43 protein-coding genes and 1 pseudogene (2 of these 44 cut by a window edge) are annotated in these 56,929 nt (G+C 72.0%); 16 read left to right on the forward strand and 28 right to left on the reverse strand.

From position 1 onward, the window contains the following. The 9 genes from ACZ7M7_RS18065 to eccD all read right to left on the reverse strand — a co-directional run. Positions 1-9,376 carry the start of a WXG100-like domain-containing protein gene (locus ACZ7M7_RS18065; RefSeq protein WP_472117741.1) on the reverse strand. It extends 9,461 nt beyond the left edge of the window, so only the first 9,376 of its 18,837 coding nucleotides appear in the window; its start codon is at positions 9,374-9,376; its stop codon lies off the left edge, out of view. A gap of 84 nt (positions 9,377-9,460) precedes the next feature. Then, complete coding sequence (locus ACZ7M7_RS18070; protein WP_472117743.1) at positions 9,461-9,835, reverse strand: hypothetical protein; 375 nt, start codon at positions 9,833-9,835, stop codon at positions 9,461-9,463. A 2-nt stretch (positions 9,836-9,837) separates the two neighbouring features. Next, a complete protein-coding gene (locus ACZ7M7_RS18075) occupies positions 9,838-10,296 on the reverse strand; it encodes a YbaB/EbfC family nucleoid-associated protein (protein ID WP_383601283.1) in 459 nt (152 codons plus the stop codon). A 113-nt stretch (positions 10,297-10,409) separates the two neighbouring features. Next, the gene (locus ACZ7M7_RS18080) at positions 10,410-14,066 is read right to left on the reverse strand and encodes an AAWKG family protein (RefSeq protein ID WP_472117747.1); all 3,657 of its coding nucleotides are present in this window, start codon (positions 14,064-14,066) and stop codon (positions 10,410-10,412) included. Between the two features lie 24 nt (positions 14,067-14,090). After that, complete coding sequence (locus ACZ7M7_RS18085; RefSeq protein ID WP_383601278.1) at positions 14,091-14,561, reverse strand: type VII secretion system-associated protein; 471 nt, start codon at positions 14,559-14,561, stop codon at positions 14,091-14,093. Between the two features lie 306 nt (positions 14,562-14,867). Then, positions 14,868-15,176 (reverse strand): WXG100 family type VII secretion target, encoded by a 309-nt coding sequence (locus tag ACZ7M7_RS18090; RefSeq protein ID WP_328420337.1) that lies wholly within the window; start codon positions 15,174-15,176, stop codon positions 14,868-14,870. Positions 15,177-15,267: 91 nt separating this feature from the next. Beyond that, on the reverse strand, positions 15,268-15,603 hold the full coding sequence (locus ACZ7M7_RS18095) for a hypothetical protein (protein ID WP_369275084.1): 336 nt from the start codon (positions 15,601-15,603) through the stop codon (positions 15,268-15,270). 476 nt (positions 15,604-16,079) lie between these two features. Continuing rightward, positions 16,080-17,645, reverse strand: a complete 1,566-nt coding sequence (gene eccB, locus ACZ7M7_RS18100) for a type VII secretion protein EccB (protein WP_472117750.1) — start codon at positions 17,643-17,645, stop codon at positions 16,080-16,082. Positions 17,646-17,688: 43 nt separating this feature from the next. Beyond that, a complete protein-coding gene (eccD, locus tag ACZ7M7_RS18105; RefSeq protein ID WP_472117753.1) occupies positions 17,689-19,095 on the reverse strand; it encodes a type VII secretion integral membrane protein EccD in 1,407 nt (468 codons plus the stop codon). 455 nt (positions 19,096-19,550) lie between these two features. Here eccD and eccCa point away from each other — a divergent pair, with 455 nt between their 5' ends. After that, complete coding sequence (eccCa, locus tag ACZ7M7_RS18110) at positions 19,551-23,576, forward strand: type VII secretion protein EccCa (protein WP_472117756.1); 4,026 nt, start codon at positions 19,551-19,553, stop codon at positions 23,574-23,576. Between the two features lie 344 nt (positions 23,577-23,920). On the opposite strand, the gene ACZ7M7_RS18115 is transcribed toward eccCa, so the two are convergent. From ACZ7M7_RS18115 to ACZ7M7_RS18130, 4 genes are all read right to left on the reverse strand, one after another. After that, positions 23,921-25,198: a S8 family serine peptidase gene (locus ACZ7M7_RS18115; RefSeq protein ID WP_472117759.1), complete on the reverse strand. Its 1,278-nt coding sequence runs from the start codon at positions 25,196-25,198 to the stop codon at positions 23,921-23,923. Continuing rightward, positions 25,195-28,509: a right-handed parallel beta-helix repeat-containing protein gene (locus ACZ7M7_RS18120; RefSeq protein ID WP_472117762.1), complete on the reverse strand. Its 3,315-nt coding sequence runs from the start codon at positions 28,507-28,509 to the stop codon at positions 25,195-25,197. Before ACZ7M7_RS18120 ends, ACZ7M7_RS18115 begins: the two co-directional genes overlap by 4 nt. A 143-nt stretch (positions 28,510-28,652) precedes the next feature. Next, a complete protein-coding gene (locus ACZ7M7_RS18125) occupies positions 28,653-29,849 on the reverse strand; it encodes a ricin-type beta-trefoil lectin domain protein (RefSeq protein WP_472117764.1) in 1,197 nt (398 codons plus the stop codon). Further along, positions 29,846-30,673, reverse strand: a complete 828-nt coding sequence (locus ACZ7M7_RS18130; protein WP_472118043.1) for a type VII secretion system-associated protein — start codon at positions 30,671-30,673, stop codon at positions 29,846-29,848. Before ACZ7M7_RS18130 ends, ACZ7M7_RS18125 begins: the two co-directional genes overlap by 4 nt. 544 nt (positions 30,674-31,217) lie before the next feature. Here ACZ7M7_RS18130 and ACZ7M7_RS18135 point away from each other — a divergent pair. Next, on the forward strand, positions 31,218-32,210 hold the full coding sequence (locus ACZ7M7_RS18135) for a mannose-binding protein (RefSeq protein ID WP_472117766.1): 993 nt from the start codon (positions 31,218-31,220) through the stop codon (positions 32,208-32,210). A gap of 198 nt (positions 32,211-32,408) precedes the next feature. On the opposite strand, the gene ACZ7M7_RS18140 is transcribed toward ACZ7M7_RS18135, so the two are convergent. After that, on the reverse strand, positions 32,409-32,531 hold the full coding sequence (locus ACZ7M7_RS18140; protein ID WP_472117769.1) for a hypothetical protein: 123 nt from the start codon (positions 32,529-32,531) through the stop codon (positions 32,409-32,411). Positions 32,532-32,542: 11 nt separating this feature from the next. On the opposite strand from ACZ7M7_RS18140, the gene ACZ7M7_RS18145 reads away from it, so the two are divergent. Beyond that, the gene (locus tag ACZ7M7_RS18145) at positions 32,543-32,764 is read left to right on the forward strand and encodes a hypothetical protein (protein WP_472117772.1); all 222 of its coding nucleotides are present in this window, start codon (positions 32,543-32,545) and stop codon (positions 32,762-32,764) included. Between the two features lie 51 nt (positions 32,765-32,815). Here the strand turns inward: ACZ7M7_RS18145 and ACZ7M7_RS18150 are convergent, their stop codons facing one another. Beyond that, positions 32,816-33,970, reverse strand: a complete 1,155-nt coding sequence (locus tag ACZ7M7_RS18150; RefSeq protein ID WP_472117776.1) for an FUSC family protein — start codon at positions 33,968-33,970, stop codon at positions 32,816-32,818. 144 nt (positions 33,971-34,114) lie between these two features. Between ACZ7M7_RS18150 and ACZ7M7_RS18155 the strand changes: the two genes are divergently transcribed. After that, a complete protein-coding gene (locus ACZ7M7_RS18155; RefSeq protein WP_472117779.1) occupies positions 34,115-35,323 on the forward strand; it encodes a DUF2235 domain-containing protein in 1,209 nt (402 codons plus the stop codon). A gap of 111 nt (positions 35,324-35,434) precedes the next feature. Here the strand turns inward: ACZ7M7_RS18155 and ACZ7M7_RS18160 are convergent, their stop codons facing one another. The 4 genes from ACZ7M7_RS18160 to ACZ7M7_RS18175 all read right to left on the reverse strand — a co-directional run bounded on the left by ACZ7M7_RS18160 (position 35,435) and on the right by ACZ7M7_RS18175 (position 38,842). After that, on the reverse strand, positions 35,435-36,223 hold the full coding sequence (locus tag ACZ7M7_RS18160) for an ABC transporter permease (protein ID WP_383601251.1): 789 nt from the start codon (positions 36,221-36,223) through the stop codon (positions 35,435-35,437). Continuing rightward, on the reverse strand, positions 36,220-37,239 hold the full coding sequence (locus ACZ7M7_RS18165) for an ATP-binding cassette domain-containing protein (protein WP_472117782.1): 1,020 nt from the start codon (positions 37,237-37,239) through the stop codon (positions 36,220-36,222). Before ACZ7M7_RS18165 ends, ACZ7M7_RS18160 begins: the two co-directional genes overlap by 4 nt. Positions 37,240-37,345: 106 nt before the next feature. Next, positions 37,346-38,194: a DUF4097 family beta strand repeat-containing protein gene (locus ACZ7M7_RS18170; RefSeq protein ID WP_451168739.1), complete on the reverse strand. Its 849-nt coding sequence runs from the start codon at positions 38,192-38,194 to the stop codon at positions 37,346-37,348. Positions 38,195-38,317: 123 nt separating this feature from the next. After that, positions 38,318-38,842: a hypothetical protein gene (locus ACZ7M7_RS18175; protein ID WP_383612835.1), complete on the reverse strand. Its 525-nt coding sequence runs from the start codon at positions 38,840-38,842 to the stop codon at positions 38,318-38,320. A gap of 364 nt (positions 38,843-39,206) precedes the next feature. Here ACZ7M7_RS18175 and ACZ7M7_RS18180 point away from each other — a divergent pair, with 364 nt between their 5' ends. The 5 genes from ACZ7M7_RS18180 to ACZ7M7_RS18200 all read left to right on the forward strand — a co-directional run bounded on the left by ACZ7M7_RS18180 (position 39,207) and on the right by ACZ7M7_RS18200 (position 43,505). Next, a complete protein-coding gene (locus ACZ7M7_RS18180; protein WP_472117785.1) occupies positions 39,207-39,731 on the forward strand; it encodes a GtrA domain-containing protein in 525 nt (174 codons plus the stop codon). A 92-nt stretch (positions 39,732-39,823) separates the two neighbouring features. Continuing rightward, on the forward strand, positions 39,824-40,540 hold the full coding sequence (locus tag ACZ7M7_RS18185; RefSeq protein ID WP_383632533.1) for an RNA polymerase sigma factor: 717 nt from the start codon (positions 39,824-39,826) through the stop codon (positions 40,538-40,540). Continuing rightward, entirely contained in the window at positions 40,537-41,571 is a 1,035-nt protein-coding gene (locus tag ACZ7M7_RS18190) for a CU044_5270 family protein (protein WP_472117788.1), read from the forward strand. The genes ACZ7M7_RS18185 and ACZ7M7_RS18190 overlap by 4 nt, the downstream gene beginning before the upstream one ends. 237 nt (positions 41,572-41,808) lie before the next feature. Further along, positions 41,809-42,747: a permease gene (locus ACZ7M7_RS18195; RefSeq protein WP_427845222.1), complete on the forward strand. Its 939-nt coding sequence runs from the start codon at positions 41,809-41,811 to the stop codon at positions 42,745-42,747. Continuing rightward, positions 42,744-43,505: a TIGR03943 family putative permease subunit gene (locus tag ACZ7M7_RS18200; RefSeq protein WP_472117792.1), complete on the forward strand. Its 762-nt coding sequence runs from the start codon at positions 42,744-42,746 to the stop codon at positions 43,503-43,505. The genes ACZ7M7_RS18195 and ACZ7M7_RS18200 overlap by 4 nt, the downstream gene beginning before the upstream one ends. A gap of 28 nt (positions 43,506-43,533) precedes the next feature. On the opposite strand, the gene ACZ7M7_RS18205 is transcribed toward ACZ7M7_RS18200, so the two are convergent. After that, positions 43,534-44,499, reverse strand: coding sequence for a pirin family protein (locus ACZ7M7_RS18205; RefSeq protein ID WP_472117794.1), 966 nt, complete (start codon positions 44,497-44,499; stop codon positions 43,534-43,536). A 113-nt stretch (positions 44,500-44,612) separates the two neighbouring features. Between ACZ7M7_RS18205 and ACZ7M7_RS18210 the strand changes: the two genes are divergently transcribed. From ACZ7M7_RS18210 to ACZ7M7_RS18220, 3 genes are all read left to right on the forward strand, one after another. Beyond that, entirely contained in the window at positions 44,613-45,104 is a 492-nt protein-coding gene (locus ACZ7M7_RS18210) for a MarR family winged helix-turn-helix transcriptional regulator (RefSeq protein WP_472117797.1), read from the forward strand. After that, positions 45,101-45,547 carry a MarR family transcriptional regulator gene (locus tag ACZ7M7_RS18215; RefSeq protein WP_383632544.1) on the forward strand — a complete coding sequence of 149 codons (447 nt, stop codon included), beginning with the start codon at positions 45,101-45,103 and terminating at the stop codon, positions 45,545-45,547. The genes ACZ7M7_RS18210 and ACZ7M7_RS18215 overlap by 4 nt, the downstream gene beginning before the upstream one ends. 73 nt (positions 45,548-45,620) lie before the next feature. Beyond that, entirely contained in the window at positions 45,621-45,968 is a 348-nt protein-coding gene (locus tag ACZ7M7_RS18220; RefSeq protein WP_472117800.1) for a tetratricopeptide repeat protein, read from the forward strand. Positions 45,969-46,077: 109 nt separating this feature from the next. Here ACZ7M7_RS18220 and ACZ7M7_RS18225 read toward each other — a convergent pair whose 3' ends face one another. Continuing rightward, positions 46,078-47,478 (reverse strand): PepSY-associated TM helix domain-containing protein, encoded by a 1,401-nt coding sequence (locus ACZ7M7_RS18225; protein WP_472117803.1) that lies wholly within the window; start codon positions 47,476-47,478, stop codon positions 46,078-46,080. A 161-nt stretch (positions 47,479-47,639) separates the two neighbouring features. On the opposite strand from ACZ7M7_RS18225, the gene ACZ7M7_RS18230 reads away from it, so the two are divergent. After that, complete coding sequence (locus ACZ7M7_RS18230) at positions 47,640-48,287, forward strand: peptide deformylase (RefSeq protein WP_472117806.1); 648 nt, start codon at positions 47,640-47,642, stop codon at positions 48,285-48,287. 5 nt (positions 48,288-48,292) lie between these two features. Here ACZ7M7_RS18230 and ACZ7M7_RS18235 read toward each other — a convergent pair whose 3' ends face one another. After that, positions 48,293-49,726 (reverse strand): dihydrolipoyl dehydrogenase family protein, encoded by a 1,434-nt coding sequence (locus ACZ7M7_RS18235; protein ID WP_383612804.1) that lies wholly within the window; start codon positions 49,724-49,726, stop codon positions 48,293-48,295. 114 nt (positions 49,727-49,840) lie between these two features. Between ACZ7M7_RS18235 and trxA the strand changes: the two are divergent. Then, positions 49,841-50,233: pseudogene (gene trxA, locus ACZ7M7_RS18240) on the forward strand (thioredoxin); the annotation flags it as partial. Positions 50,234-50,242: 9 nt separating this feature from the next. Here trxA and ACZ7M7_RS18245 read toward each other — a convergent pair. The 4 genes from ACZ7M7_RS18245 to ACZ7M7_RS18260 are packed head-to-tail and all read right to left on the reverse strand — an operon-like array spanning position 50,243 to position 54,705. After that, positions 50,243-51,679 carry a benzaldehyde dehydrogenase gene (locus ACZ7M7_RS18245; protein WP_472117809.1) on the reverse strand — a complete coding sequence of 479 codons (1,437 nt, stop codon included), beginning with the start codon at positions 51,677-51,679 and terminating at the stop codon, positions 50,243-50,245. Positions 51,680-51,710: 31 nt separating this feature from the next. Then, positions 51,711-52,889, reverse strand: coding sequence for a 4-hydroxybenzoate 3-monooxygenase (locus ACZ7M7_RS18250; protein WP_472117812.1), 1,179 nt, complete (start codon positions 52,887-52,889; stop codon positions 51,711-51,713). A 48-nt stretch (positions 52,890-52,937) separates the two neighbouring features. After that, positions 52,938-53,972, reverse strand: a complete 1,035-nt coding sequence (locus tag ACZ7M7_RS18255; protein WP_383612795.1) for a LacI family DNA-binding transcriptional regulator — start codon at positions 53,970-53,972, stop codon at positions 52,938-52,940. A gap of 58 nt (positions 53,973-54,030) precedes the next feature. After that, positions 54,031-54,705, reverse strand: coding sequence for a TetR/AcrR family transcriptional regulator (locus ACZ7M7_RS18260; protein ID WP_383612792.1), 675 nt, complete (start codon positions 54,703-54,705; stop codon positions 54,031-54,033). A 99-nt stretch (positions 54,706-54,804) separates the two neighbouring features. On the opposite strand from ACZ7M7_RS18260, the gene ACZ7M7_RS18265 reads away from it, so the two are divergent. Continuing rightward, positions 54,805-55,368 (forward strand): NADPH-dependent FMN reductase, encoded by a 564-nt coding sequence (locus ACZ7M7_RS18265; protein WP_328877616.1) that lies wholly within the window; start codon positions 54,805-54,807, stop codon positions 55,366-55,368. A 78-nt stretch (positions 55,369-55,446) separates the two neighbouring features. On the opposite strand, the gene ACZ7M7_RS18270 is transcribed toward ACZ7M7_RS18265, so the two are convergent. Next, a complete protein-coding gene (locus ACZ7M7_RS18270; RefSeq protein WP_472117816.1) occupies positions 55,447-56,352 on the reverse strand; it encodes a LysR family transcriptional regulator in 906 nt (301 codons plus the stop codon). 114 nt (positions 56,353-56,466) lie between these two features. Between ACZ7M7_RS18270 and ACZ7M7_RS18275 the strand changes: the two genes are divergently transcribed. Then, positions 56,467-56,685: a hypothetical protein gene (locus ACZ7M7_RS18275; RefSeq protein ID WP_328420403.1), complete on the forward strand. Its 219-nt coding sequence runs from the start codon at positions 56,467-56,469 to the stop codon at positions 56,683-56,685. Between the two features lie 7 nt (positions 56,686-56,692). On the opposite strand, the gene ACZ7M7_RS18280 is transcribed toward ACZ7M7_RS18275, so the two are convergent. Next, positions 56,693-56,929: the 3' portion of an LLM class F420-dependent oxidoreductase gene (locus ACZ7M7_RS18280; protein ID WP_472117819.1), read on the reverse strand. Its footprint extends 645 nt past the window's final position; 237 of the gene's 882 nt are visible here — the last part of the coding sequence; its start codon lies beyond the right edge, outside the window; its stop codon occupies positions 56,693-56,695.

Raw genomic sequence — 56,929 nt, forward strand, 5'->3', positions numbered from 1 at the left:
TGACGATCTCGGCGTGCGCCTGGGTGGTGGCGATGTTCGGCATCGAGGTGCTGCCGGCCGTCTCGGTGCGAGCGCTCGACCGCTGTTTGGCCGCGGTGCCCTGGAGCGAGGGGTTGGCGAGGAGGACGCCGCTGTCCACCGCGCGCTGGCCGACGCCGAGCGTCACGTCGGCGCCGCGGTCCTGGGAGGAGCTGTCGGCGTCGTCGCGGGCGGTGGTGCGGTAGTCCTCCAACTCGAAGCCGGTGCGCAGCCGCTCCACGGTGGTGGTGACCGGTGTCAGCTTGAACCGGACCTGTCCGGGGCTGCCGCCGACCGGCAGCCGGAGCGGGCTGGACCAGGCTCGGTGGCGGACGGGGAGGGTCATCCCGTCGGTCGTCAGCTCGTGCAGGTTGGCGCGCAGGAAGTCCGGGGAGAGCCGCTGGAGGACCTGCTCGCGGTCGTGCGAGGGCACTCCGATCTTCTCCAGCCGCCCCATCAGCTGCTGCGCCGCGTGGCTCGCGTCGAGTTGGCCGCTGGGGTGGGTGGGGAAGCGGCGGCCGCGCAGGAAGCCGGGCAGCCGGTAGCCGCCGGCGAGATTGTGCGGGGTGCTGGTGCCCAGGCCGTCGGGGGCGAGTCCGGCCTCGATGGCGTCCTGCATCGGCAGGTGGAACATCACCGCGTCGCGGATGCGCTGGAGCGCGGCGGCGGCCCGGCGTGGGGCCAGGCCGCGCCCGACGCGCTCGGAGAGCCGGCCGGCGGCGGAGCTGATCCGGTCCCCGGCGCGGGTGCCGAACGCGCCCATCGCGGCCGTCCACCGGTCCCGTACGGCGACGGTCTCGGCGGCGTCGGCGACCACCAGGTACATGCGCCCGGCGAAGGTGAGGGTGGTGTTGCGTCCCCGGGTGAGGGTCTGCGAGACGCTGCGGCCCTTGCCCCAGGCGTACTGGAGGGCGGTCGAGTAGGAGCCGACCACCGCCGGTTGGCCCGGGGCCTGCTGAAGCGGCATGTCGGCGCCCTGCACGCCGAGGGTGGTGCGCGAGGTGGTGCCGGCGCTGCCGGCGACGCGGTGCTCGTTGCCGATGGTGGCCTCGAGGCTGGCGGGCTTCGGGTCGCTCTTGACGCGCAGGTTGTGCAGTTCGCCGCGGACCGCGGCCTTCACGTGGTGGGTCTGGAACGGTCCGGCGCCGTTCAGCCCGGTGATGCGGGAGCCGAACGGGCCCAGGTACTGGCCGAGTTGGCCGGCCACGTTGAGGTTCGCCATCGCCCGGCGCAGCGCGGTGCGCACCGGGGCGCCGGGCGCGCTGACGTGCCAGGAGGTGCCCGAGGCGCGGTCTGCGGTGTCCTGCATGAGCTGCTGGCGCTGCGGGCCGCCCTCGGCGCTGAGCACCACGTGCGGGGCGCTGAGCAGTCTCCGGGTGAGCTGTCGTTCGGCCGATTCCGTCCTCGGCAGCGGGCGGGTGCCGTCCAGGAGTTGGTCGGCCTCGAGGGCGGAGAGCCGCTGGGGTGCGGGGGTGGGCGCAGGTGCCGTGACCGGTCCGCCGGGCGGCGGGTCGGCGGGGGCGTGCCGTTCGGAGCCGTGCGCCACGGGTACGGCCAGCTCCACCCGGCCCACGGTCTCGCTGCCCCGGTTGAACAGCGGGCGCTCCTCGACCTTGCTGACGAACACGCCGGCGCCGAGCAGGCCGACCGAGGCGAGCCGGGCCCAGCCGCGCGGGCGGCGGTGGCCCTCGAACGAGGCGCCCAGTTCCACCTGGTAGCTGTAGAGGTCGGCGCCGTTCTGGAACGTCAGGTGGTCGTGGGTGACCGCGACGGTGTTCCGGGTGGCCTTCTGGTCGGTCTTGGCGTAGCGGACGCCGACGGCCACGTTGCCGGTCTGGCGCGGCACCCCCGCCTCGGGCGCCTTGTCGTGGTCACGCGGCGAGATGCCCAGCTCCACACCGCCGGAGAGAGTGGTGGACGCCTGCTGCCCCTGGCCCGAGATCTCGGTGCCGATCACAGCGTTGCGCAGCGACCGTTCGCTCATGGTGGTCTCGAACCGCCGGTCGCTGAGCCGGGCCCGCAGGATCAGGGTGTGGTGGCCGCGGCGCACCTTGCCGTCCTCGGTGAGCGTGACCGGCACACCGGTGGTGGTCAGGTCGTCCAGACTCTGCGCGAGGGTGGGCCGGTTGAGCGCCTCGCGGACCTGCCGGTCGTTGTGCAGCGCGGTCCGCATCCGCCCGTCGCCGTACCAGAACTTCGCCAGCCGCGGGTGCCGCAGCATCAGCGGCGGGACGAACAGCGACGGGTACGAGCGGTGCAGGGTGTCCAGGACGGTGTCCGCGAAGGCCCGCATGGGGTCTTGGGGGGCGGGTTGCGCGTTCTGGTTCTGCTGTTGGGTCTGTTGCTGGTCCGGCTGCTGGTTCTGCTGCTGGTTCGGTACGGCGATCTGCGGGCGGTCGGGGCGGAAGCCCTCGGCGCGGACCTGGCCGCTCAGGTGAACCGGGTCCTCCCGGGTGAGGTACCACGGCACCGGAGGCACGGCGTCGGGGTTCGGGCCCGTCTGCCCGGGCGTACGGCTGTCCCAGCCCGCGAGTCGGCGCGCGTCCTGGGTGGAGATCCAGTCCAGGCTGACCACCCGGACCGGGCGGGCCGCGGACGCCGGCTCGCCGGCCTTGCGCACCATCAGGGTGCGCTCCACCCGGTACAGCGCGACCGGGTGGTTGCGGACGCGGCCGGTGGTCTTGCGGGCGGCGTCCGTGCCCAGGTAGTGGCCGCGCCCGGTGCTGAGGTCCGCGCGGACCAGCGGGCCGCCCTGGAGACGCACGTCGGTCTCCGGGCCGACGAGGGTGTAGTTGGGGCCGGCGGTGACCTGGACGCCGAAGCGGGTGTCACGGGCGTGGCCGCGCTCGTTCTGGTACGTGGTCTGGGTGAGGTCGCGCAGCTCCGCCTTGACCGACTCGGTGACCAGGGTCGCCCGGTGCGGGATCGACCGCTCGACGATCAGGTGCCCGAGTGGGTGCTGCCCGCTCCCCCGGGTCAGCTCGGGTCCGCTGACCGGCCCGGAGAACCGCCCGAACAGCGCGAGCAGCCGCCCCGGTCGGACGTACGAGACCAGCGTGCGGTGCGCCGAACTGCCGGGTCTCGCCCCGGAGATGGCGAGCGCCAGGTCCTCCGGCGGGTCCGTCAGATGCAGGCCGGTGGTGTCGGTGATCCGCGGCTCGACCCCGTCCGGGAAGGTGAGCGTCTCCGGCGCCCGCCGGGGCCCCGCGAAAGGCACGGTGAAGTCGTCCGGCAGCCGCCAGCTGAGCCCGTCCCGCACGGCGAACTGAGCGGTGTGCACCGTGCTGCGCCGCCAACTGGGGCTCGTGGATGGTGAACCGTCCGGACCGGGCGTGTTCGGTGCCGCCTCGGTGACCCGGTCCACGCGCACCCGGTAGTGGACGTCGTCCAGGTGCAGGTGCGAGCCCTCGTGGGCGCGGTGCTCGGTCTGGTGGTAGGCCTGGGTGCCCTGCGTGTAGTCCGTCCTGCGGGTCCAGCCCAGTGAGACGCCGATCTTCAGCAGCCAGTTGAGCGGCGGGCCCATGCTCAGTGCGGCGGCGATCCGGCGCCCGTAGCCGACGCTGCGCCCGCCGCCCGTACCGGCCTGGCCGCGCCGCATGGTGTCCAGCCGTACGGTGCCGCCGTTCACGTCGGAGAAGCGTTCCCAGCGGTGGTACGGGATGGCCTCGACGGTCATCTCGTGGCCGACGCCGGACTTCTCCCGGCCCACGAAGCGTGCGCCGCGCGGGGCGGTGAAGGCGCCGGGCTGCTCGGTCAGCAGGCGCAGCAGCTCCGCCTCGTCGAACTGGTCGCGCAGCTTCTTCGGCAGCTGCCCGAGGATCTCCCGGGCCGCCTGCTCGGGCGAGCGCAGGGTGAGGACACCGGGGCCGGTGAAGAGCCCGGTCTGGACACTCCGCGGCGCCCCGTCCGTGCGGCCGTCCGGGCTTCCGGCGTGCGGATCGGCCTCCGGGCTGATCAGTACGGCGGGCAGCCGGCTGCCGTCCTCGAAGGTGACGGTGCGCGGGGCCGGGCCCGGCGGCCGGGCGTCCGGGCCGGTCAACAGCCGGGCCGGACGGTGCCGTTCGAGCTGCGTCTCCAGCGGCACCGGGTCGCCCCGGTCGGGGGTCTCGGGGTCGGGACGGTCGAGGTCGGTGATCCCGCCCATGCTGCGCAGCCACTCGCCGAACGGGTCGGAGCCGTCCGGCTCCTCGGTGGCCGGCTCGGGGGTGCCGGCGCTGTCCGGTACGGGGGTGAGCGGGGCGGTGGCCGGGACCAGGGCGTCGTAGTGGTTGCTGCCGTTGTAGGCCAGGTGCAGGGTGCCGCCCCGCCCGCCCGGGTGGAGGGTCGTGACGAGGGGGTTCCCCGGTGACTGCGGGTCGCTCCGGACGAGCCGCAGGTCGAGGTCGAGGGTGTGCGCCAGCGCCTGCGGGAGCAGGTCGGCGAAGGGCGAGGACCACAGCTCCGTGCGTTCGGCCGCCGAAGCGATGAGTCCCTCGGTGCCGAGTCGTCGCGCGTCGGCGGGAGTCGGAGCCACCTCGGCCAGGCGCGGGTAGCCGCTGTCGCGGAGGATGCGCCGCCACCGGCGGGCGTCGCCGTCGGTGACGACCGACTGCGCGATCCGGTTCCAGCGCTCGGTGATCCGGCGCCGCGCGTCCGGGTCCCGCACCCCGGCGACGGCGGTCATCCGCAGGTCGTCCACCACGGCGAGCACCGGGTCCGGCATCGCCTCGGCCGCAGCGGTGGCCAGTTCGGACCCGGTGAACCGGTCGCGCAGCATGCCGCGCAGCCCGGCGACATTGCGTGCCGCCCACGCGGGCGGCACGTCCTGGCTGCGCGCGCTGTCGAGCAGCGCCCGGAAGAGACAGTTCCCGTCACCCGGCGTGTCCAGCCGCCTGAACTGCGTGCCGTCCGCGTGCACGATGTCCGCCGGGCCGGTCGTGGTGGCGCCCTTGCTGTACAGGGTCAGGTCTTCGGCGAGGCTCTCCGGGCGGCTCGGCGTGGGCGCCAGGTCGGTTCTGCGGCGGGCGAGTTCGGCGGTGTCCTCGGGGCTGAGGGCCAGCTCGGACAGCGGCAGCGGGGTGTCGGAGAGCGACCAGGTGATCTGCGCGGAGGGCGCGTAGGCGAGACCGCGCACGTCCTCCGGCGAGACCAGGGTGGTCGGCGGGAGCGCGGGCGGCGGAGGAGGCAGCAGCGCGTCGAGGGTGGTGTCGGGTCCGGCGGTGGAGCGCAACTCGGCCGCGGCGCGCAGGAATTGGGTGTACTGCTCGACGGTGGGGCCGGCCGCCGGATCGACGGTGGCACCTCCCGTGGCGCCGACCCGATCGGTGACCATACGGCGCAGCAGATCCGGGGTCATGCGGCCGTCTCCGTAGCGGGCTGCGGTGTCCGGGCTCAGCCAGCGCAGGCCATCCGCATAGGTGAGACCGGCGAGCAACTCCCTGTTCTCCGGCCGCTGTTCGGCGTCCGTGCCGAGGGCGTCGCGCAACGTACGGATCTGCTGGAGAGTGCGGGCCCGGGCGAAGGCGTCGGCCGGTTCCGGACCCGTGTGCAGGCCGGCGTCGCGCGCGAGCCCGTCCAGGTCGGCGCCGCTGGGTTCCGGGGTGAACAGCCGCCACCGGCCGGGCCCGTCCGGCCCCTCGGTGAGTACCGGGCGGACGTCGCCGTCCCGGTCCCGGGCCGTGCCCACTTCGGTGGTCGGCGCATACACCGGCCGCCCGGTGCGGTTCGCCACGTGCTGGGCCACCGGCAGGCCCGCCACCTCCGGCTGCCGTCCGGTCTCGCAGGAGAACAGCACCAGCGGCCGGTCCCGATCGCCGTCCTGCGCCCAGGACTTGAGCACCTCGCCGAGCTGCACACCGCTGACCTTCACGGTGGGGCGCGCCGCGTCGTCGGTGCCGAGGGTGACGGTACGGGGGGTGCCGTGCCCCGCGAAGTAGTCGGCGCCCTGCTCGGTCCCCGAGCCGGGAAGGGCGGTCGGCGGGCCGGTGAACACCGTACGGGGCGGGGGCTGGACGGAGTGGGGCCCCGGGGTGACGGGACCGGAGGTGGTGCGCACACGACGGAACGTGTCCTGGCCGAGCAGGGCCTGGCGCGCCGCACCGTGCGACGTTCCGTCCTCGGCGGGGCTCTGCGAGATGGTCAACGTCTGCACGGCTCGCCCCGGTTGGGGCTTCACTGCCGTGTCCGGCACCCAGCGTCGGAGCTGTTCGACGGGCACCGTGTGGCCGTCCAGGGTGGTGACGAACGGCTCGCGGACCGGCGGGGTGGGGCCGTCGCCGGCCTGGGCGGTGTCGCCGTCATCGGTGCGCCGCACGACGATCCGCCCTGGCGGCGGGGGTGTGCCCGGGCCGGTGGCTGGCCCGCCAGTTCCGTTGCCATGACCCGACTCGAGGTGCAGGTCGGTGGCCGGCTCGGTCCAGGGGCGGGACAGGGTGGCGAGCTTGGCCGCGGGAGGCTCGGTGGTGGTGGTGACGGCCGTGATGACCTTGGAATCGGAGTCGACTCCATGGTCGTGCACGGGGGTTGTGGTCTCCGTGAGCACCTTCGGGGGCGGGGCCGAGGTGGTGATCACCGGGTCGGCGTCGGTCGTCGTGGTGCTCAGCGTGGCGGGGCGGGACGGGGATTCGGTGCCGAGGGCATCGGCGAGAGGCAGCAGTACGTCCGCCCCCGGGAAGACGGTCTCCGTGGTGCCGTCCGGCGTCATGGTGGGCGGAGCGCCGGTGAGCGGGCGGACGCGGACCGGGGCGCCCGGCCCCTCGCGGGTCAGCTCGACGGCGGCGCGGACGGGGCGCCCCGCCCCGTCGGGCGTGACCGCCGGCCCGAGCACCACGGCCCGGTCCGTCGCGGCCCCGTCCAGCAACGCGGCGGCCTCCGGCGATCCCTCCGCCGGCGGCGGCGCCTCAGAGACCACGATGGTCAGCGGCGGTGCCGTTGTGACGCCGTTGATGTCGCGTGCGTCGCCGGTCTCCCCGGCGGTGTCGGCGTACGAGCCGGTGGTGCTCACCTTCGGCGGAGCGGTGGTGAGGTCCGGGGCGGTGGTGGAGATGCCCTGGCTCTCGGTGGAGTCCGAACGCGCTGCGGTGTCGGGCGAGTCGACGGTCCTCGGAGTGTGGGTGGACTCCGGAGTGGCGGCGGCCTCGGGGGAAGAGGTGGTCTCGGGCGGTGACGTGGTCTCCGGAGAGCTGGTGGTCTCAGGCGAGGTCGTTGTCTCCGAAGATGGCGAGCTCTCCGGCGAGAACGTCGGCTCCGGGGAAGCCCCGGTCTCCGGCGAGAACGTCGTCTCCGGCGACTGCGAAGTCTGCGCAGCGTCGTCCGTCGTAGTCTGCGCGCCGTCCACCTGGGCCGTGCCGTCCGGGGTGCGAGTGGCCGAGGGCGGCGGGGCGGAGGGAGCCGGGCTGCCTCCGGTGGCGGGTACGCCGCCCGGCCTGGCGCCGGTGCCCGTTCCTGGCGTGGCGGAGGTGGTGGAGCCGTTGGAGGCGACGGGCACACCCTCGGCCTGGTCCGGCGCGGGAGCCGTACGGTCGTCCTGCTCGGGTGTCACCTCCGGAGAGTTCTGGACGTTGCTCTCCGGGGCCCCCGTGGTGGTGAGCGGGTCGTCCACCGTGACCGGCGTGCCGAAGCCGTCGAGGGCACGGCGGACCTGGTCGGCGTCGACCTGGGCGGCGGGGCCGTTCCCGGCGGGCACCACCCGGACCTCGGGCAGCTGCGACAGGTTGCTGTGCACGCTGTCGCGGACGCCGATCTCCGTGCTGCCGGGCGGCTCGGCGCCACGCAGGGCGGCGATGTCGCGCAGCGCCTGCTCGCGGACCTCGGCGGGCCCGTTGTGTACCTGTTGCCACAGCGCGTTCTCGGCGGCGGTCACGGGCAGCGTGCCCGGGGAGTACGGGGGTGGGTCCAGGGTCGTGTACGGCGGCAGGTCTTCCGCTGAGTAGGGCGGAGGCGACTGGCTGCCGGTGAAGTCGCCCTGCCCGGTGTTCTGTTGGGTGGCGGGCTGCGGTGAGGTGGACGAGGAGCCGACGCCGCCCGGAGTGTTCAGGGTCGAGGGGCCGTCGGTGCGGTCGGGGCCGTCACCGTTCTGGGAGCGGGAGGAGCCGGAGGAGTCCCGCGTGTCGGAGTCGCCGCTGTCCGCGGTGTCACCGGAGACGGTCGGCGGCTGGTTGCGCATCTTGTCGATGACGTGGCGCAGTTCTGCGCCGCTGTTCTGGGCGGTGTCGGTGAGCGTGGCCTCGACCTGGCTGCTGACGCCCGCGCCGACGAAGGTGGACCAACTGGTGGACCAGTCCCCCTCGAAGGCGCCCTTGATCAGGATCTCCGCGACCGACTCACCGGCGCCGGCGGCGAGGAAGTCGGCCGTGCCCTTGATTCCGTAGTGCCCGGCGAGCGCGCCCGGCCGGTCGGCGTTGTTGCGCAGGAGCTGGTTGTTGCGCCACAGGTCGGGGTTGTTCCGGAAGGAGAGCGGGTCGTTGCGGAACGTCACCGGCGGGTTGTTGGTGAGGTTGGGGCCGTTCCCGTTCGGGTTGGGGCTCGGGTCGGGACCGTTGTTCGGGTTGGGGCCGGGGTCGGAGTTCGGCTTGGGGTTGGGACTGTTGTTCTTGAAGTCGATGTCGGAGGTGTTGCGCAGGTTGGGGTTGGGCGTCGGCTTGAAGTCGAGGTCCGGCCCGTTCTTGAGGAAGTTGTTGTCGTAGCTCTTGACGATGTTCTTCGCGAAGCTGTCGAAGACGCTGGTGAAGAAGCCCGCGGCGGCGCCGAACGCGGCGGACTTGAGGATGTCGTTCCAGTCGAAGCCGTCGGGGCGGCGGCCGTCCGGGGCGAAGTTCATCATCGCCAGCCGCACCGCGAAGGTCGTGAACGCCTCGGCGAACGCCTCGGTCAGCGAGGGAGCTATGTGCAGCCGCTGGAGCAGGTGGGTGAGCGTGGTGAGGATCAGGAAGCGGCTGCGCAGCTTGGCCATCATGATCTGGCTGGCCGAGGCGCCGCCGGTGAAGAAGGACATCGCCAGATAGATGGCGATCTCGATGAGCAGCCGGATGACCTCGGCGATGACCTGCCACTTGGACTCCATGATGTCCATGGAGGTCTTGCGCCGGCCCTCGGCGATCTTGTCGAGCTGCTCGGCGAAGTCGCGCAGGTAGTTCTTGCCGCCGTCGTCGATGAGCATGCCCATCGCCTTGGCGTACGACTTGGCCAGGTCGTCCGGCATGACCTCGGCGATGTCGTGGACCGACTTGTCGATCAGTGCGGACATCCGGTCCAGCTTGCGGCCCAGTCCCGAGTAGGGCTGTCGGCTGTCGTAGGCGAGGTCCTCGTCGGCGTCGATGAGCTTCTCCCCGGTGAGGATGAAGATCATCGCGTTGACCTCGGGCGATGCCTGGATGCTCATCGGGGGCCGTCCTGAACACCGTACGGGCAGGACGGAGCGGCCGCTCCCGGCGTGGTGCGGGAGCGGCCGGCGGTGCGGAGGCGGTCAGCGGCGGCCATGCCCGCCCGGGCCGTCACCGTTCAAGCCGTCGGTCTCGATACGGTTGTTGACCCGCTCGACGTCCTCGATGTTGCTGTCGCGGGTGTCCTTCATCATGCGGACCTGGCTGACCGTGGCGTCGGTGATGCCGACCAGCGCGTCGCGGATGGACATCATCGTTTCCTTGGTGGTCTGCCGCTCCTTCTGCTCCTGCGGCTTGGCCTTCTCCGCGAACTCGCCTTCCGTGCCGGGCCATCGGACCGTGGGCGCCAGCTCGTCGAGGAACTCCTCGGTGATGCTCGTGGCGAGTGTGCCGATCTCCTCCAGCTGTCTCGCCAGCGCCTCGATGCGGTGCGGGTCGACGTAGTACCGCTGCCCCATGGTCAGTCCTCCCCGTCCTCGCCGAGCGCGTCCCGCCAGGCAGGGGTGGCCGCCTGGCCGTCGCGCGCCGTGTCCGCGTCGTCCTCGCGCAGCACCTCGGGACCGAAGATCCGCTCCCAGTCCAGCTCGAAGCCCTTCAGTTCCGGCACGTTGCTGCTGGGCTCGGCGAAGGGCGCCATCGCCTTCATCACGTGCCGGTTCATCTTCAGGCGGGCCGCGTCGGCCGCCTCCAGGACGCTGGCGGCCAGCTCCTGGGGGGACATGTCGCGGTACTTGTTCTCCAGGAACTCGATCCCGGACAGTTCACCCTGCGGGCCCACGGTGGCGCGGACCGCGCGGTCGGAGGAGAGCACCGCGAACGACGCCTGCCGCAGCTCGCGTTCGGTGCGCGCGACCGCTTCCTGGGCCGCCTGGAGTTCGGCCATCGCCTTCTCGAGGCGCTTCTCCAGCGGTTCCGTCACGCTCGCTCCTGCCCTTCTGCGTCGCCCTGTTCATCAACTGCCCTGCTGATCCTGCCTGGTGAGGCCCTCGGTGCGGAAGCCGGGGCCGGGTGGGACTCCTCTCCGCGCGGTGCTCACCGCCCGATGACGGCCGGGGTGCCGCCGTCCTCGGTGCCCCACACGTCCGTGTCCTCCTCCAGGTAGTCGGCGGAGCTGGTGACCCTGCGGGCCGGCTCCGTCTCCTCCTCGAGGCTCTCGCCGCCGGTGGTCGCCACCCGGGACGCCGGGGCCAGGAAGGTGTCGTTGTCCTCCTGACGGTTCCAGGGGCTGCGTCGGCGGCGGTTGCGGCGCTCGCTCTCCTCCGCCGCGTCGACCAGGACGGCACGCACCCGCTCGCCGTTGCCCTTTTCGCCGCCCGCGCCCATGCCTCCCATGCCGCCGCCCATCGGCATCCCGGGGCTGCCGGGTGTGCCGGGCGCGCCAGGGGCGCCGGCCGTGGCTGCGGGAGCCAGCGGGGCGCCCTCGCTCGCGGCGGCACCGTCGGAGAGGGGCTCGGCACCGAGTCCGCCCGAGCCGTCAGCGGCGAAGGAGTCCGCCCCGGACAGGCCGCCGCCGGAGGCCCCTGCGCCCACGCCGCCGCCGAGTCCCAGACCGGAGAGCGACACATCCCGGCTGCTGGTTCCGTCACCGCCGCCTCCCCCGTTGAGGTCGCCGAGGCTGCCGAGGTCGTCGAGTACGCCCGAATCGCCGCGACCGCCCTGCGAGTTGAGGTCGTGCAGGTTCACCGTCTCGGTGTTGCCCTGCGGGTCGGTGACGGTGGCGATGCCGGTGTCCGGGTCGATGACCTGGGTGCTGCCGTCCGGGAACGTGGTGGTCAGCTTGCCGTTGTCGAGGCCGGTGACGGAGCCGTCCGGGTTGGTCACCTTCGCGCCGTGGGTGAGGTCGGTGGTCGTGGTGGACCCGTCCGCGTCGGTGCTGGAGAGCGTCCCGGTGTCCGGGTCGAAGACGGCCTTGCTGCCGTCCGCGAAGGTGGTGGCGAAGTCGTCGCCCTGAAGGGCGGTGTTCCCGCCCGTCGGGGTCTCCAGGCCGGCCCGGTCGGTGTTGAGGTTCCCGAGGTCGCCCAGGTCGCCGATGGATTCCGTGGGCAGATCGGGGTTGAGGTCGCCCAGGTCACCGAGCCCGTTCTGGCTGTTGAGGTTGCCCAGGCTGCCCAGGTTCTCGGTGGTGGTCTTCCCGTGCGGATCGGTGGTGGTGGTCTGCCCGGTCGTCGGGTCGACCGTCTGCGTGGTGCCTTCCGGGAACGTGGTCGTCAGCTTGCCGTCGTCGCCCAGCGAGGTGACCGAGCCGTCCGGGTTGGTCGCCTCGGCACCGTTGCCCAGGTCGGTCGTGGTGGTCGAGCCGTCCGGGTGCGTGGTGGTGAGCGTCCCGCTGTCCGGGTCGAAGCTGGTACGGCTGCCGTCCGCGAAGTCGGTCGTCAGGTCGCCGCCGCTGGTCAGCTGGGTGCTGCCGCCGGTCGGGGTGTCGAGCACACCGTCGCCGCCGCCGAGGCCGCTGTTGAGGCCGTCGAGGCTGCCCAGGTCCGTCGTGGTGGTCGTACCGTCCGGGTTGGTCGTCGTGGTCTGCCCGGTCGTGGGATCGACGGTCTGCGTGGTGCCGTCCGGGAAGGTCGTCGTCAGCTTGCCGTCGTCGCCGAGTGCGGTGACCGAGCCGTCCGGGTTGGTCACCCGGGTGCCGTCGCCCAGGTTCTGCGTGGTGACGCTGCCGTCCGGGTAGGTGGTCGTGAGCGTCCCGCTGTCCGGGTCGAAGCTGGTGCTACTGCCGTCCGGGAAGTCGGTGGTGAGCTTGCCGTCGTTGAGCTGGGTGTTGCCGCCGGTCGGGGTCTTGAGGGAGCCGCCGCCGGTGTTCAGGCCGCCGAGGCTGCCGAGGTTCTCGGTGATGGCGTCGTTGGCGGAGTTGTTCGTCCCGCCCGGTCCGTTGTTCAGCGCCCCGAGGTTGCCCAGGTTCGTGGTGACGGGGGGCGGAGTGCTCGTGAGAGCCTCCTGGTCACCGCCCGGGTTGTTCACGTCGCCGAGGTCGCCCAGGCTCTCCGTGACCGTGGTCGGGTTCAGCAGCTCGTCGAGGCCGCCGAGGTTCTGCTCGGTGACGGCGTTGGGGTCGTTGATGCCGCCGAGGCTCTCCTGCATGGCCTTGGCCTGCTCCTCGGCCTCGCGCTTGGCCTCCTCCTGCTCACGCCGCTGCTCCTCGCGGAGCTCGTCCTGGTACTTCTTGTCCTCGTCGCGCTGCTGGTTCTGCTCGTTGCGCAGCTCCTCCTGGAGCTTCTTGTCCTCCTCACGCTGCTGGTTCTGCTCCTCGCGGAGCTCGTCCTGGTACTTCTTGTCCTCCTCCCGCTGCCGCTCCTGCTCCGCGCGGAGTTCCTCCTGGTACTTGCGGTCCTCCTCCCGCTGCCGCTCCTGCTCCGCGCGCAGCTCGTCCTGGTACTTGCGGTTCTCCTCGTTCTGCCGGTTGATCTCCTCCTGCGCCTCCTCGGCCTTGCGCTCCTCGTACTCCTCCGCGGCCGTGCCGGTCGACTTCGGCTTGGGCACGTTGTCGGAGAAGTCGTCGCCCAGGTCGAGGAAGTGGTTGTTCAGGTCCGACTGCACCTGGGCGGCGGGCTTGCCCAGGAACTCGTCGACGCCCTGGCTCCAGATCTTCACCGCCTTGTCGCCGACCTTCGCCCAGTTCGCGATGTCGGTGAGGTCGCCGTAGTCGGGGTGGACCTGGGAGAAGCCGCCCTGCGGGCTGTGGCTGACGGTCGTGGTGTAGCGGGAGGTGTACGACTTGATGTCCGTCTTGGCCACGTTGTTGGCGTCCACCCACTGGGCGAGCTCGTCCAGGACGTAGCGCAGCACCTGGTGCGGGTCGTAGTACGGGGACTTGGCCCAGGCCAGCCACGCCTCCAGCAGCTTGTTGGCGGAGTCCTCCAGGTACTTGCGGCCCAATGACAGGGCGCGCGAGTACACCGTGTTGCCGGTGCCCGTCTCGTCGCCGGAGCCGGGGCTTTCGTTGAAGGTCTCGACGTAACTGTCGTAGTTCTCGCGGATCTTCTTCAGCAGGCTGCGGAAGACCTCCGCCGCCTCGCCCTTCCAGCTCGCGTCGTCCCGGCCGAAGCGGTCCTCCCAGTCCTTCAGCACCACCGCGTGGTCCCGGAAGAACTTGGCGGCGAAGTCGAAGGACTCCCCTGTGGTGTTGAAGGATTTCAGGTCCACCACGTCGGCGCCGGGCACGCCCAGGTTGCTGAACCGGGCGTCCTGGGTGTTGCCGCCCAGCAGGGCGAGGAGCGCCGCCCGCGGCCCGTTCATGTACCGGGCGAGCGGGATGGTGCTCATCTTGTCCTTGTTGTAGTCCGTGAACTCGTTGCCCTCACGGACCTGCGCGTCATTGACGTTGTCCGAACCCGGACCGGCGAAGATGATCTCCTCGCCGTCCTTCACGCGGCCCTCGAAGACGATCCGGGCCTGCATGATGGACCGCTTCTTGCCGCTGTCGAAGAACCAGATGTCGTAGTCCTCGCCCTTGTTCGTCAGGAAGCCGGAGTCCTTGACGAGCAGAGAGAGGCTGCGCTCCTTGATGTCCATCCGGAAGAGCTTGCCGCCGTGTTCGGAGCGGAGCGTGTCGAAGACGGTGTTGCGGTCCGGCACCGGATAGCCGGTGATATGGGTGACCAGGGTGGCCCAGGTGTCGCTCGACGGGTCGCCAGCATTGTCGAACTTGTCGAGGTTGGCGACGGAGTTGGGATCGTAGCGATCGGCCACCGGGCGCCCTTTCTGGTCGGTTGGTCAGGACTCGTCGTCCGGGTCACCGGTGGTGCCGGCGGTGAGGGTGTCGACCTCGTCGAAGGTCTGGAGCAGCGTCTGCGCGTCGATCGCGTCGAGGTTCTTGTCCTTGGTCTTGTTCGCCTCGTCGATGGTCTCGGTGAGCGCCTCTTTCAGCTCCTTGAAGAGGTCCATCTGGTCACCGAGCAGCTTGTCGATGGCCTCGGCCGCGGTGCGGATGTCCTCGATCAGCTTCGGTCCCGAGACCAGGGGTTCGGTGACCATCCTGCCGATGCGCAGGAGTTGCTTGTCCTGGGCGAGGTTCTCCGGTGTGGTGTGGCCGTCGATGAGGTGGCCGAGCGGGCGGATGTGGGACCCGTCGCCGTCCTCGCGGTGCTTCTTCGCGGCGGTGTACACCGGCTGCACCTCGTTGTCCCGGAAGTTCTCCATCTGCTTGAGGTCGAAATGCTTGACGTCGGCCTTCTCACCGGCCATGGGACGCTCTCCTGCCGCTTGGTGCCGGACGGGGATACGGGAGCCCGGCGGACGCCCCGCACACGGGCGACGGCCGGGCCGGTGGGCCCGCGTGCCGGGTGGGCACACCGGGTCGGTCCGGAGATTCCCGCCTGCCGGCCGGCGACCGCCACATCCGTCTGCGGGATTGTTCGGGCGACGGTGCGGGGCGCGTCGCCGAACCGTCCGTGTGGGACCGGGACACGGGCGGTTCGGCGTCCTCCGGTCGCGCGCGCCGACCGCCGGGCCCGCCCCTGCGGACGGACGAGGGGAAACTCCGGTGAAGCCCTAACGGGCCCGCACGTTCCCCCAGTTGTCGGCGCTCCTGCGCTCGTCGCGGGAGTGGTTGTCGTGGATGGTCTGGATCAGCTCGCCGTTGTCGCCGAGGAGCATGGCCATGTTCTTGGTGGCCTGGTCCCACTCCGCCTGGACCTGGCGGTACGTCTCCTGGTCCGAACCCTCCCAGGAGGTGACGAGCGGCTTCAGCTCGTCCTCCAGGTTGTTGAGGGTCGTGATGATCTGCTGGGTCTGGGCCATCAACTCCTCGATGGCATTGCGGACCGCGGGATACTGCACGTCGATGATGCCGTCGGCCATGACGTCTCCTCTCGGACGGCCGGGCGTGAGCGCCCGGGAAGCTCAGGGGGTCCGGCCTCGCCCGTACGGGGGCCGGTGCTGCGGGGGTGGGTCAGCGCAGCGCTTCGAAGACGCCCTGGCTGGTCTTGCTGTTGAGGACCTCGGTCAGGTCCTGGTTCTCCTGCGCCAGACGGTTGGCGGAGGTCACGTTCTCCTGGAGCGCGTCGACCATCTTGCTGATCTGGATGACGACCTTCTGCGCCTCGGCGTTCCAGCTGCGGAAGAGCTTCAGCAGGGCCTGGCCCTCGTCGCCGCCGACGCCCGAACGCGCGGCGATCTCGGCGACGTTGTTCTGGATCTTCTCGACCTGGGTCCGGGCCGACTCCAGGGAGGAGACACCCCCCAAACCCTTGGCATAGTCCGCTTTCCTCGCGGCACTGTCCGCCATGTCGCGCTCCCTTCGTTCAGGCTTGTCCCGACGCATCGTTGCCCGCTGAGGCTAAAGAGAACTGAGCGTTCCGCGCAACGCGTGCAGGGAAGATTTGAGCATCGGTCAGCTCACCCCAGAATTCTTGCGTGGCAAGGGAGTTGTGCGGAGGTTTCGGCGATATGAACAGGCGCGCCCGACCAGCGGGACAGTGGATGTGAACCCGTCCACCGGGCGATGCGATGCGGGCAGAAAGCGGGCATGCGAAGTGCGTGAACGGGCATCGGTGCGGATCGTATCCGGCAGGGAAAGCGCTTCCGAGGGATTTCAGGGGCACGGTCCGGCGAAATTTCAGAGCTTTATTTGAGGTTCTCCGCCGCGCTCGATCCGGGGATGACTCCGCGAACTTCACACCCTCGGCGCCGAGTTTGGCTGAATTCTTCTGCTGCCCCCGACCTTTTCCTTTTCTTCGGCACGGTATGCGTTTCTTGCCGTGATCAGCGTGCCGTGTCCGCCTTGTCCTTCTCGGCGTTCGTCCCGCCGCGCTCCCGCTGTCCGGCGGCACCGCACACCGGTGCCGTGACCTTGGGCTCCGCGATGCCCGACGCGGCGGCCGGGTCGAGGTCCGCGCCGGTCGGGAGCGCCGCGAGCAGCGGGGCGGGGACCGAGCCGATGTCCCCGGTCTCGTACCCGAGGGCTGCCAGCGAATTCTTCGCGGAGACCCGGTACTTCACGCCGTTCTCCGCCACCAGATAGGTGGTCCCCGCATGCGCGGCGCCGCTGGCGTGCAGGGCCCTGACCAGGGCGCCGCGTCCGGGACGTACCACCGTGGCGTCGACCGGGACACAGGCCGGCTTCAGCGGCTCGGCGGTGCCCTGCGGCACCGCGACCGGGGCGAGCCGGGTCAGGGGGACCAGCACCGACCTGATCCGGGCGCCCCCGTCGTCGCCGTCCACCTGCGCACACAGAGCGGTGCCGCGCGGCGCGGACTGCGGGAGCGGCGGCGCGTCGGGCAGCGCCGCGGACGCGGCGGGGCCCGGGTCCGTGGCCCGGTGCTCGCGCAGCGCGTCCGCGCCGACCGTGCGCACTTCGGGCGACTGTCCCTGGTAGGCGTCCTTCTGGGTCGCCGGGTCGCCCAGCACCAGGGCGGCGCCGAGCCGGGGCAGCGGCACCAGGCCGTCCTCGCGCAGCAGGTGGTAGGTGCTGCCGCCGCCGGGCACGCTGACCTTGAACAGCTGGCCGATCCGGCTGGCTTCGCCTCCGAGTACGGGCCCCTGCGCACCGCGTCCCGGCACCGCGGGAGGCTTCAGGGCGGGGCCGGGCGCCAGTGCGTCGAGGAAGGCCGCCGAGACCGGCATCGGCCGCTCGGAGCCGTAGCCAAGTGCGTTGCGGGCGTCGGATGCGCGGTCCAGCGGCAGTCTGCTGCCCCGCCACACCAGGTACTCGGTGTCGTCCGGCCCGCGCACCAGCAGCGCGCGGTCGGCGCCGATGCCGCGGGTGTCCAGCGGCGCCCCGGCGACCACGGTGGTGGCGCCCGGCTCGTCCACGCCGGTGTTCGCCACGACGCCGGAGGTGTTGGGCAGCGCCCCGTCCGGCCCGGTGACGCACATGTGCCAGGCGCCGTCGTCGAGTTGGCCGGGCTCGGGCACGGTGTCGGGGGCGCCGGGGATCCCGGCCGGGGCGCCCACCGGGACGTCCCGCAGTGAGGCGGTGCCGACGTCCACGGTCTCCAGGTCGGAGCCGCCGATCAGCCGCGCCGAGGCGTAGTTGCGCACCGGGTGCAGTACGCCGTCGGTGCCGGTCCACAGATAGCGGGCGCCGGTGTCGCGGTTGACCACCAGGTGGTCGCCGTCGCGCCAGGCGTCGTTGCCGCCGGGGCGCAGCAGGCCGTAGACGGTGGCGCCGGCGCCGATCAGGACGGTGACCAGGACACCGAATACCACTCCGCGGGTGGTGCGCCCGAGCGGGCTCTCCGGGGCGTCCGGGTCGGCCATCAACAGGCCCGAACTGAGCCTGCCCATCATGAAACTGTGGGCGTGTACCTGGTCGCGTTTGGACTGCACGGCCTCTCCTCGACTTCGTTCTGTTGCCGGAGTGCGGTTGTGCTCAGCCGAACAGGCCGCGCAGCCAGCCGAAGAGCCCCGCCACCCACAGGCTGAGCGGCAGCAGCGCCACGGCGAAGCCGGTGTGCGCGATCTCCGCCGCCCGGCCCCAGTACGGCAGCATCCGCCGGCCGGGCACGGTCCAGGCGGCGATGACCAGTGCGGCCGCGGCGCCGAGCAGCACCGCGAAGACCACCAGGCGTCCGTCGCCGTCACTGTCCACCGCCCAGGCGCGGGCGAGCAGCAGTAGCCCCCAGACGCCGGGTGCGGCCAGGGTCAGCCGCTGCCCGATGTGCACCAGACCGCGGGAGTGCAGAAGCAGCAGCAGGCTCAGTGCGACCGCGGTCAACACCTCGGGCAGGTCGGGGTGTTGGGCGATGACGACGAGGGCGGCCGCGGCGACGGTCCCGGTGGCGGCGAAGAGCGCGGTGACCCAGCGTCCGGCCAGCTCGGTGCGCTCGGCGACCTCGTCGCCCGCGTAGGGCTCGATGCCCTCCTGGAGCTGGCTGGCGGAGGAGGGCAGGGCGGGCATGCGCATGCCGGCGAGCTTGAAGGCGAACGGTGCGACCGTCCCCGCCGCCAGCGCGACAACCGCCGCCACCAGCGACACCGCGGCCGGTGCGTCCAGGCCCGAGTACCCGATCAGGGCGCCGGTGATCGCGGTGGCCACCGAGACGACCGCGGTGGCCAGCAGGGCCGGGGCGCCGACCGCGGTGGCGGCCAGCGCGAGGACCGCGCCGCCGGCGCCCGCGGCACCCGCGGCGAGCAGCCGCGCGCCCACGACCCGTGCCGCGTCCGGGCCGGTCAGCTCGCCGCCGGGCAGCACCCAGCCCGCCAGTGCCAGGCAGGGCGCGACCAGCAGGCCGAGCGCGGTTGCGGAGAGGCGCTCACCGACGGCGCGGCTGGCGGTGCCCGCGCCCGCGAGCAGCAGCACCCCCGCCACGGCCGCGCAGGCGGCCCTGACCGAGCCTGAGCCGGTCACCCCTGGCCAGAACACCAGCACCAGGGCGGCCACCACGGTCGCCACCGTGGTGCCCACCAGCAGCCCGCGGGCCGCCTCGGGGTGCCAGGTGTGCAGCCTGCGGCCCGCGGTGTCGGCTATGCCGTCGACCAGGTCGTCGAGCCTCGCCTCGGGCAACGCCTCGGTGTGCGGACGCAGATAGAGCACGTCCCCGTCGGCGAGGGCGGCGCGCGCGAGGGTGGTCTCCTCGTCGAGCGGGGCGTCACCGAGCCGCTGCAGCACCCAGCCTGCGTGGTCGAGTCCGGCCTCCTCGGCCTCCTCGCCGACGTAGCGCAGCAGCGTCGGCAGCAGATCGGCGACCGGCACGTCGGCGGGCACGGCCAGATCGACGGAGACGCTCGGCGCACGTACGGTCAGGCGGCACAGTTCGGCCACCGCGCTGTCGGTCATCAGCTGAACTCTCGTCTTCCGTGGGGGGCTTTGACAGAAGGACTTCCTCGGGAGAGGGGCCGTGCGCAGAGCGTGTAAGGCCCGCGCGGCCCAGAACCGGGCAGTCGGACAAGGGAATTGTGTCCGTGCGCCCGGAAACCACCTCTCCCACGTGGACAGGTCGCGTTACGTGAATGCAGACTACTGCCTACGCCCGCCGGATCGTGCTGCGGACCGGACTCCTTGTCCGGTATGCAGTTGAGTGCGGGGGGAGTTGACCGTCCCCCGCTTTCAGCTCACAACATTCATCCGGCGTTCACCGCGCCGCCCGGGACCCGCAGAATGGGTGCGGTGCGGTCTTTCCCGCTACCGGGTTGGCCGGTATTCGGCGCGGGCCGGAAAGCCAGTGAAACCGGAGGTTTCGTTCCTTGAGTGTGGTGCTGTTTCGCCGGCCGGCCCGCAGGCGCGGACCCGAGATGCCCGACGGGCAATTGACCCTCCAGGAGCCGCCGGTTCTCGCTGAGACGGTGCCGGACACCTCGGCGATATGGACCTATTTGCCGATGGCGCTGATGTCGGTGTCGATGATGCTGATGTTCCTGCGCCCGGGCGGTGGCAACGGCGTCTTCATGTATCTGGCGATGGGCGTCATGGCGCTCTCCGCCGGTGCCATGCTGCTGGGGCAGCTGATGCGCCGCTCCAGCGAGCGCAAGCAGCGCCTGAAGGGCGAACGCCGCGACTACCTCCGCTATCTGGCGCAGATGCGCAAGCGGGTCCGGGGCACCATCACGGAGCAGCAGCGGGCGCTCGCCTGGCGCCACCCGGAGCCCGCCTCGCTGCGTTCGCTGGCCCGTACCTCACGGCTGTGGGAACGCCGCCCGGCCGACGAGGACTTCGGCGAGGTCCGCCTCGCGATCGGCGAACAGCAGCTCGCCCTCACCCTCAACCCGGTCTCCACCCGCCCGGTGGAGGACCTCGAACCGCTCTGCGCGCACGCCCTGCGCCGCTTCATCCGGGCCTACTCCACCATCCCCGAGCAGCCCCTCGGGCTCTACCTGCGCTCCTCGGCGCGGGTCATGCTGCGCCCCGAGGAGGCACCCGGCGAGGAGACGGCCGAGCCGGGCGCCGCGTCGTCCGGGGCGAGTGGCGAGAGCCGGGCCGAGGGCACCGATCCGGGCGGCGACGCGGTACGCGCCCTGGTGCGCGCCATGCTCGGCCAGCTCGCCGTGTTCCACGCGCCCGAGGAGCTGTGGCTCGCCGTCTGCGTCAGTGACGAGCGCCGGCCCGACTGGGAGTGGGTCAAGTGGCTGCCGCACGCGCTGCACCCGCACGAGGAGGACGGCGCCGGCCAGGTCCGCCGGATCACCGCCGACCTCACCGAGCTGGATGATCTGCTCGGCGCCGAGTTCGCCGAGCGTCCCGGCTTCGACCCGGACGCCCGCCCCGGCCGCGACGAGCCCTACACGGTCGTGGTCCTGGACGGCGTCACCGTGCCCGAGAGCCACCGCTGGGAGGGCCACGGCTACCGCAACGCCATGGTCCTGGACGTCTCCGGGGCGCTGCGCTGGCGGCCCGGCCGCAACACGCTGCGGCTGACCGTCGGACCGGACCGGGTGAACCTGGTGCGCACCGACCGCAGCCGCAAGGAGCGCTCCGTCGCGCTGGGCCGCCCGGACCGGCTCGGACCACTCGGCGCGGAGTCGCTGGCCCGGCTGCTCACCGCCCGCCGGATGAGTCTGGGCACGGACATCGCGCAGCCGCTCGACGCCGACGTCGAGCTCACCACCCTGCTCGGCATCCCTGACCTGCACCGGCACGACCCGAAGGTCCTCTTCGACCGGCACACCGGCTCCGCCCGGCTGCGGGTGCCGATCGCCGTCGGCGTGGACGGCCGTCCGGTGGACCTCGACATCAAGGAGTCCGCACAGGGCGGCATGGGCCCGCACGGCATGCTGATCGGTGCCACCGGCTCCGGCAAGAGCGAACTGCTGCGCACGCTCGTCCTCGGTCTCGCGCTGACCAACTCCTCCGAGACCCTCAACTTCGTCCTGGTCGACTTCAAGGGCGGCGCGACCTTCCTCGGCCTGGAGGAACTCCCGCACACCTCCGCCGTCATCACCAACCTCGCCGACGAAGTCGCCCTGGTGGAGCGCATGCAGGACGCCCTGCACGGCGAACTCATCCGCCGTCAGGAGCTGTTGCGCTCGGCCGGCAACTACACCTCCGCGCTGGAGTACGAGCGGGCCCGCGCCGCCGGGGCCGACCTCACCCCGCTGCCCAGCCTGTTCGTGGTCGTCGACGAGTTCAGCGAACTGCTCTCCGCACACCGGGAGTTCATGGACCTGTTCGTGATGATCGGCCGCCTCGGCCGCTCCCTCGGGGTGCATCTGCTGCTGGCCTCGCAGCGCCTGGACGAGGGCCGTATGCACCAGTTGGAGAGCCACCTGTCGTACCGCATCGGCCTGCGCACCTTCTCCGCCATGGAGAGCCGCGGTGTGCTCGGCGTGCCGGACGCCTACGAGCTCCCCGCCCAGCCCGGCAGCGGCTATCTGAAGTCCGGCGTGGAGGCCCTGACCCGGTTCCGCGCCGCCTACTCCTCCGGTACGTACCGGCGCCGCACCGGCGCGGTGGTGCAGGCCCGGGTGGCCAGCCAGGTGGTGCCGTGGACCAGCGGCTGGGTGGTGCCGCGGACGCTGGAGCCGGCGTCCGAGCCGGAGCCGGAGATCGAGGAGACCGGCGACGAGGAGACCCTGCTGGACGTCGCTCTCGACCGGCTGCGGGACGCGGGTCCCGCAGCCCATCAGGTGTGGCTGCCGCCGTTGGACGAGCCCTCCCCGCTGGACGCGCTGCTGCCCGGCATCGCCCCCGACCCCGAGCGCGGCCTCACCGCCGCCGGCTGGGCCGGGACCGGCAAACTGCGGGTTCCGGTGGGCCTGGTGGACAAGCCCTTCGACCAGCGCCGCGATCCGCTGGTCGTGGACCTCTCCGGAGCCGGCGGTCACGTCGCCATCGCGGGCGGCTCCCAGAGCGGCAAGTCGACCCTGGCCCGCACGCTGATCGCCGCCCTGGCCCTCACCCACACCCCCGCCGAGATCCAGTTCTACTGCCTGGACTTCGGCGGCGGCGGTCTCTCCCAGCTCGCCTCGCTCCCGCACGTCGGCGGGGTCGCGGCGCGGCTCAACCCGGAACGGGTGCACCGGGCCGTCGCCGAGGTGATGACGCTGCTCGCCCGCCGCGAGCAGTTCTTCGTGGACCACACCCTCGACTCCATGCAGTCCTACCGCCGTCGCCGGGCCGCCGGGGAGTTCCCCGACGAGCCGTTCGGCGACGTGTTCATGGTGGTCGACGGCTGGTCGACGGTCCGTCAGGACTACGACGAACTGGTCCCGAAGTTCAACGAACTCGCCGCCCGCGGCCTGAACTACGGCATCCACCTGCTCATCACCACCACCCGCTGGGTCGAGTTGTCCGCACAGGTCCGCGACCAGTCCGCGACCCGGCTGGAGTTGCGGATGGGCGACCCGATGGACTCCGAGATCGACACCCGCAAGGCCCGTTCGGTGCCGCGCAGCGGCGGTCGCGGCATCACCGCCGACAGCAAGATGCACTTCCTGGCCGGCCTGCCCCGCCTGGACGGCAGCGGCTCCCTCGAAGACCTCGGCGAGGGCGTCGCCCACCTGGTCGGTGAGGTCGCCAAGCACTGGTCGGGTCCGGCCGCACCGCCGGTGCGGATGCTGCCGCACCGGCTGCCGCTCGCCGAACTCCCCGCGCCGCAGCCCACCGAGGGCGGCGGCCTGCGCCTTCCGCTCGGCATCGACCAGGATGCCCTGGAACCGGTGTGGCACGACTTCAGCCGCACCCCGCACCTGATCGTGGTCGGCGACACGGAGAGCGGCAAGACCAACCTGCTGCGCCGTATCACCGAGGGCATCACCGCCCGGTACGCCCCGAGCGAGGCGAAGATCATCGCGGTGGACTACCGCCGCACCCTGGTGGATGCCATCCCGGCGGAGTACCGCATCGGGCACGTGATCTCCCTGGACAACCTGAAGGAGACCGTCGACGGGGCGGCCCGCGCGCTCAAGACCCGCGTCCCCGGCGCGGACATCGCGCCCGCACGGATGCGCCAGTGCGACTGGTGGACCGGCCCGCGGCTGTTCATCCTGGTCGACGACTACGACATGGTCTCCGGCAACTCCTTCCAGAGCCCCTTCGAGCCGCTCTTCGAGCATCTGACCCTCGGCTTCGAGATGGGTCTGCACCTGGTCGTCGCCCGCAGCGCCATGGGCGCCGGCCGCGGCCTCAGCGACGCCCTGATCCGCCGCATGGACGAGGCGAACAACCCCGCCGTCCTCCTCTCCTGCCCGCCCACCGAGGGCCGCCTCTTCGGCAACGCAAAGCCCCTCAACCTCCCGCCCGGCCGAGCCCTGCACATCGCCCGCCGCAAGTCGCGGTTGATGCAGACGGCGTTGGTGGAGGAGGGTCGGGGGCAGGAGGGCTGAGGGCATGTGAGGCACGTGGTGGGGGCCACCTGGGGTGGCCCCCACTGTCATGGGGAGCGGCTATCCCGGGCCGAGCCCACACCCACGCGGGCCGCCCGACGCCTCGGCATCCCTGGGCCGGCTGTCCTCACCATCTCCGGCCGCACGCCGTGCGCCATCCCGGACGCCGCTGATACGGACGTCACCGGCGTGGCACAGCCGAGGAACGGACCACGCATCTGCGGGTCAGCAATCCGCCGCACCGCTGCGGGGCGACCTGACGTGGACCCCAATGGAGTTGGCGCCATTCGCTCCGAGACCGCGCCCACACCTCGCGCAAGCGACCCGCCGCAGGGCGACCGCTCCTACGTCGCCTCGGCCTCCCCGAGCCTCGCCTCGGTCCCCGTCCGTTCCGGCCGTCCCGGCGGACGCCAGCCCCGGGCGCGGGCCCTGGGGAGGGTGAAGGCGGCCCAGAGGATGGCGAGTACGGCGGCGGAGCCGAGGAGGACGAACAGGGTGGCTCGGTCGGTGGCGCGGTCGGCGGTGGAGGTGTCGCGGACGGTCACGGGATCCGCGGCTCGCTCCGCGCCGGCCGGCGCGCCCGGGTCGCCGAGGATCGTGGTCACGGCGGCGTAGGCGTCCAGTTGAGGGATGTCGGCCGGGTAGGCGGTCGCGGTCAGGCGGTGGATGACGGCGTCGGGCGCGTCGTCGGGGTGGGCGGCACGGACCACCGCGGTGGCACCGGCGGCGTAGGCCGTGGCCACCGAGGCACCGGCGCCGAGGTAGTGGCCGCTGCCGCGCGGGCCCCCGGAGACCACTCCGGCGCCGGGAGCGGCCAGGTCGATGCCCGTGGTGGGCAGGGAGTTGTCGGGGCGGACTCCGCCGGGGAGCATGTCGGCGACGGAGAGGACGCCGGGTTCGCCGGCCGGCCAGTAGACGCGGGAGGGAATCTCGTCGGTGCCGCCCCGGGACGGCGGGTCCGGGGTCGCAGCGGCGACCACGACCGCGCCGGCCCGTCGCGCCGCGGCGATGGCGTCGGTCAGCGCAGTGTCACGGCGCGGCAGGGCCACCGTGACCGCGATCACCTCGGCGCGCGCTTCGGTGGCCTCGCGTACCGCCGCCGCGACCAGTTCGGGGCGCGCGGCACCGCGCGTGTCGGTGCCGCGCAGTGCCAGGACCTTCGCCCCGGGGGCGACCCCGGCGAGGCGCGGGCTGTCCCCGCCGGTGCCGGCAATGAGGCCGGCCAGGAAGGTGCCGTGCCCGACACAGTCCTCGGCGGCCGCGCCCCGGGCGGTGACCCGGCCGTCGAGACCGGCGGCGTCGGGGGCGACGCCGGTGTCGATCAGGGCTACGGTGACGCCCGCACCGGTGCTGTGCCCGCGCAGCCGGTCCAGGTCGAGGCGCTGACGCGACCAGTCCTGCTTCTTCGCCGTCTCCCGGGAGGCAGAGGTGCACGCCGCCTCCTCGGCCTCCGGATCGAGCGCGGAGGGCATGCCGGGCAGCTCCTGCCCCTTCTTCTCGTCGGCCGTCGACGGACGCGAGAGGGGTGCCGTATGAGCCGGAACGGCCGTCGGTAGCAGCAGCGCGGCGGCGAGGCCGGTACCGGACAGCAGGCGGGCGGCCCCGCGGGCGCGCGGCGTCATCGGGGAGCCGCCTTCGGGGCAACGGCCGGGACGTCCTCGGGGATGAGGATGCGCAGGTCGTCCAGGGTGGGCGCGGCCAGCGAGCCGAGCCGTCCCGCCTGCCGGGTGACCATCGCCTCGACCACCTGGCGGGCCAGCCTGGCGTTGCCGAACGAACGGTCCCGTGGCAGTGACTCGAAGTACTCCCTGAGCAGTGGGCCGGTGCCGGGCCCGCACTCGTAGCCCATGCTCGCGGCCTGACCGCGCACGATGGTGACCAGTTCCTCGGAGGAGTAGTCGGCGAAGCTGATCCGGCGCGGGAAGCGGGAGGACAGGCCCGGGTTGGAGGCGAGGAAGCGCTCCATCTCATCGGTGTAGCCGGCGACGATGACGACCACCTCGTCGCGGTGGTCCTCCATCAGCTTCAGCAGCGTGTCCACCGCCTCCTGGCCGAAGTCGGCACCACCGCCGCGCGGGGTGAGGGTGTACGCCTCGTCGATGAACAGCACGCCGCCACGCGCCCGTTCGAAAACCTCGCGGGTGAGCTGCGCGGTGTGGCCGATGTAGCGGCCGACCAGGTCGGCGCGGGCCGCCTCGATCAGCTGGCCCCGCTGCAGGATGCCGAGCTGGGTCAGGATCTCGCCGTAGAGACGGGCCACCGTGGTCTTGCCGGTACCGGGCGGGCCGGTGAAGACCAGATGGTGGCTGAGCGAGGGCACCGGCAGCCCGGCGGCGGCACGGTGGCGGGCGGTGGTGATGAGGTTGACCAGGTCCGCGACGTCACGCTTCACCTCGGCCAGGCCGATCATGTCGCCGAGGCGGGTCAACGGGTCGTCCTCCACAGCGGCGGACTCGGCGGCCGTCGCGGCGGCGGTGGAGACGTCCTCCGGCAGCAGCAGCCGCAGGTCGTGCTCGCCGACCTGCGCCTGCGAGGCGAGCCGGACCGCCTGCCGGTCCACCATCTCCTCGAACACCCCGCGCGCGGCACGGCCGTTGCCGAAGCCGGCGTCTCTCGGCATCGCCTCGAAGTGCGCGGCCAGTGCCGCCGCGGTGCCCTCGCCCAGCTCGTACTGGTGCTGGGCGCACATGTTCTCCATGATCGCGACCAGTTCGGGCACCGAGTAGTTCTCGAACTCGACGGTCCGTGAGAAACGCGACGCCAGACCCGGGTTGGAGCCGAGGAAGGACTCCATCTCACGGGAGTAGCCGGCCGCGACCACCACCACGTCGTCGCGGTGGTCCTCCATCAGCTTCAGCAGGGTGTCCACCGCCTCGCGGCCGAAGTCGGCGCCGCCGTTGCCGCTGTCCGCGGTGAGCGTGTACGCCTCGTCGATGAACAGCACGCCGCCGAGGGCGCGTTGGAAGGTCTCGGTGGTCTTGATCGCCGTACCGCCGACGACCTGCGCGACCAGGTCGGCGCGGGAGACCTCCACGAGGTGTCCGCTGCGCAGCGAACCCAGTTCGGCGAGGATCGCCCCGTAGAGACGGGCGACGGTGGTCTTACCCGTGCCGGGCGGGCCGGCGAAGATCAGGTGCCGACTCATCGGCGGGGCGGACATGCCGAGTTGCTCGCGGCGCTGGGCGAGCTGGGTCAGGTTGACCAGCGTGCCCACCTGTTGCTTGACGTTCTCCAGGCCGATCAGCGCGTTCAGGGCGCCGAGCGGGCCGTCCGCGCGGTCCGGCGCAGGTGCGTCCGCGGCGCCGGAGCCGGCCGGGTCGGTGTTCTCGGCGCTGCCGGTGCCCCAGGCATCCCGCTTGCCGTTGCCGGTGCTGTTCAGGCCGTCCACGGCGAGCCGTTCGCCGGGCACGGTCTGCACCAGGCCGCCGCCCTCGTTCTCCCGGGCGAGGCAGTTCACCAGCGAGACCGGCGCGGTCGACTCCACCCGGAAGCCGTCCTGGGCACCGCCGGAGACCTCGCAGCCGCTGAGCGAGGCGAGCGCGCCCTCGCGGAGCAGGAAGCCATGGCCCTGAGCGGCGTGCACGGTGGTGCGGTTGGCGGTCAACTCGCCGCCCGCGGCGACCACCACGCCCTCCTCGCCGGATATCTCGACGCGGAAGTCGCGGACGGTGACGTTGCCGCCGTCCTCCACGATCAGGCCACTGGTGGCGGTGTCGGAGACGCCGCCGCCGGCCAGGTAGAGGGTGCTGCCGGAGCCGACGCGCACACCCGCGCCCTTCGGCCGTACGATCTCGCAGTCCTCGGCGCGGCCCCGGGCGTCCTTGCCGGCCACGATCCCGTCGCCGGCGGGCTCCACGAGCCGGGCCCGGCGCAGCAGCGGGTTGGCGCCGCCGCGCACGGAGACCGCGGGCGCGCCGCCGATCACCTCCAGGCGGTCCAGCTCGGGCGCCGAGTCCTCCTCCAGGAGCAGCCCGGTCTGTTCGCAGTCGCGGACCGTCAGGCCGGTCAGTGCCGGGGATGCGGCCCCCGCGACGCGCACCGCGGCGCCCTGCGCGCCGTCCACCCAGCAGTCCTCGAAAGTGCCGCGGGCCCGGTCGGTGACCAGCACGCCCTGGCCGCGGGTGCGCGAGACGCGGCAGCGGCGCAGCACCGGGTCGGTGCCGGCGGCCAGCGCGATCCCGTTGCCGGATGCCCCGGTGACGCGGACGTCATCCAGCGTCGTACGGCCCGCGCTGCTCAGGTGCACGCCGGTGCTGGTGTCGTGCACCACGGTGCGGATCACCGTGAGGGAGCAGTTCTGCTCCAGTGCGAGGGAGGGCTTGTCGGTGGAGGAGATGTCGCAGTCCTCGACGGTGCCGCGGGAATCGCCGTTGGCGAGGAGGCCGTTGCCGCGGGCGTCGCGCACCGTGCAGCCGCGCATGCGGGCCTCGCCCTGCTCGGCGAGGACGAGGCCGCTGGTGCCCAGGTGCTCCAGCGTGCAGGATTCCACGGTGGTGGGCGTGGTCGAGGTGACGACGATGCCCGCGCCCTGCGGGTTGCTCACCCGGCAGTCCCGCAGCGCCAGCGAACCGGTGCCCCCGGCCAGCATCGCGGTCCAGGCGGCGCCGACGACCTCGCAGCCGTCGAGCGCGGCCTGCCCGCGCCGCACGTCCACGGCGGGCAGTTCGGCGTCGCCGCCGCGCAGGGTCAGTTCGGAGAGCATCACGGCGTCGGCGCGCAGCGCGAGCACGCTGCCCGAACGCGGCCGGATCTCGACCGTGCCCCGCCCTTCGGCGGCGGTGAGGGTGACCCTGGTGTTGATCACCAGGTTCTCCGCGTACGTCCCGGGCCGGACGCTGATGAGCGCACCGGTACGGGCGGCCGCGAGTGCCTCACCGATCGTCCGGTAGCGGTCCCGGTCCCCCGGACCGACCTTCAGTACCTGGCGCGACACGCACCAACCTCCTTGTTCCGGCGGCGTCTTCTGCGGGCGCCCCCCTCGTCGGCGGCGCGTGTCGGCGGGCCGACCGTGCCATCATGCCCCGGCTTCGGGGCGACGGATGCCGAGAGCGGTGTTCTCGGCCTGCGGGCGTCCGGTCAGACGCTCCACTTCTGGTTGTCGGTGCCGGCGCAGGTCCACAGTTGCAGCCAGGCCCCGTTGCCCCGGTTGTTGTCCTTGATGTCGACGCACTTGCCGACGACGGTGTTGACCAGGTCGTGCCGCTCGTTCAGGACGAACTTCTGGGCGGCGTTGCCGCTGCACAAGGCGATCTGGATGGGAGTGCCGTCGTTGTAGTTCGCGTTGGCCACGTCCAGGCACAGACCGTTGATGCGGACGGTGCCGTCGGAGGCGAACTGCCACCGCTGCGCGGGACCGTTGTTGCAGTCCCACACGAACAGCTTCTTGCCGTCGCCGAACTCGGCGTTCGGTACGTCGATGCAGCGGCCGGAGAGATGGCTGCGCAGCGAGACCGGGGCACTGAACGTGACGCCCGAACCGGTGTTGGCGGGCTTGTCGTCGCCGCCGGACTTGCTCCCTCCGCCGGTCTTCTCGGGGTCCTTCTCGCCCGCGTCCCCCTGGGGACTGTCCTTCCGGCCGGCGTCCTGCTTCGACGTGTCCTTGCCCGAGTTCTGCGCCGGGGCGCCCGCGGGAGCTTCCTTCACCGGCTTGTCGGGCTTGGCGGACTCCTTCTTGCCGTCGCCCGAGGCACTGGCGTCGGGCTTGGTCACCACGAAGTCGCCCGGTGCCTCCGGCGAACCGCCGCCGAGTACGGTTCCTCCCGCCGGGGCCGTCTTGTTGTCCTTGTCGTCGCCGCCGGCGAGTACCAGGAACGGCACCGACACGAGCAGCGCCCCGGCGACCGCGGCCCCGGCCAGCGCCGCCCTGCCCGGCCGCCCGACCTGGCCGGCCTCCTGCTGCGGCCGGTCGATGGCGGTCGCGGTCATGGTCCGTACGAGTGCGGGCAGCCGGCTCTTGGCCGCCGCCGCGGCACCGGGGTCGGTTTCGGCCTCGGACTCGGACCGGCTGCCGGAGTCGGCCCCGCCCTCAGGGTTGGTCCCCGCCTCGGCCCCGGTCTCGGTGGCCCTGCTCTCTACGGTCGTTTCCTCCGCCTCGGCAGCCTTGGCTTCGGCCTCGGTCCCGGCCTTCGCCTCTGCGGGCTCGGGTTGGGGCTCGGGCGCGGGCTCGGTGGCTGAGGCGGCCACGGCGATGGCGGCGGTCGCGGCCGTCTCCTCGCCGTCGGAGCCGGACTCCGACCGCGGGGAGGTGGGGGTGTGCTGGACCGGACGCGTCACGGGGTCCTCCCTGTGATGTGGGGCCAGGGTTCAGGGGAGTTGTCGGTGCGGGCTGCGGAGGGGACCGCGGTCACGGGACCGGCACGGTCCGCCGGGCCGGAGCGGGCGCCGTAGCCCTCCTCCGCCGCTGCGTCCGCCGCGGGCGCGCCCTCGGCACCCGGCCCTCGTTCGGGGCCGAGGAGACGGTCCGCCGGGACGAGCAAGGGGGCCGCGGCCCCGGCGTTGACCATCAGCAAGGTGCCCGAACCGGTCAGGGAACGGGCCAACTCCCGGGCGGGGAGCGTGTCATGCCGAAGTGCCGTGGACATGAACTCGTGCGCCGGTGAGGTGAACAACAGCACCACGGGCGCCCCGTCCCGCCCGGCGGCCGTGAGCGGCCCGCCGTCCGGTCCGCGCACCACCGTGATGTCCGCTTCGGCGAGCGCCGCGAGGGCCTCGTCCACCGAGCCGTAGCCGGTGGCGGCCCGCTGTGCCGCGGCGTCCACCGGGTCGGTGGGCTCGGGCCAGCCGAGGACTCGGGCGGAGGGCCGGTACGCCGGGTTGGCGCGGTAGCCCCCCACGCTCCCGCTCTCGTCCGACTGCCACTCCCCCAGCACCGCCCACTCGGGCGGCGGCCGCTCATCGGTCCACTCGGGGTCCACCACGCCGATCCAGTGCCCCGGCGCCCGGCGGGCGGCGGCCTGCACGGCCTCGGGTATCTCCGGGGTGTCGGTGGCTTCGACCGAGTCGGCGCCGGGTGACTCCGAAGCGGCGGTGGCACCGGAGCCGTCGGGCACCACGGGCCGGGCGTCGCGCCCGCCCTCCTGCCGCTGTCCGGGCCGCATCTCCACCTGAACTCTTGTGTCCCTACGAATACTTGAGTGTCGAACGGCATGGACGCGCGCCGACACTGATCAACTCGGGGCGCCAACAGGATGCCACACGAGGCTCGTCCGTGGCGGTTCGGGCAAGGTCCGTATCGGGCGCCCGCGCGCCCGTTTGCTGCCCGGTCGGGGGACGTTCCGGGAGCAGGGAGGCGTGGGCGGACAAAGCGACGGGAGAGTTGGGGCGGGTGGGGCGGCTGATCGCCCCCGGTACAGGCTAAGTTGGGGCACGCCATCGGTCCGGTCGGCATACGGCGCCTTCCGGCCGGACGTCCGGGCCGGGGCCGTACGGGAAGACCGCGCGCAGCTCGGAAGGGCGTCGGACCGGCCTGCGGCCGCCACCGCGGCGGGGTCTTGTGGAACTCGGCTCCCGGGACCGGGCGAACCGGTTGGTCCCGGCGCGGCACCCGACCAACACCCGCCGGGCTTCCGGGCGTTCGTCCAGCCGGCCGTCGCGCGGGCCCTGCACACCACCGACAGCTCCGCCACCGAGGAGGAGTACCGCATGTCCCCCCAGCAGCAGACCCCCGGCGCGAACGCGGAGGCGGCCGCCGCCCGCGAAGGGGAGGCCGGGTTACCGCCCACGCCCTCCGCACCGGACGAGGCGGCACCGAGCACGGCCGGAGCCCCCGAGGCGGAGTCCGGCACCACCCCGACCGGTGCGACCACCGCCACCGCGCCGCCCGCGGACGAGACCGCCGAAGCCGCTACCCCGCCCGCAGGAGCGACGGCGGCTGCAGCCGGCACGACGGAGGCGCCCGAGGAGCGCGTCGCGGTCGCCGCGGCAGTCGGGACGACGCCCCCGGGCACCAGGACCGACACCGGCGTCCGCGGCGGACGCCCCCGCAAGCCGGTCCTGGCGGGTGCCGCGATAGCCGGCGCGGTCCTCATCGCCGTACCGCTGCTGCTGGCCGGCAGCGCGAAGGACGACGGGCCCGGCGATTCCAAGGGCCCGGCCGCGGGTTCCGACACCGTCCTGAACCCGAACTCCGCCCCCGCCGCGCTTGACGACTACGTGGCCGAGAAGCCCAGTCCGTCCCCGAAGAAGGCGAAGCCGAAGCAGAGCGAGCCTGCGAAGGTCGTCGCTCCCCCGCCCGTCGCGCCCTCCCCGGAGCCGAGCAGGACCAGCGCTCCCGCGAAACCGAAGCCGAAGCCGAAGGCGAGCCCGCAGCCGAACTGGAGCACCGAGAGCGTCTTCGCGACCAGCGTCCTGGAGGTCAACCAGGCCTGGACCACCAACCGCATCCGGATGGTCATGCAGACCGATGGCAACCTCGTCGTCTACAACGAGCAGAGCAAGCCCATCTGGGCATCCATGACCTTCGGCCAGAACCACCGGGCGATCTTCCAGCCGGACGGCAACCTGGTCATCCACAACGCCGAGGACCGCCCTATCTGGGCCTCCCAGACCTGGGGCCGCGAGGGCGCCCAGCTGGTCCTGCGGGCCGACGCCAAGGTCGTCATCGTGCACAACGGCAGCGTGGTCTGGTCGACCTGACGCCCGCGCGCGACGGGCTTGGAGGGTCCGTCGCGCAGCCCGTGGCGGGGTCGGCGTGAGGGTCGGCGCGGGGGCGTTGCTGGCCGGTGTCACGATGCTCGGCGATGCCCTCGCCTCCCCCGCGTCCGCCGCACGCCACATCCCGCCGCCGCCCGTCAGCGACTTCCGCGGGGTCAACTGGGCCGACCCGCGCGACAACTACGCCGACGACGCGGTCGTGCCCTCGGGTCCGTCCACGACCGACGGCTGGAAGCAGGACTTCAAGGAGCGGATCGGCGACTGCGCCGCGCGCACCGTGCTCGACGAGTTCGGCGCGACCATGACCTCCGGCCTTGACTACAACGGCCCGGTCGACGGCTTCAGCGAGGTTCGCCCACATCCGGGCCGCGACCGACGCGGTCCGGGAACTGGGCCTGGGTTCGGTCCACTGGCCCGGCCTGCGCAACGGCGACACCTGCTCCCTCACCACCCTCCAGGGCACGGGCACCAGCCTCAGTCTGGAGCTGAACAACCCAAGGGGCCTGGACTGCATGCACTGGGCCTGGCGGAAGTAGCCGGGGTGCGCCGCCCAGGCCGGCCGTAGTCGCCTCCGTCCCCGCCCACCGTCAGTGCCCGACCAGTTGGTGGGCCAGGCGGTGGGCCTGGGTGAGGAGCGTGCCGTACGTCGCCAGGGTGTCGGGGTCGTCGGGGGCCGCGCCGAGCAGCCGTTGCCGTAGATCGTCCAAGGCGCGGTTCAGGTCCTCGACCACCTCACGGAGCTGCTGCTCGGCCTTTTGGTCCTGCCCGCCGGGGGCGAACCGGCTGCGGGTGTAGAGCCCGATGGCGCGGGAGCTGCTGTGCAGGAAGTCCGCGTACGGCCTCGCGGCGTGCGGGCCCGGTCGCCAACCCTTGCGATCGTCACCGGAGGACTCCAGCACGGCCCGGGTGACGCCCGCGGTGTGGACGGCGACGTAGTCGAGGACGGTGACCGCGTCGTCGTAGTCCTGGCCCGGCTGTGAGACGAGGCGGCTGCGGCGGCGGGGATTGACGCGCAGGCTCTCCCGGCTCCAGCCGACGGCCGCGTGTGCCTGGTCCACCAGGCACCAGAGGCGCAGCGCACGCTCGTGCAGCGAACCGGCCGCGTGGGAGCCCCACTCGTCGGCGGCCAGCCGGTCGGCCACGATTTCCAGGATCTCCTGCGCCTCGCCGGCCGCGTCCTCCAGCGCGGCACGGGTACTGCGCAGATACACCGGAGGCCGGATCAGCGCGTTGACGGCGATACCGACGAACGCGCCGAAGACCGCCTCCGCGATCCGTGCCGCCGACGAGGTGATCGTGATCGGCCCACCTGTCAGTACGAAGAGGGCACCCGTGGCCGCGTAGACGCCCTGGCTGCCCAGGCGCCGCCAGTTACCCAGCAGCACGACGGCCGGCAGCACCAGCGCCATGGCCGCCATCGGGGAGTCCAGGAGCAGGGCTACGCAGGTGGCCACCACCGTTCCCGTGGCGATGGCCGCCAGCTGCTGCAGCCCGTGCGCGATCGACCGGTACACCGTCGACTCCACCAGCACGATCGCCACCCACGGCGCGATGAACGCCATCGGCGCCTGCAGCCACCAGCCCGCCACCGCCCACGCCACACACGCCGCCGGCGCAGCCTTGGCCGCCTGCATCGCCAGATCCCGCTCACGCCCCGGCTCCGCAAACACCCGCCGAACCGCTTCCACCGCGGCCCTGACACGGGGCCGTACGCCCAGCGCCCTTCCTCGCATGCCGTGCATGCAGGCCAAGTGCCCTCGCCGACCGGGATGAATTCACGTACGTCCCGTCGCGCGAGCCTCTGTCACGTGGCGCGACCCCTCGAGTGGTGGGAACCTGGAAGTGGTGCTGTGCGCCGCTCCGCGCTCTCGCGAGGAGGGATGGTCATGGCCAAGCGTCTGGTCGTCTGCTGTGACGGCACATGGAACTTCGCCGACCAACCGAGCAAGACCAACGTCGCCAAGGTCGCCCTGTCCGTGCTCCCGGGGTTCACCGCCGGGAAGGAGCAGCGTGTCCACTACCACAGCGGTGTGGGCACGCGACGGCGGGAGCGGTTGCGCGGGGGCGCGTTCGGCGTGGGTCTGTCCCGGAACGTCGTCGACGCCTACCGGTTCCTCGTGGAGACGTACGAGCCCGACGACGAACTCTTCCTCTTCGGCTTCAGCCGGGGCGCGTTCACCGCTCGCAGCCTCGCGGGACTGGTGCGCAACGGCGGCATCCTTCGCCCGGAGCACGCCGACCGGATCCCGGAAGCCTGGGCCCTGTACCGAGACCGTATCGAGCAACCGAACGGCGCGGCAGCCACGTTGTTCCGCCGCTCGTACGCGCGCGAGTCGGAGATCCGTTTCATCGGGGTGTGGGACACGGTCGGCAGCCTCGGCATCCCCGATCCCGGCGCTTCGTGGCTCCAGCCCGCTGCCCACCGGTTCAACCGCCGCTGGGCGTTCCACAACACCGAGTTGAGCAGTTGGGTCGGGGCGGCCTTCCACGCGCTGGCCATCGACGAGCGGCGTTCCGCGTTCCAGCCGGCGCTGTGGCACCAGCAGCCGGGTGCAGCCGAGCAGGGCCAGGAGCTCAAGCAGGTCTGGTTCTCCGGGGTGCACTGCGATGTCGGAGGCGGCTACAAGGAGACGGGGCTGTCGGACATCCCCCTGCTGTGGATGGTCGATCAAGCCCGCCGATATGGGCTGCAGTTCGACACCGACGCGCTCAGCGCCGCCGGGCCCAGGGTGATGAAGCCCGAGCAGAGCATCGACTTCCGGGTACGGCCGGACGCCGTGGGCGACCTGCACAACTCACGGACGGGACTGTACCGGCTGGCCAAGCCCTGGCACCGGCCGATCGGAGAAGCGGTCGACACCGAGGGCGTGCCCGACGGCAACGAGTTCCTGTCGGTGCCCGCCAAGGAACGCTACGACCGGGACACGAGCTACCGGCCCCCGCAGTTGGAGCGCCGCCTGGCCGCCCAGGACCGCATCCGCCTGGAGCCCGTCCTCCTCCCGGACCTCGCCACGGGCCTACCGCCCCTGCCGGCCGCGTCGTCCGGCCCGGGGACGACGGCCGATGCGCCGGGCGGCCTCGACCGTGCCCCGTGACCTCGCGGCCATCTCCCGCAACGACAGGTACGGCGTACCCCGACGCTGTGTCGGAGTACGCCGCCCTGGAGCGAGAGGAGTTGCCGGCCGCGGCCCGCGAGCGGCTTCTCCCTACTTCGGGTCGTCGTTGAACTTCGAGGTCGACCAGAAGTAGCCGAGCACCGCGAGGCCCAGGCACCAGGCCACGGCCAGCCATCCGTTGTGGCCGATCTCGCTGCCGAGCAGCAGCCCACGCAGCGTCTCGATGGCCGGGGTGAACGGCTGGTACTCGGCGACCGGCTGGAACCAGCCCGGCATGGCGTTGATGGGCACGAAGGTGCTGGAGATGAGCGGCAGGAAGATCAGCGGCAAGGCGTTGTTGCTCGCCGCTTCGGCGTTCGGGCTGATCAGGCCCATGCCGACCGCGATCCAGGTGAGCGCCGTGGCGAAGAGCACCAGCAGTCCGAACGCCGCGAGCCATTCCAGGACGGTGGCGTCGGTGGAGCGGAAGCCGATGGCCACGGCGACGGCGCCGACAAGGACCACGCTGATGATCGACTGCAGCACGCTCCCGATGACGTGTCCGATGATCACGGAGCCGCGGTGGATGGCCATCGTGCGGAAACGGGCGATGATGCCCTCGGTCATGTCATTGGAGACGGACACCGCGGTGCCGATCGTGGTGCTGCCGATGGTCATCAGCACCAGGCCCGGAGTGAGATACGCGATGTATGCGGAGCGGTCGGCACCGCCGCTGATGCCGGCGCTCATCACATCGCCGAAGATGTAGACGAAGAGCAGCAACATCATGATCGGCGTGAGCAGCAGGTTCAGGGTGAGGGAGGGGTAGCGCCGGGCGTGCAGGAGGTTGCGGCGCAGCATCGTCGACGAGTCGCGTACGGCGAGGGAGAGGGAGCTCATCGGACGTTCTCCTTGGATTGGTTGGGCTGGTTGGGCTGGTTGGGGATGGCGGTGCCGCTGGTCAGGGCGAAGAAGACGTCGTCGAGGTCGGGGGTGTGGACGGTGAGTTCGTCGGCTTCGATGCCGGCGGCGTCGAGCCAGTCGAGGATGGAGCGCAGCTCGCGCTGGCTGCCGTCGCTGGGGATCTGCAGGGCGAGGGCCTCGTCGTTTCGGGTGGCTTCCCGCAGTGCGGTGGCGGCGTGCTGGTAGGTGGCGGGGTCGGTGAAGCGGAGCCGGATGTGTCCGCCGGGGATGAGCCGCTTGAGCTCTTCGGCGGTGCCCTCGGCGGCGATCTTCCCGTCGTTGAGCACGGCGATACGGTCGGCGAGTTCGTCGGCCTCCTCCAGGTACTGCGTGGTGAGGAAGACGGTGACCCCGCCGGAGACGAGTGCGCGGATGATCTGCCACATGTTGTGCCGGGAGCGTGGGTCGAGGCCGGTGGTCGGCTCGTCGAGGAAGATGATCCGCGGGTTGCCGACCAGGGTCATGGCGATGTCCAGGCGCCGCTTCATGCCGCCGGAGTAGGTGGAGGCGGGCTTCTTCGCGGCCTCGGTGAGGTCGAAGCGTTCCAGCAACTCGGCGGCGACGCGCCGTCCTTCGCGCTTGGACAGGTGGTGCAGGTCCGCCATGAGGAGCATGTTCTCCTCGCCGGTGATCAGGCCGTCGACGGCGGAGAACTGCCCGGTGACGCCGATCGCGGCACGTACGGCCTGCGGGTCGGCGGCGAGGTCGTGACCCGCGACCCGGGCCTGTCCGCCGTCGGCGGTGATGAGGGTGGACAGGATCTTCACGGCGGTGGTCTTACCGGCCCCGTTCGGACCGAGCAGCGCGAACACGGACCCGACCGGGATCCGCAGATCGATGCCGTCGAGTACGAGCTTGTCGCCGTAGGACTTGCGCAGACCGACGGCGGAGACGGCGGCGGCCGACGCTTGACCGTCGACGGTCCTGGACGTGGGCATGACAGATGAAGGCATGGGGCCCTCCGTTTGAAGGCTGATGTGATGGCTGATGTGACGGCTGACGCGAAGCCTGATGTCCGGCTGAAGTGAGCTTCAGACAGGGCCGGTTGGGATGCGGCGCTCAGACCTTCGCGCGGCGGATGTCGATGTTGCCCCAGTTGGTCCGCGCGTGGACCCTGACCGTGTCCCCGGTCTGCTCCGGCGCCTCGGACTCGGCGAGCGCGTTGCGTACCTGCCCGCGGTTGGAGCTGACGTCGAGCCAGGCGGCGGTGCCCTCGCGGATACCGATCTCGATGACGCCGTTGGAGGTCTCCAACTGGACTTCACCGCGGGCGACTTCGGCGACGCGCAGGTAGCCGTTGGTCGCGGTGCCGGTGACCGATGCCTCGGCGCGCGCGACGTCGATGCCGCCGTTGGCGCCGCTCAGCCGCAGTTCGCCGGTGACGGCGCCGACGGTCGTGGTGCCGTGCGAGTTCTTCAGGACGGCAGGGCCATCGACGGTGCCGACGCGCACGTTGCCGGTGCTGCTGGTGATCTCGGCCATGCCCTCGACCCGGTCCACGGTGATCGAGCCGTGCGACGCGGTGAGCTTCACCGGGCCGGTCGTGTCGAGGCGGATGTCGCCGACCGAGGTCTTCACACGGACCTCGCCGAGCCGGCCCGCACCGAGCACCTGGGCCCAGGCGCCGGTCATGTCGACGTGGGAACCCGCGGGCAGTTCGACGGTCACGTCGACCACGCCGGTGCGACCCAGGCCGAAGAGATTGGCCTTGGGAGTCCTGAGGGTCAGTACGCCGCTCACGTACGTGACCTCGGTGTGGTCGGCGGTCCGCACGTCCGGCTCCCTCTTCGGGTCGCGGGGCTGCACCTCCACGACGGTGTCGAGGCGGTCGCTCGCGACGAACTGGATGGAACCGGCCTCCACACGCGCGGTGACCGAGATCGCTTCGGGAGTGTCGAAAGAAGGCATGGCTGTCCCGTCCTCATGAGTCCTTGGGCCGTCCCCGCTGGTGGGACGCGGTGTGGGTGAAGTGGTTCGGGTTGGGCGGTGCGGGTGAAGCAGTGCGAGCGAATCGGTGCGGGCGGGGCGCGGTCAGCGCACCCAGCCCGTGAAGCTCTGCCCGACGGTCTTGGTCTTCTCCGGCGTACGCGGCCGGGTTCCGCCGTCGACCGCCGCCGACACGGCGCGCACCAGCCACGCATTGACCGAGAGACCCTCCCTACCGGCGGCCTCCTCGGCGCGGGCCTTGAGGTGGGCCGGCAGACGCAGGTTCACGCGAGCGGTGCCTCCCTCGTCGACGTCGGTCGATGTCGGCGCCGCGGCCTTGAACGGTTCGACGGGCGCGGCCGGTTCCGCGGGGGCGTCGCCGTAGGTGGGCGGCGGCGTCACCACGAAGTCGGGGTCGAGCCCGCGCAGCCGTACGTCGACCGAGCCGGGGGCGAGTTCGCGGGTGATCTCGTCCATCGCGGCGGAGAGCACGTTGAGCATGGTCAGCCGGGTCGCCGACTCCAGGGGAGCGGTGAGCCTCGCGGCCAGCTCCCGGGCTTCGTCGCCGCCGGCTTCGGCAGCCACCGCGAGTTCGCGGCGGAGGGTGTCGACATACGGGGTGAGGTCCATGCCGCCACGATGGCACCACTATGGCGCCATGCGCAAGTCCACGAGGGGAACGAATGCGGACCGAGCCGATTCGCCGACCGCGACCTGCGCAAACACGCGGGCATCCAGACCGGCCGACACGGCACCACCTGGCGTCGCGCCTGCCTGGCGCAACCACTGGCACCACGTGACCCACTCAAAGCCCATGCCCCTCGGCACGGCAGATGGATCGCACCCACCGTGACACCGCCGACATCACCGACGGCGCCATAAATTGACTCCACATGGCGCCATAGGTGTGCCATCATGGCACCACAGGGGGCACCTGTCGGCCTAGCAGCCGAGGGATGCGCGTTTCGCGACGTGAGTCAAAAGGGGTCGGACCATGGAGACAGCACAGAGCCGGCAGCAAGCGGCACCCAGCGCCTTCACCGCCTTCGCCCGCTTCGTGTTCTGCGGCGGCGGAGTGGGGGTCGCGTCCAGCTTCGCCGTGGCGGCCCTCGCCTCCTGGCTCCCCTGGGCCTTCGCCAACGCTCTGGTCACCGTGGTCTCCACGCTCCTGGCCACCGAACTGCACGCCCGCTTCACCTTCGGCGCGGGCGGGCGCGCCACCTGGCGTCAGCATGTGCAGTCGGCCGGGTCCGCGGCGGCCGCGTACGCGGTGACCTGCGTGGCGATGCTTGTGCTGCACCAGCTGGTGGCGGCCCCCGGTGCGATGCTCGAGCAGGTCGTCTACCTGTCCGCCTCCGCGCTCGCCGGCGTCGCACGGTTCGCGGTGCTCCGTCTCGTCGTCTTCGCGCGGAACCGTTCGCAGGCCGCAGCCACCGCCTGCACCGCCCGCCCGGTGCAGGCGACCGTGGCTCGCGCCTCGGCCACGACCGACCCTGCGGTGCTCTGCTGCGCCGCCTGACCTGCCCGATACTGGGGCGGTGGCGAGGCCGGTTCGGCCATGCTGTGACCCGGATCACCGCAACGTGGTCGGCGCAGCGGACAGGCAGGAGTGTGGAGATTTCACTGCGCGCCCGTGTGCGGGCCGGAGATCCGGATGCGTTCAGACAACTCTTCGACGAGCACGCTTCGGTGGTCTACCGGCACGCCGTGCGGATGACCGGCAACTGGGTCATGGCCGATGACGCCGTGTCGCTGACCTTTCTGGAGGCATGGCGGCTGCGCGAGCGGGTGCTTCCCGGTGATGACAGCCTGCGCCCGTGGCTGCTGGGGATAGCGACCAACGTCACGCGCAATATGGCGCGGGCGGCACGAAGACACCAGGCGGCGCTCATCAGAGTCCCGCCCCCCGACCCTGTGCCGGATGTCGCCGACGAGGTGGCACAGCGACTGCTCGACGCGGAGGAACTGGCCGCCGCACGGAAGGCGTTGAGCACCATGCGCCGCGGGGAACGCGAGGTGTTCACGCTGTGCGTATGGGAGGGCCTGGACGCCGCCACGGTGGCCGAGGCCCTCGGGGTCGCCGTCGGCACCGTGCGGGCCCGGCTCTCGCGCGCGAGGAAACGCCTGCGCAAGCTCACCGAGCTCGAACTCGACGGCGGGGCGGACGGCACCGGCGGCCTGAACGTCATGGGCGGCGATGGCGGCAGCGGCGGTGTCGGCGGCAGGCGAGGCGGTCCCGGGCAGCGTGGAAGGCAACGCCCGGCCGCGGACGGACAGATACCGGGTGGCCGCCACCAGGCGGCTCGGTCCACGCAGGAGAAGCGATGAACACCAACCCGCGACGACGCGATCAGCCCGCCGACCACCGGGACCTGGCCGAGATGCTGCCCGCACCGGGCCGCCCGGCACTCGCGCAGGACCGCCACCGCGTCCTGAGAGAATCCTTGATGGAGCACATCACCGAGCAGACCGCCCACGAGCGGACGGGTGCGACCGACACGCCCCCTGCGCCCTCCGCACCTCGACGCCTCAGGCGGCGCCTCGTTCTCGTCGCGGCGCCGCTGGCACTGGCCGTCGCCGTGAGCCTGGGCGTGATGGCGGTCGACAGCGCGGACGACGACAAGTCCGGTGCCCCTGCCGCGGGTACCACCGCGGGCGACCACGGGAGCGCCACGCAGTTGCTGGACCGGATAGCCCTGGCGGCCGCCAATCGTCCCGCGGCAACGGTCCGTGACGACCAGTACATCTACACCAAGTCCCAGGGATCGGCCGCCGAGTTGGGTGTCCAGTTCAACGATCCCGCGGAGCTTGCGAAGCGCAAGGGGACCGGCGAGTCGGAGCAGTACAAGGGAGCCGTCCGAAGCGAGCAGTGGGATTCCGTGGACGGCAAGCGGTCGGGGCTGAGGAGGGGCGTCGCGGTGGACGACCCCTCCAAGGAGATGACCATGGCCATGTACGGCGCCGGCTACCTGACCTTCCGGCAGCTTCAGGCCCTGCCCACCGATCCCGACGCGCTGCTGAAGCGGCTCTACAGCGACGACACCCGGATGCCACCGAACCGCCGCCTGGAAATCGCACTTCAGAACATCGGAGCCATCATCGACAACGCCACCCTGCTGCCCGATCTGAGCGCCGCGCTCTACCGTGCCATGGCCAAGCTCCCGGGCGCGCAGGTGGTGGAGCACGTCAAGGACGCCGCGGGGCGGAAGGGTGTCGGCCTCACGTTCGAGGACGCCCCCGAGGGTTCCACCTGGGTCTTCGACTCCTCCAGCCTCGTCTACCTCGGAACGACCAAAATCGCGCTCCTGGACATCGGCGTCGCCGACGAGACGGGCGAGGCACCGGTCAGCTCATCCTGAGTCAGCCGTGACAGGGCGTCCGCTCCGGCGGACGCCCTGGACGCCCAGCTCGCGTGCCACGGCTGCGGGGGGAGGCCTGTGTCGCTGCGGTGCGCCCGCTATGTTCGACCCGGCATTCGGCATCAGACATGCGGGGCGGGCGTGCAGAGAACAGAACAACGGACCGAGGAGACCGAGACGGAGGCGGTCACCGAGACGGACGACGAGAGTCCGATACGGGAACGGCTCCGGTCCGGGATGCTCCTGCTGGTCGGGGCGGTCATCCTTCTCGACGTGGTGCTCTTCCTGAGCGGCGGGTGGTTGCAGACACCGGCCGTACAGGCATGGCGGACGGTGTGTCTCGCCGTCACCGTGCAGGCGTTGCCGTTCCTGTTGCTGGGCACGGCCCTGTCCGGCGCCATCAGCGCGTTCGTCCCGGCGCGGGTGTTCAGCCGGGTACTGCCGAAGCGGCCCGCGCTCGCCGTCCCGGTCGCCGGCGCCGCCGGAGTCGTCCTGCCCGGCTGCGAGTGTGCGTCGGTACCGGTGGCGAACAGTCTGATCGGTCGGGGCGTCACCCCGGCCGCCGCCTTCGCGTTCCTGCTGTCGGCCCCCGCGGTCAACCCGGTGGTACTGACCGCCACGGCCATCGCCTTCCCCGGCAACCCCGCCATGGTGCTGGCCCGGCTGCTCGCCTCGCTCGCCACCGCCACCGTGATGGGCTGGCTGTGGCTCCGGTTCGGCCGCGAGGAATGGCTGCGGCCCGCCGTACGGCACTCCGGGCACCGGCCGGGGCACAGCCGCTGGACGGAGTTCCGGCGCGGTTTCCAGCACGACTTCCTGCACGCGGGCGGCTTTCTGGTCCTCGGCGCCATGGCGGCGGCCACCTTCAACGTGGCGGTGCCGCGCTCGGTACTCGAGGCGTTCTCCGGTTCCGTCTGGCTGTCCGTGGTGTTCCTGGCCGGGCTCGCCATCCTGCTCTCGGTGTGCTCCGAGGCCGACGCGTTCGTGGCGGCTTCCCTGACCGGCTTCTCGCCTCTCGCGCGCTTGGCGTTCATGGTGGTCGGGCCAATGGTCGACTTGAAACTGATCGCCCTTCAGTCGGGCACGTTCGGCCGGGCCTTCGCGGTCCGTTTCTCCGCCGCCACGACCGTCGTGGCGATCCTGTGCAGCGTGCTGATCGGAGAAGTGCTGCTGTGAGACCACTGTTCCAGGTGTCCCTGCTCTTCCTGAGCGGCCTCGGCGTGCTGCATGCCTCGCTCTTCACCGACGTGTACCTCAGGTACGTCAAGGAGGGAATGCGGCCGCTTCTGATCGCGTCGGGGGCCATCCTGCTCCTGCTGGCGGCGGCGGAGACGGTGTCGTACTGGAGGCGCGGCAGGGGCGACGGGGCCGGAGAAGCCGATGAAGATCACGACGGCGACGGGCACGGGCACAGCCACGCCTCCGTGCCCCGCGTCGCCTGGTTGCTGCTCCTCCCGGCCCTGAGCCTGCTCTTCTACGCCCCTCCGGCCCTCGGCTCGTACACCGCCTCCCGCGAACCCTCCAAGGCGGTGGAGGAGCGGGACCACTTCGATCCGCTGCCCGCCACCTCGCCGGTCCCCCTGACCCTCACCGAGTTCACCGGCCGCGTGCGGCAGGACCGCGAGCAGGGCATCGAGGGACGCAGCGTCCTGTTGACCGGTTTCGTCACGCCCGGCTCGGAGGGCGACGGCTGGTACCTGACACGGCTCATTCTCAGTTGCTGCGCGGCAGACGCCCAGTCCGTCAAGGTACGGGTCCATGGGGCCCGGGACCTGCCCGCCGACACCTGGGTGTCCGTCACGGGAACCTGGCACGGCGGCGGGACCCTGGGTACGAACTCCGCACCGGTCGCGCTCGACGCCCGTACCGTGACGGAGGTCGCCCGGCCGGTGAACGCGTACACGGATGCCCTTCCGCTGCCCACCACCAGGTGAACGGCACCGGGTTGTGCCGCCCCGCAGGTCAGCGAACCCTCCCCCGCGGCTTCAGCGCCACCGGCGGCAACTCGGGAGCGGGCAGCGGATCCCCGTCGTACCCCTTCACCTCACCGAACCGGGTACCGGTCATCCAGTCCGCGCGGGCCTGTTCGATCTCCTCCTGCGACCGCCCGATCCAGTTCCAGAACATGATCAGCTCCTCCTCGAACGGCTCGCCGCCGAGGAGCATCAGGCCGGCGTCCGACTCGGCGCGCAGCGGGAGTTCGGTGCGGCCGCAGCCGAGGTAGAGCATGGAGCCGGGCAGCACCGGGACGCCGTCCACGTGCGCCTCGCCGGACATGGACAGGACGGCGTACTCGAAGTCCGGCTCCAGCGGGAGGCGTACGTCCGCGCCGCGCGACAGGGTGAGGTCGGCGCCGACGATCGGGGTGTACGTCGTGCCGGGCGAGGCCGCGCCGTCGAGGCCGCCGAGGATCAGCGTGGCCCGCAGGCCCGGCGCCGTGACGACCGGCAGGTCGGCGTGGTGTTCGAAGTGCGGGTCGGTGTGGCGGTGGCCGTCCGGGAGGGCGACCCAGAGCTGGGCGCCGTGCAGGAGGCGGGCGTGCGACTTGGGGCTCTCCTCGGAGTGGCTGATCGCCCGCCCGGAGGTCATCAGGCCCAGCTCGCGCGGGTGGATCGTCTGCAGGCTGCCCGTGGAGTCCCGGTGCAGCACCTCGCCCTCGTGCAGCCAGCTCACCGTCTGCAGACCCATGTGCGGGTGCGGCGGCACCTGCATGCCGGGCTCGTCGGCGATGTCGTCGGGACCGTAGTGATCGACGAAGCACCAGGCGCCGACCATGCGCCGGCCCAGGTTGGGCAGCAGGCGGCGGACTTCGGTGGATTCGCCGAGCTTGACGCGGCGAGGGCTGAGGAGTTCGCGTACGGGCTCTGCCACGACAAAACCGCGGCCGCCGCAGATGGCGGGCACCGACTCGCGATCAAGATTGCTCATGGCGCCCAAACTAGCCCTGTCCGGGCCATCACGTCAGTCCGTCACCCTGCGCTGTCCGGATGCCGTTGAGAAAATAGTAGCCATGGACATAGTAGCCATGTACTGTACTGGTCATGAGCAAGGGTTCCGAGAAGGCCACGCCCGGTTTCCTGGTGTGGCGCCTGTCCACGAAGTGGCGGGTCGCGGTCGACCGGGCCGTGGCCCCGCTGGGGCTCACCCACGCGCAGTACGCGCTGGTGGCCTCGCTGCACGGCATGCAGCGCCAGGGGGAGCGCCCGAGCCAGCGGCGCCTGGCCGACCACACCGGACTCGAGCCGCTGTACGTGTCCAAGCTGGCGCGCGCCCTGGAGAGCGCCGGCCTCCTCGAACGCACCCGGGACCCCCGCGACCCGCGCGCGGTACAGCTGGCGCTGACCGAACAGGGCCGGGAGCGGACCCGGCAGGCGATCGAGGTCGTGCACGGGCTCCTGCAGCAGTTGCTGGCACCCCTCGGCGGCCTGGACAGCGCGCGGGCGCGGGAGTTCACCCGTGACCTCGCGGTCCTGCTCGACGCACCTCTTGACCCGCTTGCCCCAGACAGTGAGTCCGACAAGGAGCAGTCATGACCACCACCACTCCCCTGCTCGACCCCCGAGTCATAGCTCTGGCCCACTACGCGAGCCGGGCGCTTCTCGAGCGTGTACTGGCCCGCCATGGCGCGACGTTCCAGCAGTCCGTCACCCTCCGTTTGGTCAACGTCGCCGACGGCCCGGTCGAGCGCGACCACCTCGTCGACGGCGTCGTCGGCGCACTGAAGATCGACGCCGCGGAGGCCCACTCCGTGGTCGACGAGCTGATCGCCGCCCAGCTGGTGGCCCCGCAGGAGCCGTCCCAGGTGCGGATCACGGACGCCGGACGGGAGTTGTACGAGCGGACCTCCGCCGAGACCGCCCCCATCTCCGCCCGGGTCTACGCCGACATCCCCACGGAGGACCTGGCCGCCGCCGGACGAGTGCTGACCCTCATCACCGAGCGGGCCGACGCCGAGCTCGCCGCCATGAACCGCTAGTCCCCGCACCCGGCCTGAAGTAGTGGAATATTGAACCACCGCACTCGGTTGACGGCCTCGAAGGAGGTCACGAGTGGACACGACGTACTACGACCACGGAGCACCGGCCGAGCGCTGGGAGCGTGCGCGGATGTTCTTCGACGCCAAGGACTACGCGGCCGCGGCCCGCGTCCTGCGCAGGCTGGTCGAGGAGGGACCGGAGCAGACCGGACCCCGGCTGCTGCTGGCACGCGCCTACTACCACTCGGCCCAACTGCGGCGCGCAGAGAGCGAGTTGCGGATCGTCGTCGAGCGCGACCCGGTCGAGCACTACGCCCGGCTGATGCTGGGCCGCACCCTGCAACGGCAGGGCCGGGACGAGGAGGCGGAGCCGCATCTGCGCCTCGCCTCGGCGCTCGCGGGTGACTTCGAGCAGCTCTGAGCAGGGTCGAGCAGCAGCTCCTGCCGGCATCGACACGAGGGGCCCGGTTCATCTCGGAACCGGGCCCCTCGTCTCGTCCGTCGGCTCTCGCGGCCGGTTTCCCGCCCGCCTAGTTCACTTCCGCGGGCTCCCGCTTCGCCCGCCGATGGGCCACCTCGCCGAGGACGACGTCCACGACGACGAACGCCGCCAGCGAGATGCCGAGCAGCGGCACGAAGTAGCCGACCACGGCGACGACCGCCACCAGCGGGACCAGGATCTGCGGGGGCACCTGCTGCCAGGCGCCGCGCGGGATCGGCCGGCCGAACGCCGAGCCGCGGCCGCGCTGCCACCACATGCGGTAGCCCCACACGATCAGCAGGATCAGCGAGAGCGTGAGCGCCATGAGGGCGATCTGGTTGACCAGACCGAACAGGACGCCGGTGTGCAGGTCGATGCCCCAGCGGGTCAGCTTGGCGAGCACCGGGTATTCGGCGAACCTCAGCACGTCGACGACCTCACCGCCGGCCGGGTCGATGGCGACCGAGTCCCCCTTCGTCGGCCAGCTGCGCTGCACCTGCCGTACCACGTACGCGGACGAGTCGTCGGCGGGCGGCACGATCTCCACGGGATCGCTCAGGCCCTCGGCGCGGGCGGACGCCAGGACCTTGTCGAGGCCGACGCCGTGCTCGCCGCTGCCGCCCGTGCCGGCGGCGCCGCCGTGGCCCCCGTGTTCGCCGCCTGCCGTCGCCGAGATGGACGGCGTGGCATGGCCGAGGGAGGTGCGCAGTTCGTCGATGTTGGCGCCGGCGTAGGCCGACCAGGTGAGGCCGGTCGCCGAGAGGAAGAAGAACCCGATCGCGGCCCAGACACCGACGGTGCCGTGCAGGCCGAGCGTGCGGCGGCGCCCGCTGGTGCCCCGCACCTTGCGCAGGGCGCGGCGGCGGGAGAACCACAGCGCCAGGCCGCCGGCCGCGATGACCCAGAGCCAGCTGGCGGCGAGCTCGCTGTAGTAGCGGCCGGTCTCACCGAGGTGCAGGTCGCGATGGAACTCGTCGATCCAGGTGCGCAGGGGCAGCGCACCGGTCGAGCCGTACTGTTCGAGGGCGCCGCGCACCTCTGCGGTGTACGGGTCGACGAACACGGCCATCGTGTGCTCGGCGTCGACGCCGTTGACGCCGGACAGCATGACCCTGGTCGACTCGTCGTCGGCCGGGGAGGGCCGTATCGCCGAGACCGTGCCCTCGGGGTGGGCCTTGCGCGCGGCGGCGACCTGCTCGGATATCGGCAGCTTCGCGTCGCCGACCGGGACGTACATCTCGTGGGCGTACACGAGCTTCTCGGCCTGGAACGCTCCGGCGTACAGGAAGCCGGTGGCGGCGGCGACGAGCAGGAACGGTGCGATGAGCACTCCGGCGTAGAAGTGCAGACGCAGGATCAGCGGGCGCAGCGGTGCCCATCTGCGGGGCGGCGACGCCGGGGCGTCGGGCTGCGTCGCCTCCTCCGTGGTGGTGGCGGGAGCGGTGGACATCGGCGGCTTCTCCGGGGGTGGGACGGGGAGTGGGGACGTTTCCTTCTGTGCTGCTGTGGTCCAGTAGTCGGACGAAGGGGCCGTCGAGTTCCGGGCGTATTAAGTGGCGTGCGTCACAAGGGAGTCGGGGAGTGCCGCGGGTGCCGTGGCATGCTGGCGCGATGGCACTTCCGAACGAGCGCGCACCCTTGGCCGAGCAGGTCGAGCAACTCCTGGCCACCGAGGGACCGTTGCCCATCATGGCGGCCGGCGCCCCGGTGCTACGGCGTCCCACCGAGCGCTTCGACGGCCAGCTGGACCCGGCGCTGCTGTCCCGCTTCGTCGAGGCGCTGCGGGTCACCATGCATGCGGCGCCGGGTGTCGGAGTCGCCGCGCCGCAGGTCGGGGTGGGGCTGCGGATCGCGGTGATCGAGGACCCGGCGCCGGTGCCGGAGGACGTGCGGCTGGTGCGCGGGCGGGTGCCGCAGCCGTTCCGGGTGCTGGTGAACCCGTCGTACGAACCCGTCGGCGGCGAGCGTGCCGCGTTCTTCGAGGGCTGTCTGAGCGTGCCGGGCTATCAGGCGGTGGTGGCCCGGCCGGCCGAGGTGCGGCTGACCGGCGAGGACGAGCACGGGCACGCGGTCGACGAGGTGTTCACGGGGTGGCCCGCCCGTATCGTGCAGCACGAGACGGACCACCTCGACGGCGTGCTCTACCTGGACCGGGCCGAGCTGCGCTCACTCTCCTCGAACCAGGCGATGGCCGAGCACTGGGCCCAGCCCGCCCCGGTCGAGGCGGCGCGGGCTCTCGGCTTCGAACTGCCCCACTGAGTACGTCAGTTGTCCCGGTACGACTCCAGCAGCCGCAGCCACACCTCGCTGATCGTCGGATACGACGGAACCGCGTGCCACAGCCTGCTGATCGGCACCTGCCCGACGACCGCGATCGTCGCCGAGTGGATGAGCTCGCCGACGCCGGGGCCGACGAACGTGACGCCGAGCAGGATCTCGCGCTCCAGGTCGACGACCATGCGGGCGCGGCCCCGGTAGCCCTCGGCGTACACCGACGCCCCCGCGACCGAGGCGAGGTCGTAGTCGACGGCGCGGACGCGGTGACCGGCCTGTTCCGCTTCGGCCAGGGAGAGGCCCACGGAGCCGGCCTCGGGGTCGGTGAAGACGACCTGGGGGACGGCGGCGTGGTCGGCGGTGGCGGAGTGGGCGCCCCACGGGTCGGATTCCAGGAGCGGGACTCCGGAGGCGCGGGCGGCGATGGCCGCGCCCGCGATGCGGGCCTGGTACTTGCCCTGATGGGTGAGGAGGGCACGGTGGTTGATGTCGCCCACCGCGTAGAGCCACTCGCTGCCGGTGACGCGCAGGCTGTCGTCGACCTCCAGCCAGGAACCCGGCGTCAGGCCGACGGTGTCGAGGCCGAGGTCGTCGGTGCGCGGGGCGCGTCCGGTCGCGAAGAGGATCTCGTCGGCCTCGATACGGCCGCCGCGGTCGGTGACGACCACGACGGTGCCGTTCTCACGGGTCACCGACTCGACGGACGTGCCGGTGCGGACGTCGACGCCCGCCTCGGTGAGCGCCTCGGCGACCATCTCGCCGGCGAACGGCTCCATGCGGTTGAGCAGGCCCTTGCCGCGCACGAGGAGCGTGACGCTTGAGCCGAGGGCCTGATAGGCGGTGGCCATCTCGGTGGCGACCACTCCCCCGCCGACCACGACCAGCCGGCCGGGCACGGACTGGGCGCTGGTGGCCTCGCGGCTGGTCCACGGCTTGACCTCGGCGAGTCCGGGCAGGTTCGGGAGCATGGCGCGGGTGCCGGTGCACAGGGCGACGGCGTGCCGGGCGGTCAGCACGTGGCGTGCGCCGTCGGGCCCGGTCACCTCCACCGTGCGGGGTCCGGTGAGGCGGCCGTGGCCCCGGTGGAAGTCAACGCCGATGCCGGACAGCCATTGGACCTGGCCGTCGTCGTTCCAGTCGCCGGTGAACTCGTTGCGCCGGGCAAGGACGGCAGCCGCGTCAAGGGGGCCCTGTACCGAGTGACTGAGGCCGGGCAGGCGGCGGGCGTCCGCCTGGGCGATGACCGGGCGCAGCAGCGCCTTGCTGGGCATGCACGCCCAGTACGAGCACTCCCCGCCCACCAGCTCGCTCTCCACCACCGCGGTGGTCAGACCGGCCGCACGGGTGCGGTCGGCCACGTTCTCCCCCACCGGTCCGGCTCCGACCACCACGACGTCGTACACGTTGGAATCCGTTTCCGTCATGTGGTCAGTCTTACGGGTGGTGTGCGCAGTGGCCACACGGGTACGCGCGCGGAATACGCGGCCGTACGGTCATGTTGACGCCGACGGCACCGCCCCGACACCAGGAAGAGGGAAAACGCCATGAGCAGCACCGTGGAGCTCACCAAGGAGAACTTCGATGAGACGGTCACGGACAACGAGTTCGTCCTGATCGACTTCTGGGCGTCCTGGTGCGGGCCGTGCCGTCAGTTCGCCCCCGTTTACGAGAAGGCCGCCGAGGAGAACCCGGACCTTGTGTTCGGCAAGGTCGACACCGAGGCGCAGCCGGAGCTTGCCGCCGCCTTCGGTATCCAGTCGATCCCGACGCTGATGATCGTCCGTGACCGTGTCGCCGTGTTCGCGCAGCCGGGTGCCCTGCCCGAGGCCGCCCTGGCGGACGTCATCGGGCAGGCCCGCAAGCTCGACATGGACGAGGTCCACAAGGCCGTCGCCGACCAGCAGGAGCAGGCCGACCAGAAGAGCCAGTGACGCCCTGCTCTAGAAGGGGTACGCCGCCACGTCACCACGCACCGTCGTCCAGCGCACGTCGGTGAACGCGTCCAGGTTGGCCTCGCCGCCGAACCGGGCGCCGGTGCCGGAGGCGGCGATGCCGCCGAAGGGCGCGACGGCCTCGTCGTTCACGGTCTGGTCGTTGATGTGCACGATGCCGGTCGGGATGCGCTCGGCCAGGTCGAGGCCCCGGGTGGCGTCCCTGGTGACGATGCCCAGGGAGAGGCCGTAGGAGCTCGCCGCGGCGAGGGCGGCGGCCTCGTCGGCGGTGGTGAAGGGGCGCACCGGCGCGACGGGTCCGAAGACCTCCTCGGTGTACGCGGGGGTCGCGTCGTCGACGCCGGCGAGCACCGTCGGCCGGTAGAACAGCCGCTCGTGGCTGCCGCCCGCGGCGAGCTTGGCCCCCCGGGACGTGCTGGCCTCGACCAGACCGTGCACCTTCCCCAGTTGCCCCGAGTCGATGAGCGGGCCGAGGTGGACCTCGGCGCGGTGCGGGTCGCCCACGGCGAGGGCGTCGGCCTTGGCCGCCAGGCGCTCGACGTACTCCTCGTACAAGGACTGGTGGACCAGGTGGCGGCCGGTCGTCATGCAGATCTGGCCCTGGTGGAAGAAGGAACCCCAGGCGGCGGTGGAGATCACCGCGTCGAGGTCGGCGTCCTCCAGCACGATCAGGGCGGAGTTGCCGCCCAGTTCCAGGTGGACGCGCTTGAGATGGCGCCCGGCGGCCTCGCCGACAGCCCGGCCCGCGGCCGTGGACCCGGTGAAGGAGATGACGGGCACCCGCGGGTCGGCGACCAGCGCCTGGCCCACCTCCGCGGCGCCCGGCAGGATGTGCAGCAGCCCCTCGGGCAGACCGGCCTCCTCGAAGATCGCGGCGAGTGAGAGCCCGCCGCAGACCGCCGTGCGCGGGTCCGGCTTCAGCACGACCGCGTTGCCGAGCGCGAGGGCCGGGGCGACGGAGCGGATGGACAGGATCAGCGGGGCGTTGAACGGCGCGATCACGCCGACGACACCCGCGGGAACCCGGCGCGTGTACGACAGGCGGGGCGCCTCGCTGGGCAGGACGTGCCCGGCCGGCCGGGAGGCGAGTGCGGCGGCCTCGTAGCACTCCTGGGCGGCGACGTGCAGCTCGAAGTCGGCCTTGCCGGGTATCGACCCGGACTCGCGGACCAGCCATTCGCGCAGCTCGTCGGCGTGTGCGGCGAACAGGTCACCGGCCTTGCGCAGCACCCCGGCGCGCACGAAGTGCGGGACGCGGGCCCACTGGGCCTGCGCGGCGCGGGCGGCCTCGGCGGCCGTGGCGACGTCCTCGGCGGTGGCCAGGGATACGGTGCCGAGCGTGTCGCCGGTGGCGGGCTCGGTGACGGTGTACTCGTCTCCCGACAGGGGGCGGGACTGCCAGGCCTTGGGGTCGAGCAACGGCATGTGCGACTCTCCGTTCGATCACCGGCGGGACTCACTGGGGGAGCGGAAGTCCCGAGTAGTTCGCCGCCAGTTCGGCGGCAGCGTGACGGGATGCGGTGATCCGGCGCAGACGTGCGAGTTGCATCCGGTGGTCGAACGCATCCCCGTCTGGTTGAGCGTGCAACATCCTAGTCATGTCGTCGGAGAAACGGGTCGCCTGCCACACCCGTTGAAGACACAACTCGGAGTAGCTGTCGAGGAGTTGTGTGTTCCCTGTGCGGTGCAGGTCGATGAGGGCGCGGGCCAGGACCCGTATGTCCGACACGGCGAGGTTGAGTCCCTTGGCGCCCGTCGGCGGGACGATGTGGGCGGCGTCCCCGGCGAGCAGGAGCCGCCCGTGGCGCATCGGTTCGTGGACGTAACTGCGCATCGGCGTCATGGACTTGGCGGTGATGGGCCCGCGGTTCAGGGTCCAGTCGGCGTCGATCGCGAAGCGGGCGGCGAGTTCGTCCCAGATGCGGCCGTCGGGCCAGTCGTCGGGATCGGTGCCGACCGGGACCTGGAGGTAGAGCCGGGAGACGGACGAGGAGCGCATGCTGTGCAGCGCGAAGCCGCGTTCACCCCGCGCGTAGATCAACTCGTCGCCGGACGGCGGCACTTCGGCCATGATGCCGAGCCAGGAGTACGGGTAGTCGCGCGCGAACGAGTTACTGATCCCGGCCGGGAAGGCGCCCCGGGAGATGCCGTGGAAGCCGTCGCAGCCGGCGACCCAGTCGCAGGTCAGCAGCTGTTCGCGGCCCTCGTGCAGAAACCGTACGACGGGCGTGTCGCTCTCCGGCTTCTCGACGGCGAGCGCCTCGGCCTCGAACAACAGCGGTGGTCCGTCGGCGAGTTGGAGCGCGACGAGGTCCTTCACGATCTCGGTCTGGGCGTAGATCGTCACCGTACGGCCGCCGGTGAGGGCCGGGAAGTCGAGGTGGTGGCGTTCCCGGTCGAAGCGCAGCTCGATGCCCTGGTGCACCAGGCCCTCCGCGTCCAGCCGCTCGGCGGCGCCGGCCTCGTGCAGCGCGTGGACCGTGCCCTGCTCCAGCATTCCGGCCCGCTGGCGCTGCTCGACGTACTCGCGCGTCCTGCTCTCCAGGACCACGCAGTCGATTCCCGCGCGGTGCAGCAGGCGGGCGAGGAGGAGCCCGGCGGGGCCGCCGCCGATGATGCCGACCGTCGTGCGCATTCCACGCCTCCCTGGCTTCGACGGTACGTCGGCCGGACGCCGGCTGCCTCAGCTGGACTGGCGGTGCACCACCGTCGCTCCCAGCACCTTGTGCGTCTGGGGTGCGGCGCCGGGGTTGCGCACCGCGTGGTCGACCAGCTCCGCAAGGTCGCGGCCGGACGGCAGTTCGATGTGGACCGTGCTCAGCCTAGGCCGCAGCAGCCGTCCGAGCATCAGGTCGTCGGCGCCGATGAGGGCCGTGTCGACGGGGATGCGGACGCCCTCGTCCTGCAGGGCACGCATCAGCAGCATCGCGTACTCGTCGTTGTAGGCGAACACGGCATCGAGACCGCGGTCGCGCCAGCTGCGGGCGAGCCGCGCGGCGGACTCCTCGTCGTAGGCGAGGGGCAGCTCGGTCACGGTGGCGTCCGTGCCGTGCAGGGCGCGACGCACCCCTTCGAGACGCGGCGCGGAGAAGGACTCCAGGCCGTCCTCCTCGGGGACGACGACGCCGACTCGGCGCCTGCCGCGGTCGTAGAGGTGGCGGCCCGCGCGGTACCCCACGGCCTCGTAGTCCATCAGCAGGGCGTGGGCGCCCTCGACGGACTCGGGGCCGAGCGAGACCACGGCCCGGGCGCCGGAGCGCTTGAGCACCGTCACGCCCTTCGGGCCGAGGCCGGAGCCGGAGAACAGGACGGCGACGGGGCGCAGCTCGGCCCAGGCGCGGGCTGCCTCGTCGCCGTGCAGGCCGGCGCTGCCGTGCTGCACGACGGTGTAGTCGAGGCGGCCGAGCGCCAGCTGGAGGTCGCTGAGGAACCGGCCGTACAGGGAGCCGACAGGGAAGCTCGGGGCGGGCATCAGGACCATCCGGCTGTGCCCGGCGCGCAGGCTGCGGGCGGCAGCGTGCGGGACGTACCCGAGCTCCTTCGCGGCCTCGTGGACGCGGCGGCGGGTGGGTTCGCTGATCCGGACGGCGCTGGTGTTGTTGAGGACGTAGGAGACGGTCGCGCGCGAGACGCCGGCCAGGCGGGCCACGTCGGCGCTCGTGGGTACCGAGCGCTGTGCGGGCAGAGCGGGCGCGGGCGTTTTCGGTATCTGCACCATGACGTACCGCATCTTTGCAGAACCTGTGCGTAGCGGTCGGGTCAGGGTCCCCGCCCGGTCACACCTCGGTGCGCGTCACGCGGGTGACCAGGTCGGACCAGCCGTTCTCCAGCCGCTCCATGGGCATGCCGCACTGCTTGGTCAGATGGTGGATGAGGCCGGGGTCGAGATACGCCATGAGCGTCTGGGCGAGGAGATCGCAGTCGGCGTCCGGCACGATCTGCCGCAGCAGCATGGCGACATGGGTGTGCAGCGCGCGGTACGAGGGGTGGGCGAAGCGACGCGTCGGCTCCGGCTGCGCGGCCAGTTGCAGGTCCAACTGCTCGGCCGCGCGGTACAGCACGGCGACACCGAAGGCCCGCAGCCGCTCCACCGGCGGTGCGCCCGGACCCAGCGGTGGCGGCCCGCCGATGAAGTCGGCCTGCAGCTTCCGCGCGGAGTGGTCCAGCAGCGCCGTCAGCAGGCCGGTGCGGTCGCCGAAGCGGCGGAAGACCGTCCCCTTGCCCACGCCGGCCGCCGCGGCCACCGCCTCCATGGTGACCCCGGCCGCCCCGTGCTCCGCGATCAGCTCGGTGGCCGCCTCCAGCAGCCGGGCGCGGTTGCGGGCCGCGTCGGCGCGCAGGCAGGGCTCGTCGGGGGCGGAGCCGACCTCCAGCAACTGGGGCTTGCCCTCGGGCTCCTGAGACTGCGGGAACGGCGGCAGTACGGCGGACATGAAGCCAGGGTAAAGCATCGGGAATGAAACTGGACCGCGGTCCGGTTAAGGTGCTAGAAATTAAACGGACCCCGGTCCGGATCGTAACGGCAGTGTTTCAGCATCCTTGGAGTTCGCATGTCTGTTCGCATCCTCGCGCTCGTCGGCAGCCTTCGCGCCGGTTCGCACAACCGTCAGCTCGCCGAGGCGGCCGTCAAGCTCGCCCCCGAGGGCGCTGAGGTCGTGCTCTTCGAGGGCCTGGCCGACATTCCCTTCTACAACGAGGACATCGACGTCGAGGGCACCGTCCCCGCCACCGCGGCCAAGCTGCGTGAGGCCGCGCAGGCCGCGGACGCGTTCCTGCTCTTCTCCCCCGAGTACAACGGCACCATCCCGGCCGTACTGAAGAACGCCATCGACTGGCTGTCCCGGCCGTACGGCTCCGGCGCCTTCGGAGGCAAGCCCGTCGCCGTGGTCGGCACCGCGTTCGGCCAGTACGGCGGCGTGTGGGCGCAGGACGAGACCCGCAAGGCCGTGGGCATCGCCGGCGGCAAGGTGCTGGAGGACGTCAAGCTGTCCATCCCCGGCTCCGTGACCCGCTTCGCCGAGACCCACCCGGTCGACGACGCCGAGGTCGCCGCGCAGCTGACCGAGGTCATCGCGCGCGTCCACGGGCACGCGGGCGAGGTCGTCGCGGCCTGACCTGCCCCGAGGTCCTCGCGGAGGGGCCGGAGCCGAGCGCTCCGGCCCCTCCGCGCATGCCCGGCGCCTCCTCCCGCGTCACGCCACCAGCGTCGGCGCGAGCTCCCGCAGCTCCTCCAGCGCCGCCGCCACCGCCGGCCGCTCCCGGCAGCCCCGGCGCGTACAGGTCAGCACCTTGCGGTGCGGGTCGCCGACGCAGCGGACCCGGGTGATCGGGAGCTGCGGGGTCAGCTGGGCCAGCCGTGGGATCAGGGCGACGCCGAGCCGGTTGGCGATCAGGTGGGCGGTGACGTTCCAGTCCAGCGCGTGATGGATCACGTCCGGGGTGAACCCGGCCGCCCCGCACGCCGACATCACATGCGGGAGGCAGGGGCTCTGCGGCACCGGCGCGATCCAGTCCTCGTGCGCCGCCTGGGCGAGGTCGACGCGTTCGAGTCCGGCCAGCGGATGGTCGTCGGGGACGACGAGGTCGTACGGGTCGTCCAGCAGCGGCTGCTGGTCGAAGCGCGCGTCGCTCAGCGGCGGGTTGCGCGGGGTCACGTCCACCACCGCCAGGTCGACCTCCCCCTCGAAGAGCAGGTCGAAGCTCTCCGGCACCGTCGTCTCGCGGATCCGTACGGTCAGCTGCGGATGCCGCTCCCGCATCCGTACGGCCATCGGCGCCAGCAGCACCGACACGGCCGTCGTGAAGCCGCTGACGCGCAGTTGCCCGGCGGGGGCGCTGTACTCGGCGCGCAGGTCGAGCTCGGCCGCCTCCCAGCGCTCCGCGATCGCGTCCGCGTGCGCGAGCAGGCTCTCGGCCGCCGCGGTGAGGCGCACCCCGCGCCCCTGGGGTTCGAGGAGGTCGACGCCCAGGTCGCGGGCCAGCTGGCGGATCTGCTGGGAGGCCGCGGAGGGGGTGAAGTGCAGGGCGCGGGCGGCCGCGGTGACCGTGCCGTAGTGCGCCACGGCCCTCAGTACGTGCAGTCGGCGCAGGTCAATCATGAAGCCCACGCTTCAAGGTGACGTCCGGAAAGTCAACCTGGACGTATACGAAAGCGCATCGCACCCTTGGTTGTGTCGCGACGGTCAACCAGCCACGAGGTACGAGGAGTCGCCATGACCAGCACGACCGGCACCGTGTGCCCGCACTGCGGGTGGCCCGACGGAGCCGAGCCCTACCAGGTGGTGTCCCGGCACACCACGGCGGCGGGCAGCACGGTGTGGACGCGGTGCGCCTGCGGTTCCTTGCAGGTGCGCATGGTGGACGCCCGCGGCATGCGCGTCGTCTCCCGCAGCCGGCCCACGGGGACTCCGGCGCACTCGCCCGGCCGGTGACGTCGGTTCAGTCGAGCCCGGCCAGCCGCTGTACGGCAGGAGCCGCGAAGTTCTCGATGAACGCCGCCGGTTCCCCGGTGCGCGGACCGAGGATCACCGTGTCGATGCCGAGCCGGGTGTAGGCCGCGATGTCCCGGGTGAAGGCGTCGACGTCGCCTTGGACGACGGCCTCGCCGGCGTGGAGGACGGTCTTTCGGATCTCGTCGTAGTCGCGCCCCTCGGTGTCGCAGTGGCCGCGCAGCAC

It is taken from the genome of Streptomyces sp. NPDC111606, assembly GCF_055656945.1.

Coding starts and splice junctions, on each gene's coding strand:
- ACZ7M7_RS18270 (WP_472117816.1), bottom strand. CDS start 56,352: ATGATTGACCTGCGCCGACTGCACGTACTGAGGGCCGTGGCGCACTAC.
- ACZ7M7_RS18210 (WP_472117797.1), top strand. CDS start 44,613: ATGAGCAAGGGTTCCGAGAAGGCCACGCCCGGTTTCCTGGTGTGGCGC.
- ACZ7M7_RS18235 (WP_383612804.1), bottom strand. CDS start 49,726: ATGACGGAAACGGATTCCAACGTGTACGACGTCGTGGTGGTCGGAGCC.
- ACZ7M7_RS18260 (WP_383612792.1), bottom strand. CDS start 54,705: ATGCTTTACCCTGGCTTCATGTCCGCCGTACTGCCGCCGTTCCCGCAG.
- ACZ7M7_RS18275 (WP_328420403.1), top strand. CDS start 56,467: ATGACCAGCACGACCGGCACCGTGTGCCCGCACTGCGGGTGGCCCGAC.
- ACZ7M7_RS18180 (WP_472117785.1), top strand. CDS start 39,207: ATGGAGACAGCACAGAGCCGGCAGCAAGCGGCACCCAGCGCCTTCACC.
- eccD (WP_472117753.1), bottom strand. CDS start 19,095: ATGACCGACAGCGCGGTGGCCGAACTGTGCCGCCTGACCGTACGTGCG.
- ACZ7M7_RS18085 (WP_383601278.1), bottom strand. CDS start 14,561: ATGGCCGGTGAGAAGGCCGACGTCAAGCATTTCGACCTCAAGCAGATG.
- ACZ7M7_RS18170 (WP_451168739.1), bottom strand. CDS start 38,194: ATGCCTTCTTTCGACACTCCCGAAGCGATCTCGGTCACCGCGCGTGTG.
- ACZ7M7_RS18140 (WP_472117769.1), bottom strand. CDS start 32,531: ATGGTCGCGCCGAACTCGTCGAGCACGGTGCGCGCGGCGCAGTCGCCG.
- ACZ7M7_RS18070 (WP_472117743.1), bottom strand. CDS start 9,835: ATGGGGCAGCGGTACTACGTCGACCCGCACCGCATCGAGGCGCTGGCG.
- ACZ7M7_RS18160 (WP_383601251.1), bottom strand. CDS start 36,223: ATGAGCTCCCTCTCCCTCGCCGTACGCGACTCGTCGACGATGCTGCGC.
- ACZ7M7_RS18205 (WP_472117794.1), bottom strand. CDS start 44,499: ATGAGCAATCTTGATCGCGAGTCGGTGCCCGCCATCTGCGGCGGCCGC.
- ACZ7M7_RS18195 (WP_427845222.1), top strand. CDS start 41,809: ATGCTCCTGCTGGTCGGGGCGGTCATCCTTCTCGACGTGGTGCTCTTC.
- ACZ7M7_RS18265 (WP_328877616.1), top strand. CDS start 54,805: ATGTCTGTTCGCATCCTCGCGCTCGTCGGCAGCCTTCGCGCCGGTTCG.
- ACZ7M7_RS18230 (WP_472117806.1), top strand. CDS start 47,640: ATGGCACTTCCGAACGAGCGCGCACCCTTGGCCGAGCAGGTCGAGCAA.
- ACZ7M7_RS18155 (WP_472117779.1), top strand. CDS start 34,115: ATGGCCAAGCGTCTGGTCGTCTGCTGTGACGGCACATGGAACTTCGCC.
- ACZ7M7_RS18150 (WP_472117776.1), bottom strand. CDS start 33,970: ATGCACGGCATGCGAGGAAGGGCGCTGGGCGTACGGCCCCGTGTCAGG.
- ACZ7M7_RS18225 (WP_472117803.1), bottom strand. CDS start 47,478: ATGTCCACCGCTCCCGCCACCACCACGGAGGAGGCGACGCAGCCCGAC.
- ACZ7M7_RS18165 (WP_472117782.1), bottom strand. CDS start 37,239: ATGCCTTCATCTGTCATGCCCACGTCCAGGACCGTCGACGGTCAAGCG.
- ACZ7M7_RS18115 (WP_472117759.1), bottom strand. CDS start 25,198: ATGACGCCGCGCGCCCGCGGGGCCGCCCGCCTGCTGTCCGGTACCGGC.
- eccCa (WP_472117756.1), top strand. CDS start 19,551: ATGCCCGACGGGCAATTGACCCTCCAGGAGCCGCCGGTTCTCGCTGAG.
- ACZ7M7_RS18135 (WP_472117766.1), top strand. CDS start 31,218: ATGTCCCCCCAGCAGCAGACCCCCGGCGCGAACGCGGAGGCGGCCGCC.
- ACZ7M7_RS18175 (WP_383612835.1), bottom strand. CDS start 38,842: ATGGACCTCACCCCGTATGTCGACACCCTCCGCCGCGAACTCGCGGTG.
- ACZ7M7_RS18245 (WP_472117809.1), bottom strand. CDS start 51,679: ATGCCGTTGCTCGACCCCAAGGCCTGGCAGTCCCGCCCCCTGTCGGGA.
- ACZ7M7_RS18250 (WP_472117812.1), bottom strand. CDS start 52,889: ATGCGCACGACGGTCGGCATCATCGGCGGCGGCCCCGCCGGGCTCCTC.
- ACZ7M7_RS18095 (WP_369275084.1), bottom strand. CDS start 15,603: ATGGCGGACAGTGCCGCGAGGAAAGCGGACTATGCCAAGGGTTTGGGG.
- ACZ7M7_RS18090 (WP_328420337.1), bottom strand. CDS start 15,176: ATGGCCGACGGCATCATCGACGTGCAGTATCCCGCGGTCCGCAATGCC.
- ACZ7M7_RS18190 (WP_472117788.1), top strand. CDS start 40,537: ATGAACACCAACCCGCGACGACGCGATCAGCCCGCCGACCACCGGGAC.
- ACZ7M7_RS18215 (WP_383632544.1), top strand. CDS start 45,101: ATGACCACCACCACTCCCCTGCTCGACCCCCGAGTCATAGCTCTGGCC.
- ACZ7M7_RS18255 (WP_383612795.1), bottom strand. CDS start 53,972: ATGGTGCAGATACCGAAAACGCCCGCGCCCGCTCTGCCCGCACAGCGC.
- ACZ7M7_RS18130 (WP_472118043.1), bottom strand. CDS start 30,673: ATGCGGCCCGGACAGCGGCAGGAGGGCGGGCGCGACGCCCGGCCCGTG.